General features: G+C 70.3%; 58 protein-coding genes (1 of these 58 only partly in view). 22 read left to right on the top strand and 36 right to left on the bottom strand.

Going from position 1 to position 54,207, the window contains the following annotated elements; all coding sequences use genetic code 11:
• Together WBG79_RS20995 and WBG79_RS20990 are read right to left on the bottom strand one after the other, a co-directional pair.
• On the bottom strand, positions 1-79 hold the start of the coding sequence (locus WBG79_RS20995) for a MaoC family dehydratase (RefSeq protein WP_337359180.1). 398 nt of this gene lie to the left of the window's left edge; the window shows 79 of its 477 coding nt (coding positions 1-79); the start codon lies at positions 77-79; the stop codon falls past the left edge of the window.
• Entirely contained in the window at positions 76-537 is a 462-nt protein-coding gene (locus tag WBG79_RS20990; protein ID WP_337359179.1) for a MaoC family dehydratase, read from the bottom strand. The genes WBG79_RS20995 and WBG79_RS20990 overlap by 4 nt, the downstream gene beginning before the upstream one ends.
• 181 nt (positions 538-718) lie before the next feature.
• Between WBG79_RS20990 and WBG79_RS20985 the strand changes: the two genes are divergently transcribed.
• Positions 719-991 carry a DUF4282 domain-containing protein gene (locus WBG79_RS20985; RefSeq protein ID WP_337359178.1) on the top strand — a complete coding sequence of 91 codons (273 nt, stop codon included), beginning with the start codon at positions 719-721 and terminating at the stop codon, positions 989-991.
• A gap of 24 nt (positions 992-1,015) precedes the next feature.
• Here the strand turns inward: WBG79_RS20985 and ychF are convergent, their stop codons facing one another.
• From ychF to WBG79_RS20950, 7 genes are all read right to left on the bottom strand, one after another.
• The gene (gene ychF, locus WBG79_RS20980) at positions 1,016-2,110 is read right to left on the bottom strand and encodes a redox-regulated ATPase YchF (RefSeq protein ID WP_337359177.1); all 1,095 of its coding nucleotides are present in this window, start codon (positions 2,108-2,110) and stop codon (positions 1,016-1,018) included.
• 122 nt (positions 2,111-2,232) lie between these two features.
• Entirely contained in the window at positions 2,233-2,928 is a 696-nt protein-coding gene (pth, locus tag WBG79_RS20975; RefSeq protein ID WP_337359176.1) for an aminoacyl-tRNA hydrolase, read from the bottom strand.
• A 77-nt stretch (positions 2,929-3,005) separates the two neighbouring features.
• Entirely contained in the window at positions 3,006-3,614 is a 609-nt protein-coding gene (locus WBG79_RS20970) for a 50S ribosomal protein L25/general stress protein Ctc (protein WP_337359175.1), read from the bottom strand.
• Positions 3,615-3,799: 185 nt separating this feature from the next.
• Positions 3,800-4,462, bottom strand: a complete 663-nt coding sequence (locus WBG79_RS20965; RefSeq protein WP_337359174.1) for a DUF2336 domain-containing protein — start codon at positions 4,460-4,462, stop codon at positions 3,800-3,802.
• Positions 4,463-4,565: 103 nt separating this feature from the next.
• Positions 4,566-5,387, bottom strand: coding sequence for a pyrroline-5-carboxylate reductase (proC, locus tag WBG79_RS20960; RefSeq protein WP_337359173.1), 822 nt, complete (start codon positions 5,385-5,387; stop codon positions 4,566-4,568).
• A gap of 44 nt (positions 5,388-5,431) precedes the next feature.
• Positions 5,432-5,932, bottom strand: coding sequence for a YbjN domain-containing protein (locus WBG79_RS20955; RefSeq protein ID WP_337359172.1), 501 nt, complete (start codon positions 5,930-5,932; stop codon positions 5,432-5,434).
• A gap of 219 nt (positions 5,933-6,151) precedes the next feature.
• Positions 6,152-6,463, bottom strand: coding sequence for an accessory factor UbiK family protein (locus WBG79_RS20950; RefSeq protein WP_337359171.1), 312 nt, complete (start codon positions 6,461-6,463; stop codon positions 6,152-6,154).
• A 220-nt stretch (positions 6,464-6,683) separates the two neighbouring features.
• Between WBG79_RS20950 and WBG79_RS20945 the strand changes: the two genes are divergently transcribed.
• Positions 6,684-7,508, top strand: a complete 825-nt coding sequence (locus WBG79_RS20945) for a quinoprotein dehydrogenase-associated SoxYZ-like carrier (RefSeq protein ID WP_337359170.1) — start codon at positions 6,684-6,686, stop codon at positions 7,506-7,508.
• A 748-nt stretch (positions 7,509-8,256) separates the two neighbouring features.
• On the opposite strand, the gene WBG79_RS20940 is transcribed toward WBG79_RS20945, so the two are convergent.
• The 3 genes from WBG79_RS20940 to WBG79_RS20930 all read right to left on the bottom strand — a co-directional run bounded on the left by WBG79_RS20940 (position 8,257) and on the right by WBG79_RS20930 (position 12,416).
• Positions 8,257-9,996 carry an MFS transporter gene (locus WBG79_RS20940; RefSeq protein ID WP_337359383.1) on the bottom strand — a complete coding sequence of 580 codons (1,740 nt, stop codon included), beginning with the start codon at positions 9,994-9,996 and terminating at the stop codon, positions 8,257-8,259.
• Between the two features lie 215 nt (positions 9,997-10,211).
• Positions 10,212-11,666: a bifunctional serine/threonine-protein kinase/universal stress protein gene (locus WBG79_RS20935; protein ID WP_337359169.1), complete on the bottom strand. Its 1,455-nt coding sequence runs from the start codon at positions 11,664-11,666 to the stop codon at positions 10,212-10,214.
• Positions 11,667-11,675: 9 nt separating this feature from the next.
• Positions 11,676-12,416, bottom strand: a complete 741-nt coding sequence (locus WBG79_RS20930; protein ID WP_337359168.1) for a metallophosphoesterase family protein — start codon at positions 12,414-12,416, stop codon at positions 11,676-11,678.
• Positions 12,417-12,566: 150 nt separating this feature from the next.
• Here WBG79_RS20930 and lgt point away from each other — a divergent pair, with 150 nt between their 5' ends.
• Positions 12,567-13,388: a prolipoprotein diacylglyceryl transferase gene (gene lgt / locus WBG79_RS20925; protein ID WP_337359167.1), complete on the top strand. Its 822-nt coding sequence runs from the start codon at positions 12,567-12,569 to the stop codon at positions 13,386-13,388.
• A gap of 4 nt (positions 13,389-13,392) precedes the next feature.
• On the top strand, positions 13,393-14,481 hold the full coding sequence (locus WBG79_RS20920) for a class I SAM-dependent methyltransferase (RefSeq protein ID WP_337359166.1): 1,089 nt from the start codon (positions 13,393-13,395) through the stop codon (positions 14,479-14,481).
• Positions 14,482-14,483: 2 nt separating this feature from the next.
• On the opposite strand, the gene WBG79_RS20915 is transcribed toward WBG79_RS20920, so the two are convergent.
• Complete coding sequence (locus tag WBG79_RS20915) at positions 14,484-14,834, bottom strand: GFA family protein (protein ID WP_337359165.1); 351 nt, start codon at positions 14,832-14,834, stop codon at positions 14,484-14,486.
• 160 nt (positions 14,835-14,994) lie between these two features.
• On the opposite strand from WBG79_RS20915, the gene pgeF reads away from it, so the two are divergent.
• Both pgeF and WBG79_RS20905 read left to right on the top strand, forming a co-directional pair.
• The gene (gene pgeF, locus WBG79_RS20910; protein ID WP_443147498.1) at positions 14,995-15,759 is read left to right on the top strand and encodes a peptidoglycan editing factor PgeF; all 765 of its coding nucleotides are present in this window, start codon (positions 14,995-14,997) and stop codon (positions 15,757-15,759) included.
• Between the two features lie 49 nt (positions 15,760-15,808).
• The gene (locus WBG79_RS20905; RefSeq protein ID WP_337359163.1) at positions 15,809-16,963 is read left to right on the top strand and encodes a M24 family metallopeptidase; all 1,155 of its coding nucleotides are present in this window, start codon (positions 15,809-15,811) and stop codon (positions 16,961-16,963) included.
• A 104-nt stretch (positions 16,964-17,067) separates the two neighbouring features.
• Here the strand turns inward: WBG79_RS20905 and WBG79_RS20900 are convergent, their stop codons facing one another.
• Both WBG79_RS20900 and WBG79_RS20895 read right to left on the bottom strand, forming a co-directional pair.
• Positions 17,068-17,631 carry an FkbM family methyltransferase gene (locus WBG79_RS20900; protein ID WP_337359162.1) on the bottom strand — a complete coding sequence of 188 codons (564 nt, stop codon included), beginning with the start codon at positions 17,629-17,631 and terminating at the stop codon, positions 17,068-17,070.
• Between the two features lie 301 nt (positions 17,632-17,932).
• Entirely contained in the window at positions 17,933-19,219 is a 1,287-nt protein-coding gene (locus WBG79_RS20895; protein WP_337359161.1) for a glycosyltransferase family 4 protein, read from the bottom strand.
• A gap of 669 nt (positions 19,220-19,888) precedes the next feature.
• On the opposite strand from WBG79_RS20895, the gene WBG79_RS20890 reads away from it, so the two are divergent.
• The 5 genes from WBG79_RS20890 to WBG79_RS20870 all read left to right on the top strand — a co-directional run bounded on the left by WBG79_RS20890 (position 19,889) and on the right by WBG79_RS20870 (position 25,064).
• Positions 19,889-20,413 (top strand): hypothetical protein, encoded by a 525-nt coding sequence (locus tag WBG79_RS20890; protein WP_337359160.1) that lies wholly within the window; start codon positions 19,889-19,891, stop codon positions 20,411-20,413.
• Between the two features lie 176 nt (positions 20,414-20,589).
• Positions 20,590-21,522 (top strand): ribose-phosphate pyrophosphokinase, encoded by a 933-nt coding sequence (locus WBG79_RS20885; RefSeq protein WP_337359159.1) that lies wholly within the window; start codon positions 20,590-20,592, stop codon positions 21,520-21,522.
• Between the two features lie 82 nt (positions 21,523-21,604).
• A complete protein-coding gene (locus WBG79_RS20880; protein ID WP_337359158.1) occupies positions 21,605-22,288 on the top strand; it encodes a TetR/AcrR family transcriptional regulator in 684 nt (227 codons plus the stop codon).
• 78 nt (positions 22,289-22,366) lie between these two features.
• Positions 22,367-23,806, top strand: a complete 1,440-nt coding sequence (locus WBG79_RS20875) for a DUF1800 domain-containing protein (RefSeq protein WP_337359157.1) — start codon at positions 22,367-22,369, stop codon at positions 23,804-23,806.
• Between the two features lie 4 nt (positions 23,807-23,810).
• A complete protein-coding gene (locus WBG79_RS20870; RefSeq protein ID WP_337359156.1) occupies positions 23,811-25,064 on the top strand; it encodes a DUF1501 domain-containing protein in 1,254 nt (417 codons plus the stop codon).
• Between the two features lie 65 nt (positions 25,065-25,129).
• On the opposite strand, the gene WBG79_RS20865 is transcribed toward WBG79_RS20870, so the two are convergent.
• From WBG79_RS20865 to WBG79_RS20855, 3 genes are all read right to left on the bottom strand, one after another.
• On the bottom strand, positions 25,130-26,425 hold the full coding sequence (locus tag WBG79_RS20865) for an ATP-binding protein (protein WP_337359382.1): 1,296 nt from the start codon (positions 26,423-26,425) through the stop codon (positions 25,130-25,132).
• A 160-nt stretch (positions 26,426-26,585) separates the two neighbouring features.
• A complete protein-coding gene (locus WBG79_RS20860; RefSeq protein ID WP_337359155.1) occupies positions 26,586-27,305 on the bottom strand; it encodes a response regulator transcription factor in 720 nt (239 codons plus the stop codon).
• 11 nt (positions 27,306-27,316) lie between these two features.
• Positions 27,317-27,847, bottom strand: coding sequence for a MarR family winged helix-turn-helix transcriptional regulator (locus tag WBG79_RS20855; protein ID WP_337359154.1), 531 nt, complete (start codon positions 27,845-27,847; stop codon positions 27,317-27,319).
• A 315-nt stretch (positions 27,848-28,162) separates the two neighbouring features.
• On the opposite strand from WBG79_RS20855, the gene WBG79_RS20850 reads away from it, so the two are divergent.
• Positions 28,163-29,050, top strand: coding sequence for a branched-chain amino acid aminotransferase (locus tag WBG79_RS20850; RefSeq protein ID WP_337359153.1), 888 nt, complete (start codon positions 28,163-28,165; stop codon positions 29,048-29,050).
• A 1-nt stretch (position 29,051) separates the two neighbouring features.
• Here the strand turns inward: WBG79_RS20850 and WBG79_RS20845 are convergent, their stop codons facing one another.
• The 5 genes from WBG79_RS20845 to uvrC all read right to left on the bottom strand — a co-directional run bounded on the left by WBG79_RS20845 (position 29,052) and on the right by uvrC (position 32,824).
• A complete protein-coding gene (locus WBG79_RS20845) occupies positions 29,052-29,285 on the bottom strand; it encodes a hypothetical protein (RefSeq protein ID WP_337359152.1) in 234 nt (77 codons plus the stop codon).
• A gap of 119 nt (positions 29,286-29,404) precedes the next feature.
• Positions 29,405-29,875, bottom strand: a complete 471-nt coding sequence (locus WBG79_RS20840; RefSeq protein ID WP_337359151.1) for a molybdenum cofactor biosynthesis protein MoaE — start codon at positions 29,873-29,875, stop codon at positions 29,405-29,407.
• A gap of 26 nt (positions 29,876-29,901) precedes the next feature.
• Complete coding sequence (gene moaD, locus WBG79_RS20835) at positions 29,902-30,153, bottom strand: molybdopterin converting factor subunit 1 (RefSeq protein WP_337359150.1); 252 nt, start codon at positions 30,151-30,153, stop codon at positions 29,902-29,904.
• Positions 30,150-30,728 carry a CDP-diacylglycerol--glycerol-3-phosphate 3-phosphatidyltransferase gene (gene pgsA, locus WBG79_RS20830; RefSeq protein WP_337359149.1) on the bottom strand — a complete coding sequence of 193 codons (579 nt, stop codon included), beginning with the start codon at positions 30,726-30,728 and terminating at the stop codon, positions 30,150-30,152. Before pgsA ends, moaD begins: the two co-directional genes overlap by 4 nt.
• A gap of 170 nt (positions 30,729-30,898) precedes the next feature.
• Entirely contained in the window at positions 30,899-32,824 is a 1,926-nt protein-coding gene (gene uvrC / locus WBG79_RS20825; protein WP_337359148.1) for an excinuclease ABC subunit UvrC, read from the bottom strand.
• Positions 32,825-33,228: 404 nt separating this feature from the next.
• On the opposite strand from uvrC, the gene WBG79_RS20820 reads away from it, so the two are divergent.
• Complete coding sequence (locus WBG79_RS20820) at positions 33,229-33,858, top strand: outer membrane protein (RefSeq protein ID WP_337359147.1); 630 nt, start codon at positions 33,229-33,231, stop codon at positions 33,856-33,858.
• 108 nt (positions 33,859-33,966) lie between these two features.
• Here WBG79_RS20820 and WBG79_RS20815 read toward each other — a convergent pair whose 3' ends face one another.
• Positions 33,967-34,737, bottom strand: a complete 771-nt coding sequence (locus tag WBG79_RS20815) for an SDR family oxidoreductase (RefSeq protein WP_337359146.1) — start codon at positions 34,735-34,737, stop codon at positions 33,967-33,969.
• 106 nt (positions 34,738-34,843) lie between these two features.
• Positions 34,844-35,689: an XRE family transcriptional regulator gene (locus tag WBG79_RS20810; protein ID WP_337359145.1), complete on the bottom strand. Its 846-nt coding sequence runs from the start codon at positions 35,687-35,689 to the stop codon at positions 34,844-34,846.
• A gap of 268 nt (positions 35,690-35,957) precedes the next feature.
• Between WBG79_RS20810 and WBG79_RS20805 the strand changes: the two genes are divergently transcribed.
• Together WBG79_RS20805 and WBG79_RS20800 are read left to right on the top strand one after the other, a co-directional pair.
• A complete protein-coding gene (locus WBG79_RS20805; protein ID WP_337359144.1) occupies positions 35,958-37,073 on the top strand; it encodes a branched-chain amino acid ABC transporter substrate-binding protein in 1,116 nt (371 codons plus the stop codon).
• Positions 37,074-37,448: 375 nt separating this feature from the next.
• Complete coding sequence (locus WBG79_RS20800) at positions 37,449-38,147, top strand: outer membrane protein (RefSeq protein WP_337359143.1); 699 nt, start codon at positions 37,449-37,451, stop codon at positions 38,145-38,147.
• 12 nt (positions 38,148-38,159) lie between these two features.
• Here the strand turns inward: WBG79_RS20800 and WBG79_RS20795 are convergent, their stop codons facing one another.
• Positions 38,160-39,254 (bottom strand): ELM1/GtrOC1 family putative glycosyltransferase, encoded by a 1,095-nt coding sequence (locus tag WBG79_RS20795; protein ID WP_337359142.1) that lies wholly within the window; start codon positions 39,252-39,254, stop codon positions 38,160-38,162.
• A gap of 29 nt (positions 39,255-39,283) precedes the next feature.
• The gene (locus WBG79_RS20790) at positions 39,284-40,168 is read right to left on the bottom strand and encodes a dienelactone hydrolase family protein (RefSeq protein WP_337359141.1); all 885 of its coding nucleotides are present in this window, start codon (positions 40,166-40,168) and stop codon (positions 39,284-39,286) included.
• A 204-nt stretch (positions 40,169-40,372) separates the two neighbouring features.
• Between WBG79_RS20790 and WBG79_RS20785 the strand changes: the two genes are divergently transcribed.
• Positions 40,373-41,050: an outer membrane protein gene (locus WBG79_RS20785; protein WP_337359140.1), complete on the top strand. Its 678-nt coding sequence runs from the start codon at positions 40,373-40,375 to the stop codon at positions 41,048-41,050.
• 93 nt (positions 41,051-41,143) lie between these two features.
• Here the strand turns inward: WBG79_RS20785 and WBG79_RS20780 are convergent, their stop codons facing one another.
• Together WBG79_RS20780 and WBG79_RS20775 are read right to left on the bottom strand one after the other, a co-directional pair.
• On the bottom strand, positions 41,144-41,995 hold the full coding sequence (locus tag WBG79_RS20780; RefSeq protein WP_337359139.1) for an AIM24 family protein: 852 nt from the start codon (positions 41,993-41,995) through the stop codon (positions 41,144-41,146).
• A 24-nt stretch (positions 41,996-42,019) separates the two neighbouring features.
• Positions 42,020-42,628: a glutathione S-transferase family protein gene (locus tag WBG79_RS20775; RefSeq protein WP_337359138.1), complete on the bottom strand. Its 609-nt coding sequence runs from the start codon at positions 42,626-42,628 to the stop codon at positions 42,020-42,022.
• Between the two features lie 193 nt (positions 42,629-42,821).
• Between WBG79_RS20775 and WBG79_RS20770 the strand changes: the two genes are divergently transcribed.
• The gene (locus tag WBG79_RS20770; RefSeq protein WP_337359137.1) at positions 42,822-43,037 is read left to right on the top strand and encodes a hypothetical protein; all 216 of its coding nucleotides are present in this window, start codon (positions 42,822-42,824) and stop codon (positions 43,035-43,037) included.
• A 118-nt stretch (positions 43,038-43,155) separates the two neighbouring features.
• Here WBG79_RS20770 and WBG79_RS20765 read toward each other — a convergent pair whose 3' ends face one another.
• The 6 genes from WBG79_RS20765 to WBG79_RS20740 all read right to left on the bottom strand — a co-directional run bounded on the left by WBG79_RS20765 (position 43,156) and on the right by WBG79_RS20740 (position 48,106).
• Positions 43,156-44,205, bottom strand: coding sequence for a DUF1176 domain-containing protein (locus WBG79_RS20765; protein ID WP_337359136.1), 1,050 nt, complete (start codon positions 44,203-44,205; stop codon positions 43,156-43,158).
• A gap of 3 nt (positions 44,206-44,208) precedes the next feature.
• The gene (locus WBG79_RS20760; protein WP_337359135.1) at positions 44,209-44,877 is read right to left on the bottom strand and encodes a ribonuclease T2; all 669 of its coding nucleotides are present in this window, start codon (positions 44,875-44,877) and stop codon (positions 44,209-44,211) included.
• A complete protein-coding gene (locus WBG79_RS20755; RefSeq protein ID WP_337359134.1) occupies positions 44,874-45,320 on the bottom strand; it encodes a hypothetical protein in 447 nt (148 codons plus the stop codon). Before WBG79_RS20755 ends, WBG79_RS20760 begins: the two co-directional genes overlap by 4 nt.
• A gap of 104 nt (positions 45,321-45,424) precedes the next feature.
• Positions 45,425-46,303 carry a 23S rRNA (adenine(2030)-N(6))-methyltransferase RlmJ gene (locus WBG79_RS20750; protein ID WP_337359133.1) on the bottom strand — a complete coding sequence of 293 codons (879 nt, stop codon included), beginning with the start codon at positions 46,301-46,303 and terminating at the stop codon, positions 45,425-45,427.
• A gap of 109 nt (positions 46,304-46,412) precedes the next feature.
• Positions 46,413-47,066 (bottom strand): cold-shock protein, encoded by a 654-nt coding sequence (locus WBG79_RS20745; RefSeq protein ID WP_337359132.1) that lies wholly within the window; start codon positions 47,064-47,066, stop codon positions 46,413-46,415.
• A gap of 338 nt (positions 47,067-47,404) precedes the next feature.
• Positions 47,405-48,106: a DM13 domain-containing protein gene (locus WBG79_RS20740; protein WP_337359131.1), complete on the bottom strand. Its 702-nt coding sequence runs from the start codon at positions 48,104-48,106 to the stop codon at positions 47,405-47,407.
• A 226-nt stretch (positions 48,107-48,332) separates the two neighbouring features.
• Here WBG79_RS20740 and WBG79_RS20735 point away from each other — a divergent pair, with 226 nt between their 5' ends.
• The gene (locus WBG79_RS20735) at positions 48,333-49,004 is read left to right on the top strand and encodes an MBL fold metallo-hydrolase (protein ID WP_337359130.1); all 672 of its coding nucleotides are present in this window, start codon (positions 48,333-48,335) and stop codon (positions 49,002-49,004) included.
• Between the two features lie 16 nt (positions 49,005-49,020).
• Here WBG79_RS20735 and WBG79_RS20730 read toward each other — a convergent pair whose 3' ends face one another.
• Positions 49,021-49,464, bottom strand: coding sequence for a hypothetical protein (locus tag WBG79_RS20730; RefSeq protein ID WP_337359129.1), 444 nt, complete (start codon positions 49,462-49,464; stop codon positions 49,021-49,023).
• Positions 49,465-49,582: 118 nt separating this feature from the next.
• Here WBG79_RS20730 and WBG79_RS20725 point away from each other — a divergent pair, with 118 nt between their 5' ends.
• From WBG79_RS20725 to WBG79_RS20710, 4 genes are all read left to right on the top strand, one after another.
• Positions 49,583-50,050, top strand: a complete 468-nt coding sequence (locus WBG79_RS20725) for a hypothetical protein (RefSeq protein WP_337359128.1) — start codon at positions 49,583-49,585, stop codon at positions 50,048-50,050.
• A gap of 166 nt (positions 50,051-50,216) precedes the next feature.
• A complete protein-coding gene (locus WBG79_RS20720; protein WP_337359127.1) occupies positions 50,217-51,710 on the top strand; it encodes a type II toxin-antitoxin system death-on-curing family toxin in 1,494 nt (497 codons plus the stop codon).
• 242 nt (positions 51,711-51,952) lie between these two features.
• Positions 51,953-52,390, top strand: a complete 438-nt coding sequence (locus WBG79_RS20715; RefSeq protein ID WP_337359126.1) for a DUF4123 domain-containing protein — start codon at positions 51,953-51,955, stop codon at positions 52,388-52,390.
• A gap of 412 nt (positions 52,391-52,802) precedes the next feature.
• Positions 52,803-54,206 (top strand): globin-coupled sensor protein, encoded by a 1,404-nt coding sequence (locus WBG79_RS20710; RefSeq protein ID WP_337359125.1) that lies wholly within the window; start codon positions 52,803-52,805, stop codon positions 54,204-54,206.
• Position 54,207: the final 1 nt, after the last annotated feature.

Raw genomic sequence — 54,207 nt, 5'->3', positions numbered from 1 at the left:
CCACGATCTCGTCCGCCTCGAAGGTATGGCTGCCCATCTCGCAGGTCTCGCCGACCTCCAAATCGTCGTACCATTTCATCGGGCGGTCTCCCGGCAGGCGAAGAGGATCGGGTTCTCCATGGTCATGACCGGCTCGCCGGCGGCGTTCGTCACGGTGGACCGGAACTGGACGATCCCGAGGCCGGGCCGGCTCCGGGAGGCGCGCGTCTCGACCACCTCGGTGACGGCCGTCAGGACGTCCCCCGGACGGACCGGACGCAGCCAGCGGACCCGGTCGATGCCGGGCGAGCCCAGCGAGTGCGATTTCAGCAGCAGGTTGTCGCAGAGCAGGCGCATGAACATGCCGATGGTGTGCCAGCCGGACGCGCCCAGGCCGCCGAGCATGGTCTCGCGCGCGGCCGCGTCGTCGAGGTGCATGGGCTGCGGGTCGTAGACCCGCGCGAAGGCCACGATCTCGTCCCGGCTGACGGTCTTGGTGCCGAGCGGGATGACCTCGCCGGGCCGGAAATCCTCGAAGCTCCTGGTCTCGTCTGGCATGAACGTCCCCGATCCCTCTCCCCCGGGCCAGTGATCCACCGGCTTCTCGCGTCCGGTCCGGCCGGACCCTGGCGGACCGGCACGCGACTCTGTACCACTTCCCCACACGGGGTCTGCATGTCAGGCCTTTCGGCCCTCCGCTCCCCGCCGCGGGCGCATCAGTCAGGAAGGAGCCTCCTCCATGCTGTCGAAGTTTCTCACCCTCGACGAGTTCATCACCCCGGGGCTCGTTCGGCGCCTCTACCCGCTCGGGCTCGCGCTGATCGCGCTCGGGGCGCTGCTCGACATCATGGTGAGCCTCGTCAGCCTGAGCCTCATCGGCCTCCTCTGGGCGATCATCCGGGCCACCATGGCGTTCATCGTGCTGCGCGTGATGGCCGAGCTCTATTTCGCGATCTTCCGCCTGCACGACCGCTTCGTCGGCGGACACCCGAAGGACCCGATCCCCGAGTGAGCCGCCCGGCGCGGTCCCGCCGGCTCAGGCGTTGAACTTGAAGAGCATGACGTCGCCGTCCTGCACGACGTAGTCCTTGCCCTCGTCCCGCGCCTTGCCGGCCTCCTTGGCGCCGACCTCGCCGAGCGCCACGAAGTCCTCGTAGGCGATCGTCTGCGCGCGGATGAAGCCGCGCTCGAAGTCGGAATGGATGACCCCGGCGGCCTGCGGCGCCCGGGTGCCCTTCACGATCGTCCAGGCGCGGGTCTCCTTCGGGCCGGCGGTGAAGTAGGTGATCAGGCCGAGGAGGTCGTAGCCGGCGCGGATCAGCCGGTCGAGGCCGGGCTCGTGCAGGCCGAGGGTCTCGAGGAATTCGAGCTCCTCCTCGTCGGAGAGCTGGGCGACCTCGGCCTCGATCGCGGCGGAGATCACCACGGCCTTGGCGCCCTGGCGGGCGGCCATCTCCTCCACGCGCCGGGAATGCGCGTTGCCGGCGGCGGCGCTCGCCTCCTCGACGTTGCACACGTAGAGGACCGGCTTGGCGGTGAGCAGCATCAGGCCGTCCAGGATGGCCTTGTCCTCCGGCGAGAGCGACAGGGTGCGGACGGGCTTGCCGTCCTGCAGCACCTTGAGGGCCGCCTCCATCACGGGCACCACCGCCTTCGCCTCGCGCTCGCCGCCGGCGGCCTTCTTGCGCAGCGGCACGATGCGGCGCTCCAGGCTGTCCAGGTCGGCGAGCATGAGCTCCGTCTCCACCGTCTCGGCGTCCGCGACCGGGTCGACCCGGCCCTCGACATGGGTGATGTCGCCGGATTCGAAGCAGCGCAGGACGTGCACGACGGCGTCGACCTCGCGGATGTTGGCGAGGAACTGGTTGCCGAGGCCCTCGCCCTTCGAGGCGCCGCGGACGAGGCCGGCGATGTCCACGAAGGTGATGCGGGTCGGCACGATGTTGGCCGACTTCGCCTGGCGGGCGATCTTCTCGAGCCGGGGATCGGGGACCCCGACCTCGCCGGTGTTCGGCTCGATGGTGCAGAAGGGGTAGTTCGCGGCCTGCGCGGCCGCGGTGCGCGTGAGCGCGTTGAAGAGGGTCGACTTGCCGACGTTCGGCAGGCCGACGATGCCGCATTTGAAGCCCATGGGAGGCGCGTCTTTCCGGTCAGGGTCGGATGAGAAAATCTGGCGGTGTTAGACGGAAAGGATCGGCGAACGTCAAGGGCCCGAGGCTTCTTGCGAGGACGCGCGGGCCGGCGGCGCGCCGATCAGCGCCGCTTCTGGGCCAGTAGCTTGCGCAGGGTCTCGGCCATGGCGTTCTTGGCCGTCTCGGTCGGGCCGGCGGGCGCGGCGGCTGCCGGGGGCGGGGCCGGCTTCGGCTCGCGGGGCTTGCGCTCGGGCTGGAGCCGGGCGGCGACGTCGCTCTGGTAGCCGGCGTCGTCGCCGGCGGCGAGCTTCGGGGCGGCATCCGCGAGGGCGTCGAGAAGCGGCGTCAGCCATTCGGCGTCGGCCTTGGCGAAGTCGCCGAGGACCCAGTTGGTGACGAGCTCCTTGGCGCCCGGGTGCCCGATGCCGAGGCGGACACGGCGGAAGTCCGGGCCGAGATGCGCCTGGATGGAGCGCAGGCCATTGTGGCCGGCATGGCCGCCGCCGGTCTTCACGCGCAGCTTGGAGGGGGGCAGGTCGAGCTCGTCGTGGAAGACCACGATGGAGGCGGGCGGGATCTTGAAGAACTGGGCGGCGGCGGCGACCGAGCGGCCGCTCTCGTTCATGTAGGTCAGCGGCTTCAGGGCGTAGACCTTCTCGTCGCCGAGGGTTCCCTCGGCGAGCTCGCCCTGGAACTTCGACCGCCAGGGAGAGAAGCGATGGCGGCGGACGATCGCGTCCACCGCCATGAAGCCGATGTTGTGCCGGTTGCCGGCATAGTCCCGCCCGGGGTTGCCGAGGCCGACGAGGAGCAGCATCGGGTGATCTCCCGTCCTGGCCGGGCCGGGCCGCGGGCCTTCAGCCGCAGCCGGTCCGGTCTCGATCAGGACCGGCCTCAGGCGGCCGGGGTCGCGGCTTCGGTCGGCTCGTTGAAGCCGGCCGGCGGCGCGATGGTCAGGATCGTGAAGTCGCGCTCCTGGATGACCGGCGTCACGCCCTCGGGCAGCTTGATGGCCGAGATGTGCAGCGAGTCGTTGATGTCGAGCGCGGACACGTCGCACTCGACGTTCTCCGGGATCGAATCCGCGCGGCACTCGAACTCGATCTCGTGGCGCACGTAGTTGAGGGCACCGCCGCGCTTGATGCCGGGCGACTTCTCCGTGCCCACCACCTTGACGGGGACGAAGACGGTGACGGTCGAGCCCGCGCCGACGCGCAGGAAATCGAGGTGGGTGAGCTGGTCCTTGACCGGATCGAGGTGATAGTCCTTGGGGATCACCAGGATCTTCTCGCCGGCGACGTTGATGGTCGCGACGGTGGTCATGAAGCCGCCGCCGCGCAGGCGCTTGTCGGCTTCCCGGAAATTGACCGCGATGGCGATCGGGGGCTTCTTGTCGCCGTAGATGACGGCGGGTACCTGACCTTGACGACGCAGCGAACGTGCGGCCCCCTTGCCCACACGGTCGCGCACCGAGGCCTCGAGCTCGTAAGTCTGCCGGCTCATGGGTGCGTTCCTTCTCGAAAAAACGAAAAAGGCCGGCGGACCGGCCTCTTCTGCCAGCCGCCGGACGGCGTCCGGCGGGCCCACGCGGTGCCTCCAGGGGTGTCGGCGCGCGGGACGCGGCGGATATACGGGATCGGGCGCGGAAAGGCAATGCCGCAGGGGCGATCGAGACGGTGATCGGCGGCTCAGCGCAGGACGAAGGGGCGGCGCGTGCGGGAGAGGTCGCGCTCCATCATCGCGGTCAGGCGCTGGCGGGTGCGCTTCTCGAGGGCGCGGGTCAGCTTGCGGGCGATCTCCGGGGGCAGGTCCGGGCGGGCCGACAGGGCGTCGTCCATCTCCACGTCGTTGACCGCCACGTCGGAGAGGATCTCGAAGCCGGAGGGCGACAGGGTCGCCTCGATGTTGCGGGCGAGCGCGAGCAGGACCTTCGGGTGGCTCGTGCCGATCAGGAGGTCGGTGATGTGGTCGCTCAACGGCTCGCGGCGCGCGATCGACAGGCAGACCGCCTCGCTGTTGATGTCGATGATGCGGATGATCTCGTCGTCGGTGAGGTGCGCGTGCTCGATGATCGGGGCGGCCACCATCGAGTTGTCGGAGAGAAGCCGCTTGCGTAGCCGCTGCGGAAGGCGCGGGGACTTGGCGACAGCCTTGGCGAAGGTCACCCGCTCCAGGAGCGGCGTGGCGTCGAGCACCTGGGTCATCAGCCGGTCGAAACGCTCGATCTCGCTTTCGGAGATGTTGGCGGAGCCGGTCACGAAGGCATCGCGGATCTTGCGGAGCCATTCGCCCCGCCTGTCCTCCGGCGCCTCCTCGGCCGCGCTCAGCAAAGTTGCGAAATCGACGCTCATCGTGCCGACACTCCCCCGTCCCTTCCGCAACAATGCGCGGAAGTCGTGAAGAACTCGATAAGGAGTTCGGGGGCGACCGACGTCCGGATACCTTGGCTGAGCTTCAGCCGGCGAGTTCGCGTGACCGTCGCGCCGCCGCCGCGACGGCGCGGTCGAGCAGCGGCTGGAGCCCGTCCTGGGCCATCAGGACGTCCAGGGCGGCCGCGGTGGTGCCGTTCGGGGAGGTCACGTTGCGGCGGAGCGTGGCCGGGTCGAGCGGGGACTGGTGGAGGAGTTCGCCCGCGCCCTCCACGGTCGCCCGGGCCAGGCGCTCGGCGAGCCCGTCCGGCAGCCCCGCCTTCCGGCCGGCTTCCGCGAGGGCCTCGGCGAGCAGGAAGACATAGGCCGGGCCGGATCCGGACACGGCCGTGACGGCGTCGATCAGGGCCTCGTCGTCGACCCAGTCGACCTTGCCGACGGCGGCCAGGAGGGCCGTCACGAGGCTCTTCTGCGCGTCCGTGACGGCGGCGTTCGGCACCGCGACCGTGATGCCGCGCCCGACCTGGGCAGGGGTGTTGGGCATGGTGCGGACGACGGCGCCGCCGCCGAGGCCCGCCTCCAGCTTCGCCAGCGTCTTGCCGGCGGCGACCGAGACGGTGACCGTCCCGGGGCCGAGGAGCGGGCGGAGCGCGGGCAGGACGCCGTCAAGGACCTGCGGCTTGACGGCGACCACCACGACGGCGGCGACGAGCCCGGGGGGCGGCGCGGCGGCCAGGGTCAGGCCGCGGGCGGCGGCCAAGTCGCGCATCTCGGAGGCGGGGGAGGGGTCGACCAGGACGACGCCGGCGGGGTCGAGCCCACGCTCCAGCCAGCCGGCCAGCATGGCCCCGCCCATCTTGCCGGCGCCGACGAGGACCAGCGGCGTGGCGTTCCGGAGTTCGCTCATGGGATGTCGCTCCGCAGGGTGGCGCGCCGGCGGAGCGAAGGTCGTCAAGCCTCGCCGGCGGTCTCGAACAGGGCGCCGTCCAGCGCCTCGCGGGCCGTCTTACCCGCCCAGACCACGAACTGGAAGGCCTGATAATAGCGCTCGCAGGACTCGACCGCGTTGGAGACCATGTCCTCGACCTGGCGGGCGGTCGGCTCGACCCCGCCGGAGAGGAGCAGGCCATGGCGGAACATCACCACGCCCTCCTGACTCCACAGGTCGAAGTGGCCGAGCCACATCTGCTCGTTCACCAGCGCCAGGAGCTTCATGACCTCGGCGCGGCGCGCCTCCGTGATCTTGAGGTCGAAGGCGCAGGCCAGGTGCAGGGCCTCGACCTCCTCCATCCAGGAGAACGAGGCGTGGTAGTCCGACCAGCGGCCCGGCACCGAGATGGTGATCTCGTCCTCGCCGGAACGCTGGAACGACCAGTCCTCCATGGCGGCGACATGTTCGATCACGTCCACCGGATTGGCGTGCCGTTCGACTTCGAATTCGGTCAGGCTCATGGCCTTGTCCTCGCGTGGGAACCGGACGAGACGCGGCAGGAACGCTCACAGGACGTCGCGACGGAGGTCGTGCGAATCGATCAGGCGAGCCGCGAATCCCCGTCGCGATTCAGTATACGTTTCCGTGACTCCGGTGCGACAAGTCATTCCGGCCGGCGGCGGCTAAGATGTGGACGGCGCCGGGGCGGCCTGTGGACATCCTGTGGACGGCGGGGGCCGTCAGATCGAGGGGTCGGCGCTCGCCGTCATGATCTCGGCGGGCTCGCTCCGGCCCCCTTCCAGGGTGGCGATGCGGGCCTCCAGGGCGGCGAGGCGGGCGGACAGACGCTCGTTCTCCTCGCGGGCGCGCACCGCCATCTCGCGGACGACCTCGAAGTCCTCGCGCTTGACGACGTCCATCTCGGACAGGAAGCGCTCGGCCTGGGATCGCACCACCGTGTCGACTTCGCGGCGGACGCCCTGGGCCATGCCGGCCGCGTCGGTCATCAGCTTGGCGAACTCGTCGAAGAGGCGGCTCGAGGTCTGCGTCATGGTCGATACTCCGGGCGGGCAGCCCCCCGCCTTCCGTTTATGGGTGCTCGGACGCGGCGGCGCAAGGCCGGGGGCGAGGCCCGTCAACCGGAACACTGCGGCAACCCTGCGCGGCGAAGCGCGTTGACTTGGCCGCGGGAGTACCGGACAATCGATTGAAACCGCGGCAACGCGCGCTTTCGCGCGTCCCTGACAAGAGCCCCGAGAGGACGAGGAAACGATGGCCCCCGTGAAGCACGCGAAGTCAGTCCTGAAGTCGGTAGCGGCGGCGGGCGCCTTGGCGCTGTCGCTCGGCCTCGCGGCCATGCCGGCCTCGGCGGGGACCTGGGACGAGCTGAAGCCTTCGGTGTTCGGCGACCGGGCGATCGCGGACGGGCAGGGCATCGTAAGCTTCACCGCCCCCTACCGGGCCGAGGACGACCGGCGCGTGCCGGTGTCGGCCACCGCCGCCTTCACGGACGGCCGCACCGTCAAGGGCGTCTCCTTCATCATCGACGAGAACCCGATGCCGGTCGCGGCGGCGTTCAAGTTCCAGGAGGGGCGGGACAAGGTCGGTCTCGGCATCGACGTGCGCCTCAACGGGCCGTCGATGGTGCGCGTGGTGGTCGAGGCGAGCGACGGGCGGCTCTACATGGCCGAGAGCATGGTCAAGACCTCCGGGCTCGGCGCCTGCGCGGCGCCGCCGGTCGGCGACGCCGTCTCGGCCCTGCAGACGCTCGGCAACATGCAGGTGACGGGCCTGCCCGCGAAGGCGGACTCCCCCTTCACCCGGCACGCGCGGCTGAAGATCCAGCATCCGCAGCACACCGGCATGCAGATGAACCAGATCACGCTCCTCTACATCCCGGCCCGCTACGTGGCCGAGGTCGAGGTGCGCGAGGGCGCCGAACCGGTCTTCACGGTGGAGACGGGCTTCGCCATGAGCGAAGACCCGCGCATCGACTTCGATTACAAGATCAACGGCACCGACGTCCTGACGGTCCGCATGAAGGACACCGACGGCGCGGTGTTCCAGAAGGCCTTCCCGCGCGGCGTCGGGGGCTGAGCGGCGCTCTCGGCGAGGCGCCGGGCGGGTTCTTCGTGGCATTGGAAAGATTGATTGGGCGGCGGCACGGCGCGGCCAACTGGGTAGCGGCCGCATGTCAGCGCACCGCGGCGCGCGGCGGGGCGGGCAGGACTTGCCAAAGCCTGGCCGGCGCGGCGGGGCGGCCTGGGTAACACCTCCCTTAATTGTCATCCCGGCCATCGAGCCGGGATCCGATGGCCTCCCCTCCTTCACGCCGGCGCCTGATGGGATGGTCGTGCGGCGGGTACGGCCAACGGGCCCCTGCGTTTCCGACTTGTGCCGACGTGAGGGAAGCGGGCGGAGATCGCCGGGTCCTCATCCCCTCCACGCGCATCCCCGGACAAGGCGCGGCACGCGCCGCCGATCCGGGGTCCGGCGCGAGCCTCGATCCGTAGCGCTGCGGCCGGTGGATGGCGCTGGCTCCCGGCCCTCCGCTACGCTCCGGCCGGGACTGCGGAGGAGAGGGTGCGCTTCAATCCCTGAGGCCGGTGCCTCGTCCACGCGGACAGCAGCACCTCCAATCAAGCTGCCGGCTGATGGCCGGGGTGACACCGGTGGGGCGGCTTTCTCCGGGGTGGCGCCGTGGTGCGTTCGGCGCGGTCGAACCCAAGGGCCTCGGCCGGTGACTTCGCACGGATCCCGGGCGGGCCTCGCCCTGGCCGAGAACGTGAAAAGGCCGGCCCGGGGGTCCGGGCCGGCCTTCGACGTGTCGCGCTTCCCGCGGGGGTCAGTTCCCGCGATAGGTGAAGATGTCGCGGTCCTTGGTCTCGGGCACGAAGAGCGTGCCGATGATGGCCGTGCCGACGGCGATCACGATCGGATACCAGAGGCCGTAGTAGATGTCGCCGGTCTGCGCCACCATGGCGAAGGAGGTGGCCGGCAGCAGACCGCCGAACCAACCGTTGCCGATGTGGTAGGGAAGCGACATCGAGGTATAGCGGATGCGGGTCGGGAAGAGTTCGACGAGCGCCGCTGCGATCGGGCCGTACACCATGGTCACGTAGATGACCAGGATGGTCAGAATTCCGATCAGAGTCAGTTTCTGGGCCGAGAAGATATCGAACATCTTGCCGAAGTTGGAGAGGCCTGCCTTCGGGTCGATCGCGATCTTCACCACCGTCGGATTGTTGGCCGGCGGGTAGCCGGCGGCGGTCAGCGCGTCGCCGACACCCTTCGTGAACGCGCCGGGGGTCGTCTTCGCGGCGTCACCCTCGAGCTTGTTCAGGTTGTAGGACTGCACCTCGGTCTGACCGATGCGGATCTTGGCGTTGGTCCCCGCCGGCGCCGGCTCGACCGTGTAGGCGACGGCGAGGCGGGCGAGCGCCGACTTGGCGATGTCGCAGGACGACACGAACTTGGCGGTGCCGGTCGGGTTGAACTGGAACGAGCACTCGGCCGGGTCGGCGACGACCACCACTTGCGTCTTCTGCTGAGCCTCGTAGAGCGCCGGGTTGGCGGTTGCGGTCAGCAGCTTGAAGAGCGGGAAGTAGGTGGCGGCCGCGATCAGACAGCCCGCGAGAATCACCGGCTTGCGGCCGATCCTGTCGGAGAGCGAGCCGAACACGATGAAGCCACCGGTGCCGAGGATCAGCGACCAGGCAATCAGCACGTTCGCCGTGAAGGAGTCGACCTTCAGGATCGATTGCAGGAAGAACAGGGCATAGAACTGTCCCGTGTACCAGACGACAGCCTGGCCGGCGACGAGGCCGAGGAGCGCAAGAAGCGCAATCTTGGCGTTCTTCCACTGGCCGAAGGCTTCCGAGAGCGGCGCCTTGGAGTGGGTCCCCTCTTCCTTCATCTTCTTGAAGGCCGGGCTTTCCTGCATCTGCAGACGGATCCAGACGGAGATCGCCAGCAGCGCCACAGAGACAAGGAAGGGAATACGCCAGCCCCACGCCGCGAAGGGCGTCAACTCTCCGGTCGCGGTCTTCACCGGCTCGTAGTTCGCGTTCACGTAGATCTGGGTGAACATGATCACGATCAGCGACAGGAGCAGGCCGAGCGTCGCCGTGGTCTGGATCCAGGCGGTGTAGAAGCCGCGTCGCCCTTGAGGCGAGTGCTCGGCCACATAGACGGCTGCGCCGCCATACTCGCCGCCGAGCGCCAGGCCCTGCAGCATGCGGAGCGCGATCAGCGCGATCGGGGCGATGGCGCCGATCGACTCGTAGGAGGGCAGCAAACCGACGAAGAAGGTCGACAGGCCCATGATCATGATGGTGATGAGAAACGTGTACTTGCGGCCGACCATGTCGCCGAGGCGGCCAAAGACCAGCGCCCCGAAGGGACGCACCAGGAAGCCTGCCGCGAAGGCCAGCAGAGCAAAGATGTTCCGGGTCGCTTCGGGATAGGCGCTGAAGAACTGCGCACCGATCACTGCGGCAAGCGAGCCGTAGAGATAGAAGTCATACCATTCGAAGATGGTGCCCAGAGAGGAGGCGAGAATGACTCGCTTCTCTTCTCCGGTCATCGGGCGAGCAGATGAGCCCGCCGCGGCTGCAGAGGTCATGGCCATGGTCGTTTCCTTCTTCGTGCGTCTTCAGCGCACAAATACCCAGTCGAGAAGCGCGGACACTTCACCAAGCATCACGCTAACAAAATCAATCGATTCATAAACGTAGACCATCGTCTAATGGGGATACCCGCTCCGGGGCGTTTCACTCTGGGCAATCCCGTCTGGCCCGGTCAGGCCTCGGCCCGCTCCCCGGCGATGTCCGCCGCCTCCTCGTCGGACACGGCCTCGGCCTGGCTCTTCACGCGGACCACCGTCACCGAGGCGTGCGCCTCCGCGACGACCTGGGCCGAGACGCTGCCGAGGTGGCGGCGGAGGGCCGAGGAGGCGCGCGCGCCGAGCACGATGTGGTCGACGCGGTTGTGCTCGGCGTAGCGGATCAGGGCGGCGGCGACGTCCACGGCCTCGATCACGTGGTAGCTGACCTTGTCGTCCGGGATGCCGAGCGGGCGGGCCCAGTCCTTGAGGGCCACCAGCCGGCCCACATAGGCGTTGCGTCCGGCGGCGTCGACCGTCTCGTCCTCGCCTGCGATGCGGGTCTTCATGATGGTGACGCAGGCCAGGCGCGCGTCCGCGACGCCCTCCATGACCCGGGCGACGTGGAGGCGGACCTCCTCGGCGAGCGGGTCCTCCCCGCGCGCCAGGTCGACGGCGGCCATCACCACGGAGGCGGCGTCGCGGCGCGACATGACGGCGGGCCGCGGCGGCATCGGCTTCGCCCGGAAGGGCAGGAGGGCCCGGAAGACGCGGCGCAGGAACGAATCGCCCCGGTCGAGCCGGCCGCGCTCGGTGATGACGACCTGCCCGGGGTTGCGCAGGTCGAAGAGGACCTGGGCCGCGGTGGCGTAGCGGCGCGCGGGGTCGACCTCCAGGCAGTGCAGGATGATCTCCTGCAGGAAGCGTGGGACGCCGCGGACGACCGCGCGGGGCGGGGGCGGGGCGCGGTAGATGCGGCGCTCCATGCCGGCGCGGGTGGACGGCTCGCCGAACGGCTTCTCGCCGGTGGCGAGCTCGTAGAGGATGCAGCCGAGCGCGAAGAGGTCGCTGGCGTTGTTGGAGCGGTCGCCGAGCACCTGCTCGGGGGCGATGTAGGCGGGGGTTCCGACCGGCAGACGGGTCTCCTCGCCGAGCAGGTCGGGCAGTTCCTCGTGGCGCGCGAGGCCGAAGTCGATCAGCACCACGCCGCGGGGAGACTGGATGATGTTGGCGGGCTTCAGGTCGAGGTGCGCGACCTTCTGTTGGTGGATGGCGTCGAGCGCGGCGGCGATGTCGGCGCCGATGTGGGCGACGGTCTGCCAGGAGAAGGGCGCGCTCTCCATGACCTTCTGGAGATGGTCGCCGGCCACGTACTCCATGGCGATGTAGGGCAGGGTCTCGAGGTCGCCGGAGCCGAGGAAGCGAGGGACATGCGGCCCCTTCAGCCGCTTCAGGATCATCTCCTCGACCTCGAAGCCGATGACGGCCGACACGTCGTCGCCCGGCGCGATGAAGGGCACCTTGAGGACGACGGGGACGTGAACGCCGGGCTTCGTGGCGCGCCAGACCGCGCCCATGCCGCCGAAGGACAGGCGCTCGGTCAGGGTGAAGCCGTCGATGACCAATCCGGGGGCCAGGTCGGTCCCTTGCACGCGGTGCTCCTATCGTCCTTCCGCCAGGCGGCGAGCCAGCCATTCCGGAAGCCCCGCGTCATTGATCTTCCGCATGGTGGTCTCGACGTCGTAGGGCTGGCGCATCACCGCGACCGTCTTCTCGCGCGTGTCGAGCAGGCCCCAGCAGGCGTTCGGATTCCGGTCGCGCGGCTGGCCGACGGCGCCGAGGACGAGCAGGTAGCGGCGGGTCGCGGAGAGGGGGATCGGGCGGTTGGGGAGCGGCCTGAAGTATTGCGGCCGGCGGCCCGCGAGGCTGTGGTAGAGCGAGGGCACGTGGGTGTGGCCGCAGAGGATCAGGCGCGCCCGGGTGGCGGCGAAGGAGGCGGCGGCCGCGTCCTCGTCGTCCACGTAGGTCCAGTTCGCCGGGTCGGCGGCGCTGGCGTGGACGTAGAGCCGATCCTCGTCCTCGATGGTCAGCGGCAGGGCGGCCAGATAGGCCTTGGCGTCGGCGTCGAGCCGGGCGTGGGTCCAGTCGATCGCCTCCTTGGCGCGCTCGGACATGCCGCGCCGGGGCTGGACGGCGTAGTCGTCGTGATTGCCGCGCACGACGAGCGCGCCCCGGTGGGCGAGTTCGCGCACGCGGTCGAGGACGTAGACCGGGTCCGGCCCGTAGCCGACCAGGTCGCCGAGCACGACGAGGCGGTCGCAGGTCGCCTCGTCGACCGCTTCGAGGCACGCGTCGAAGGCCTCGCGGTTGGCGTGGATGTCGGACAGGAGACCGATCCGCAAGGCGTTTTCCTCCCTCGCCTTTTTCCCGAGTGGACCGGAGACCGGCGGGAAAATCAATGCGCAGGGACAAAGGGGCGAGCCGCGGCCGGCTTGACGGGTCCCGCGCCGCCGCCCACCTTCGCGCCTCCTCGAGCCCGGACCGTCCCGCCCATGCTTCCCTTCGCGATCCCGTTTCCGTCCATCGATCCCGTCGCGCTGGAGATCGGGCCCCTGGCGATCCGCTGGTACGCGCTCGCCTACATCGCCGGGATCCTGCTCGGCTGGTGGTATTCGCGCCGGCTCGTCATGAACGACCGGCTGTGGGGCGGATCGCCGCGGCCCACTCCGGAGGAGATGGACGACTTCATCGTCTATGCGACGGTCGGCATCGTGCTCGGCGGGCGGGTCGGCTACGTCCTCTTCTACAATCCCGCGTATTACCTGCAGCATCCGGTCGAGGCGCTGATGGTGTGGCGGGGCGGCATGTCGTTCCACGGCGGGCTCCTCGGCTCCATCCTGGCCATGGCACTGTTCCGGCGGGGCCGGCCCTTCCCGGTCCTGACCCTGTTCGACATCTTCGCGGCGTCGACCACCTTCGGGCTCTTCTTCGGCCGCCTCGCCAACTTCATCAATTCCGAGCTCTGGGGCCGGCCTGCCGAGGTGCCCTGGGCGATGGTGTTCCCGACCGGCGGACCGCTGGCGCGGCATCCGAGCCAGCTCTACGAGGCGGCGCTCGAGGGCGTCGTGCTCTTCCTCGTGCTGCGGGTGATGACGCACCGGCTCGGGGCCCTGCAGCGGCCGGGGGTCGTGGCGGGCGCCTTCGTGGCGGGCTATGGTCTGGCCAGAACCGTCGTGGAACACTTCCGCGAGCCGGACGCCCATATCGGCTACATCGGAGGGGTGATCACCATGGGGCAGATCCTGTCCCTGCCCATGCTCGTCGGCGGACTGATGCTCATGATCTGGGCCGCGCGCCGGCCCCGCCCGGCGTGACCCCATGAGCCCGACGCCCCTGGAGCACCGCATCAAGGCGATGATCCGGCTGGGCGGTCCCCTGTCGATCGCCGACTACATGGCGGAGGCGCTCGGCGATCCCGAGCACGGCTACTACATGGCGCGCGAGGCGATCGGCGCGGCGGGGGACTTCGTCACCGCCCCCGAGGTCAGCCAGATGTTCGGCGAGCTGATCGGGCTCTGGGCGGTCGACACCTGGATGCGGCTCGGTCGGCCCGATCCGTTCCGGCTGGTCGAACTCGGCCCCGGCCGCGGCACGCTCATGGCGGACGCCCTCAGGGCGGCGCGGATCCGGCCGGATTTCCTGGGCGCGGCGCGGCTGCACCTGGTCGAGACCTCGCCGAAGCTGCGCGCGCGGCAGCGGCAGGCGCTCGCCGGCGGACCGCTCTCCCCGCAGTGGCACGACCGGGTCGAGGAGATCGCCGAGGGGCCGGCGGTCGTGCTCGCCAACGAGTTCTTCGACGCCCTGCCGATCCGGCAATGGCAGCGGGTCGGCGGGCTGTGGCGGGAGCGCGTGGTGGGGCTCGACGCGGACGGTGAGCTGGCGTTCGGGCTCGGGGCCGGCGTACTGACCGCCTCGGAGGTCCCGGGGCGCCTGGCGGGGGTGCCGGAGGGGGCGATCCTGGAGACGGGGGCCGTCGCGGCGGCGATGATGGAGCATCTGGCCGAGCGGATCGTGCGGTCGGGCGGGGCGTTGCTCGCCATCGACTACGGCACGGCGCAGAGCGGCATCGGCGACAGTTTCCAGGCGGTGCGGGCGCACCAGCCGGTCGACCCCCTGGACCGGCCGGGCGAGGCGGACCTGACGGCGCATGTCGATTTCCAGGCCCTCGCGACCGCGGCGCGGCGGGCCCGGGCCGCCGTGCACGGGCCCATGGAGCAGGGCGATTTCCTGCTCGCCCTCGGGCTCGCGGAGCGCGCGGGCCGGCTCGGCGCGGACCAGGACGAGGCCGGGCGGGCGCGGATCACCGGCGAGGTCGCGCGGCTCGTTTCCGCGGAGGAGATGGGGACGCTCTTCAAGGTCATGGCCGTCACCCGGCCCGGGCTCGTGCCGGCGCCCTGGGGGGCGTGAGGCTACTTCGAGGCGCCGTCGAAGGGGATCAGCCTCAGGGCGTCCAGGTCTGCGGCCGGCACGCAGCGCAGGTTGACGGCGCGGGTGTCCGTGCCGTCCGGGCGGCTCGCCTTGGCGAAGCCTTCGAGCCCGCAGGTGCGGCAGAACAGATGCTCGATCCGGTGTGTGTTGAACCGGTAAGTCTGGAGCTCGTCCTGGCCGGCGGTCAGCGTGAAGGCCGAGGCAGGCACGAAGGTCAGGAGCAGGCCGCGCCGGCGGCACCAGGAGCAATTGCAACTGATCGCCTCGTCGGGGATGTCGCCCTCGACCGTGAACGTCACCGCGCCGCAATGGCAGCTACCCTCATACGCCATGGTGTCTTCCTCCCTGTTGCCGAGCCGGCTCCGTCGCTCCCGTGGCGGGCGGACGACGGGCTCCTCCGAGGACGCGGGGCTGATGCGCGATCCTACATTTGACGGGGCGGCTCGGGACCGCCACCATCCGTCTCCCCGCGAAGCAGGAGGTCCCGCGTTGATCGTCGCACCCGCGCTCGGCGCGCTGCCGGGCATCGCCCACGGCTACTTCACCCGCGAGGGCGGGGTCTCCACGGGGGTCTACGACAGCCTCAACATCGGGCTCGGGTCGTCGGACGACCGCGCCAACGTCATCGAGAACCGGGGGCGCGTGGCCGACCGTCTCGGCGTCGCGCGTGGCCGCTTCGTGATGCCCTACCAGGTGCATTCGCCGGACGTGGTCGTGGTCGAGGAGCCCTGGGCGCCGGGCGAGAGCCCGCGGGCGGACGCGCTGGTGACGAACCGGCCGGGGCTCGGGATCGGGGTGTCGACGGCGGATTGCGGGCCGATCCTCTTCGCGGACGGCGGGGCGGGCGTGGTGGGCGCGGCGCATGCGGGCTGGAAGGGCGCCTTCACGGGCGTCGCCGAGGCCACCCTCGCGGCGATGGAACGGCTCGGGGCGGAGCGCTCGCGCATCGTCGCGGTGCTGGGGCCGACCATCTCGGGGCGGGCATACGAGGTCGGCCCGGAGTTCGTCGACCGCTTCCTCGCGGCCGACGCCGGCAACGCGCGCTACTTCGCGCCCTCGAACAAAGCCGGCCACTCGATGTTCGACCTGCCGGCCTATATCGTGTCGCGGCTCCGCGACGCGGGGGTCGGCCACGCGGAGGACCTGGGCCTCTGCACCTACGCGGACGAGGCGCGCTTCTTCTCGTTCCGCCGCATGACGCACCGGGGCGAGCCCGACTACGGGCGGCTCGTCTCGGCGATCGCGGTCACGGGCTGAGAGCGGGCGCAAGACCCGCCGCCCGCCACCGGCAACGAGGGAGATCGGGATGGCGCTTCACTTCAACCGGGACGAATACGCGCTGCGCGAGGCGCGAACGATCGAGGCGATGAGGGCGCGCAAGCTCGACGCCATGCTCCTCTTCGCCCAGGACTCCATGTACTGGCTGACCGGCTACGACACGTTCGGCTTCTGCTTCTTCCAGTGCCTCGTGCTCAAGGCCGACGGCTCCAAGGCGCTGCTCACCCGCTCGGCCGACCTGCGGCAGGCGCAGCGGACGTCGATCATCGAGGACATCCGGATCTGGATCGACCGGGGCGAGGCGAGCCCGGTGCTGCAGCTCAAGGACCTGCTCTTCGAGATGGAGCTGCTCGGCTGCCGGCTGGGGATCGAGACCGACACGCAGGGCCTGACGGCGCGCAACGGGCGGCTCATCGACGACAACCTCGCGACCTTCGCGGACCTCGTCGAGGCGTCCGACCTGGTGCCGCATCTGCGGGCGATCAAGAGCCCGGCCGAGATCGTCTATGTGCGCGAGGCGGCCCGGCTCGCCGACCTCGCCTACGAGGCGGGGATCGCCGAGATCCGGCCCGGCGCGGACGAGGGGCGGATCCTGGCCGCCATGCAGGGGGCGATCTTCGAGGGCGGAGGCGACTACCCGGGCAACGAGTTCATCATCGGCTCCGGGCCCGACGCGCTCCTGTGCCGCTACAAGTCCGGGCGTCGCAAGCTCTCGGAGCGGGACCAGATCACGCTCGAGTTCGCCGGGGTGTACCGGCACTACCACGTGGCCCTGATGCGCACCGTGTGCGTCGGCGAGCCGACGGAGCGCCACCGGGACTTGCACGAGGCGGCGCTCGCGGCCCTGAAGACGGTCGAGGCCGAGATGCGGCCGGGGCGGACGTTCGGCGACGTGTTCGAGGCGCATGCGCGGGTCTTCGACGAACGCGGCCTGATCGAGCACCGGCTGAACGCCTGCGGCTATTCGCTCGGGGCGCGCTTCACGCCGAGCTGGATGGACTGGCCGATGTTCTACAAGGGCAACGCGGCCGTGATCGTGCCCAACATGGTGCTCTTCGCGCACATGATCCTGATGGACTCCGAGACCGGGACCGCCATGTGCCTCGGGCGCAGCTACCTGACCACCGACGGCGACCCGGAGCCCCTCTCCACGGCGCCGCTCGACCTCGTCGCGCGGAGCTAGCGGACGCAGTCATGAAGGTCGTCGATCGGGGGCCGGGCCGTGACCGCGGTTCGGCCCCAGAACGCATTCCGCGGATCCGGGGCCGCTTCTCGTCCGGCGCCCGATCACGCGGGGAAGCGCTCGAAGGCCAGCGTGTTGTCGGAGGAGGCCGACATCAGCAGCGAGAAGCCTTGCCCGAGGATGTCCTTGACGACGGCGCTGGTGGCGACGGGACCGATGATGTGCTCATGGAACTCGCCGACCATGGCCCTGACATGATCGGGGATCGGTGCCCGGAAGATTTCCTTTTCGGCGCCCTCGATGTCGAAGATCACGACGCTCGGCTTCACGCGGTCGAGGAGGCCGCGAAACGAGATCTGCGGAATGCGGATCACCTCTCCTGCGGTCGCGTCGCGCTGGTAGATCGAGGAACTGAGGAAATGGTCGGCCTTGTTGAACTCGACGAAGCCGTCGTCCACGCCCACGGCGCCGTTCACGATTTCGATCGAGACCCGGTTCGCCTGCGCCATCCGGCCGATCATCGGCGGCAGCCGCGGGTTGGCTTCGACCGCCACGGTGTGGCCGGTCGGGCCTGCGAGCGTGGCGGCGCGCGTCGTCACCACGCCAAGGCCGGCACCGAGATCGAGGATCCGGTCCCCCGGCCTGACGACTCGCGCGACGGCCTTCATCTCGGCACGCTCGTAATTACCTTTGAAGAGCGAACGCCGGATTCGGAAGACTTCGTCCGCTCCGCGCATCGGCACCCTGATCCCATCGTAGTCATAGACGTCGGGATCGCGTAACATCGTGACGGCGTAGCGAGCCTTGCTGCTCAGGAATCCGGCGATTTCAGCAATAAGCACGACGAATAACCTCTGGCGACAACATACAACACGCCGACCGGATTGCCTGTCGGTGGCTCAGGAGCGTCGCGGATCGATTGCGCGAATCCTGGCGGGCGGACGGGACCGAGGCCCCGAGCGGCGGAGTTCAGGCGCCCTGGCGGTCGCTCTCGCGACCTGTGCCGTCTCCGTGGGCGATACGACCGGCTGCCTCATGTCGGGGCTCGGGACCTTGACGGACCGCCGGCAGGGGCAGAGCAGAATCCGGCTGTGGAACAGGCTCCGTTTCGACTGAGCCTTGCATCCGGGCGGTCGATATCCGCACGGGGGGGCGTGCAAGGGCACGCATGATGACCTCGTCCCACTTCGCCATGACGCTGTGCGTCGAATACGCGACCATGCTCGCTCGAGCAGCTCTGGCCATGCGATCCTGGCGCGCGCGATCGGGGAGAAGCTCACGCAGGGCGGACGCCAGGGCATCCACGTCTTGCGGGGGAACGAGAAGCCCATTCACGTCAGGCCTGACCATCTGTCTCGGACCCCAGTCGCAGTCGAACGCAATGACCGGCAGGCCTGCGCTGAGGGCCTCTCCTACGACATTGGCGAACCCCTCGAAGCGCGACGACAGAACGAAGACGTGCGCGTCGTCTATCCAGCTGTAGGGTCTCGGCGTGATCCCGGGCAAGACAATGCGGTCGTTCAAGCCGAGCCGGTCACGGAGTGCCTCCAGCCGCTCCCGTTCAGGTCCTTCGCCCCATATGACCAATTTCCATTCGGGCAAGTCCCGAGCCGCCAAGGCGTAGGCTTGGATCAGAAGATCGAAACCCTTCTGTCGAACAAGCCTTCCTACGGCGACCAGGATCTTCTCGCCACCGCGCTCGGCTTGGCTCGGCGGCGCGTCGAACGCGTTGGGGATGACCGCCCCCTTCTTGCGAATGGGTGCAGGGTAGAAGTCGAGCGCTTCTTGCGTGAGGGCGGTGACGCCCGATGCGTGCCGGTAGAGAAGGCTGCGCAACCTATTCCATATGAAGTGTATGTCTTGCTCTCTCGGATTGTTGCGTTCGGAGACGATCACGGGGATGCCGAGCCCGCGTGTCGCGAGCAGGGTCATGACGTTCATCCGCGTGAGGAAGGCGATGACCACGTCCGGCTCCGCTGCCGAGATGGCGCGCCGCAGATTGACCAGCCTCTGGAGGACTTTGACGACCTCCTCATGGCGGCGGCGGCGCCGTATGCCAAGGCCAAGGCCAACCACCGTCACGACGGGAAGGAGCGGGTGAAATGGGGGCGCGGCGTTGGATTCCAGGTTGATAATCGTGACCCGGTGCCCCTGAACTGCCCAGTAATTCGCCATGCTGGAGATGACTTTTTCAGCACCTCCAGCTGACAAGGTCGGGATGGTGAGCGCGATGGAAAGGGGTGTTACACTTGTCATGTCCGCATCAATAGTAGAGCTGACGCAAGGCAAACTGCCAATAAGACGACAACAACAAGCTGCCGCATCTCATAGTAACTCATCTTCTCTAACATGGGATCGCGTGTTAAACGTGAACCTGACATCTGTGATCGTGACTATCTCATCTATTATTTGGATCTCTGGCTTTTTGCAATAGGGTATTTGAGAGTAGTTTTCCGATCATATTGAGAATCATGATTAATTGATCTGCAGTCCGATTTCTTCATTTAACATGACCGCATGATTTCAGGATACCCCAAATGGGTGATTTGCCAGATGTAACATATATTTTTGCTTTTAAAGCAGCTCTATTGAATGTAATAATGCACTTATGTACTCAGGTATATCAATATACTTTCCCTTGATCGAGGGGAATTATTTATGGGGACGGCATGCTGCAGCGGTTGCAGTTACTGTGCTCAAGATCGCATTTCGGGAAACCGGAGATAATCCTGCGGTATGTCATCTAGGTAAGCTCAACTTTTGCGTCGAACGGCGGTCACGACCGGGGGTCCCTCGTCGCGATCGGGCTCGGCCCCCATGCGGCGAAAACGTCAGGGCGGCCCGTCCGGGACGAGCCGGGCCCGTTCTGGACCGTCACCCGGTTTCCCGGTAGACAAGCGGCAGACGCGGAGATGTCCGACGCCCATGCCCGATGCCAGTCCCGTGCCGAATCGCCGTACCGCCCTGGTCCTCGCGGGCGCGGGCCTGCTGCTCGCGGCCTGCGGGCCGGCCACGAACGCCTTCGAGGCGGTGGCGGACGAGGGGGACCTGCCGCCGCATCCGGCCCCGGCGCCGGCCGAGGGCGTCAAGGTCATGTTCCTGCCCTTCGCGGGCGGCGCCGTGACGGCGCTCGACGAGGTCTACCGCAAGATCCGCGAGGTCGCGCGCCGGCAGGGCGGGCCGTCGATCGTGCAGCGGCTGGACGAGCCGGCGACCTACCGGGTGCGGGGGGTGATCACGGCGGTCGGCAGCAATGCCTTGACGACCTTCGTGTTCAGGATCGACGTCCACGACGCCTCGGGCCGCCGCGTGCACCGCTTCTCGGGCCAGGAGATCGGCCCGGCGGCGCAGGGGGACCCCTGGGGGGCGCTCGACAAGGCGACGACCGAGCACCTGGCGCTGCGCATCATCGACGAGCTGCGCGCCTGGCTCAACCGCCCGCGGGTGTGAGGCCGCCGGGCGCAATCGCCCGTCGTTCTTTCGTCGGCTCCCCGGATTCGATCGGGTCCGCGCCGGTTTACGGATGGTCCCGGGATTGCTAGAACGCCCGCGCACCGCCGCGCCACCCCGCGTCCGGCGCCGCCGGCTCCTGCCGCTTCCCGCCTTTCGACCGAGGACGGTCCCCGATGAAGCTCGTGTGCGGAAACTCCAACCGCCGTCTCGCCGAAGACATCGCGGCCTACCTGGAAGTGCCGATGACGAGCTGCCTCGTCCGGCGCTTCGCCGACCAGGAGATCTTCGTCGAGGTGCAGGAGAACGTGCGCGGCGAGGACGCCTTCATCATCCAGTCGACGAGCTACCCGGCCAACGACCACTTGATGGAGCTCCTGATCATCACCGACGCGCTGAAGCGCTCCTCGGCGAAGCGGATCACGGCGGTGCTGCCCTACTTCGGCTATGCCCGCCAGGACCGCCGCTCCTCCGGGCGCACGCCGATCTCGGCCAAGCTCGTCGCCAACATGATCACGCAGGCGGGCGTCGACCGCGTCCTCACGCTCGACCTGCACGCGGGCCAGATCCAGGGCTTCTTCGACATCCCGACCGATAACCTCTACGGCGCGCCGGTGATGACCCGCGACATCAAGGAGCGCTACCCGCTCGACAACACGGTGGTGGTGTCGCCCGACGTCGGCGGCGTGGTGCGCGCCCGGGCGCTCGCCAAGCGAATCGACGCGCAACTCGCCATCGTGGACAAGCGGCGCGAACGGCCGGGCGAGTCGGAGGTCATGAACGTGATCGGCACCGTCGAGGGACGGTCCTGCATCCTGGTCGACGACATCATCGATTCCGGCGGCACGCTGGTGAACGCCGCCGAGGCGCTGCTCGCCCGCGGCGCCAAGGACGTGACCGCCTACATCACGCACGGCGTGCTGTCGGGCGGCGCGGTGGCCCGCATCTCGGCCTCGAAGCTGAAGGAACTGGTGATCACCGATTCCATCCAGCCGACCGAGGCCGTGAAGGCCGCGCCCAACATCCGCGTGATCTCGATCGCGCCCCTGATCGGCGAGGCGATCGCCCGCACCGCGCAGGAGAAGTCGGTCTCGAGCCTGTTCGACTGACCGGCGCCGGCCCCGGTGCGGGCCGGACCCCTGGCTCGGCGGCCCGCGGCTTCCTATCTTCACCTCCAGACGGAGGTGTCCCATGGCGAGCGAGAAACAGCGGCAGAAGATCGTGGACGGGCTCCTCAGCCTCGTCAGCGACCGGGAGTTCGACCGGATCGGTTTCGGTGAGATCGCCGACAAGGCGGGGCTGACCCTGGCGCAGCTGCGCCAGGCCTATGACGGCAAGTTCGCCATGCTGGAGGACTTCACCCGCCGGATCGACCAGGAGGTCATCGGCGAGGAGGACGAGGGCATGGAGGCGGAGCCGGTGCGCGACCGGCTCTTCGACGTGCTGATGCGGCGTTTCGATGCGCTGGCGCCCTACAAGGCCGCGGTGGCCGGCCTCCTGCGCTCGGCGCGGCGCGACCCGCTGCTCGCCGCGGCCCTCAACACCAACGCGGTCACGTCCATGCGCTGGATGCTCTCGGCCGCCGGGCTCGATCGCGGCGGCTTGATGGGGCTCGCGCGGGCGCAAGCGTTGGCCCTCGCCTGGGCCCGCGTGCTGCAGGTGTGGCTCGAGGAGGAGGACCCGGGGCTGGCGAAGACCATGAAGGCCCTGGATGCCGCCCTGAAGCGGCTCGAGCGCATCGGGCGCGGCGCGGAGCGGCTGGAGCGCGCCCTCGGGCCGCTCGGGCGCTGCCTGCCGGGAGGGCGCCGCCGTCGGACGCCGCCGCCCCCGCCGCCGGCCGAGTCCTCGCCCGACGCGGCTATGGCGCCGGCCTGACGTTAGGGAATTCTGCCTTCGAGAGGCCATGATCTGGCGCCACCGTGCGGGGATCCGGCCTTTTCCGAGGAGACCGCCATGGCCTGGATCCCACCGCCCGCCGCCGTGGCCGTCAATCGGTTCGGCCTCGGCGCCAGGCCTGGCGAGATGGCGCGGATCGCCGCGGATCCGCGCGGGGCGGTTCTCGCCCAGCTCGACCGGCCCGTAGCGGCGCTGCTGCAAGGGCCCGGACTGCGGCCGAGCGACGAGGCGATCCGGGCCAACCGGTATGCCGAGATCGAGCGTGAGGCCGCGCGGGCCCGCAAGCTGACGGTTGCGACGGCGGCCCCGGTCCAGGCGGGCAAGCCGGGCGGGGACGGGATGGCGGCCCCCGACATGGCCGCGCCGCGCCCGAACGTACCCGAGCCGCCGCCGATCGATGCGCAGATCTTCCAGGACGAGATCGTCGCCCGCCTGCGCCGGCAGGTCGCGACGGAGACGCCTCTCCTCGAACGGTTGGTCCTGTTCTGGTCGAACCACTTCGCCGTCGCCGCCTCGAAGAGCGGGGCGGTCAAGTCGGCCGTCGGCGCCCTGGAACGCGAGGCGATCCGGCCGCACGTGCTCGGGCGCTTCGCCGACATGCTGGCGGCGGTCGAGACGCATCCGGCGATGCTGCTCTACCTCGACAACACGCAGTCGGTCGGCCCGGCCTCGACGGTCGGGCGAAACCAGAAGCGGGGCCTCAACGAGAACCTCGCGCGCGAGATCCTCGAGCTGCACACGCTCGGCGTCGACGGCGGCTATTCCCAGGAGGACGTGACCAACCTCGCCCGGGTCATCACCGGCTGGATGATGACGAGCCCGGACGACGACCTCTTCCACGGTGGGCGCTTCACCTTCGCGGTGCAGCGGCACGAGCCGGGGGAGCACCGGGTGCTCGGCCGCGCCTACGCGCCGGACCTGCACCGGCAGGGACTGGCCGCGCTCGCCGACCTCGCGCGGCATCCGGCCACGGCGCGGCACCTGGCCGTCAAGCTCGTGCGCCATTTCGTGGCGGACGAGCCCCCGGCGGAGCTCGTCGCCCTCCTGGAGCGGCGCTACCGGGAGACGGACGGGGACCTCGGGCAGGTCGTCCGGGCGCTCGTGACGGCGGACGCGGGCTGGCGCGCGCCGCCCGCCAAGCTCCGGACCCCGCAGGAGTTCCTGATCGGCGCCCACCGGACGATCGACCGCACCCCGGAGTTCGGGCCCGTGCAGCAGGCGCTCGGCCTGATGGGGCAGCCGATCTTCAATCCGCCCGGTCCGAACGGATGGCCGGACCGCACGTCCGACTGGCTCGCCCCGGCGGGTCTCTCGGCCCGACTCGACGTCGCCGCGCAGCTCGCCCGGTCGGCGGGCGACCGGGATCCGCGGCGGGTGATCGCCGAAGTGCTGGCGGACGCGGTGTCGCCGGAGACGCGGGACGCGGTGATGCGCGCGGAGAGCCGGCAACAGGGGCTCGCGCTCCTGCTGATGTCCCCGGACCTGCAGAGGAGGTGAGGCGATGGCGGTCATTCCGGACCAGGGGCTGTGCGAGAGGCCCGACCCGACCCGGCGGCGCCTTCTCGCCGGGGGCGCCGTGCTCGCGGTCTGGCCCTTTGTGCCGCGCTTCGCCCAGGCGGCCGGCGGGCGCGACCCGCGGATGGTGACGATCATCCTGCGCGGGGCGCTCGACGGGCTGTCGGCTGTGGCACCGCTCGGCGACCCGGACTACGCGGCGCTGCGCCAGGGCATCGCCCTCGGGCTCGACGGTCCCAACCCGGCCTTCGCGCTCGACGGCTTCTTCGCCCTGCATCCCGCCATGCCGACCTTCGCGCGGCTCTATCGCTACAACCAGGCGCTCGTGGTCCACGCGACCGCCACGCCCTACCGGGAGCGCTCGCATTTCGATGGGCAGGACGTGCTGGAAAGCGGGCAGCCGGGTCCGGGGCTCGTCGCGAGCGGCTGGATGAACCGGGCGCTCGGAGCGCTGCCGACGGGCGACCGCGTGGCGGCCCGGGGCGGCATCGGCATCGGCGCGGTGACGCCGCTCGTCATGCGCGGCGAGACGCCGGTGCTCGGCTGGACGCCGCCGTCGCTTCCGAAGGCCGGCGACGACCTGGCGGCGCGCGTGCTCGATCTCTACCGGCATGCCGACCCGGCGCTCGGCGAGATCCTCGGCCGCGGCCTCGGGTCGGACCGGATCGCCCGCGACTCCGGCCTGTCGGGCGACGCCGCCAAGGCGCGCGGCGGCTCCGCGACCGCGGAGGGCATGAAGGCGGCCGCGGCGGGGGCCGCCCGCCTGATCGCCGCCGACGACGGGCCGCGGCTCGCCGCCATGGCGTTTGACGGCTGGGACACCCATGCCAACGAGGGCGGGGCGACGGGCCGGCTGGCGCAGCTCCTCGGCGGCCTGGACGGGGCGATCGCGGCCTTCGAGGCAGGACTCGGGGACAAGTGGCGCGACACGGTCCTGCTCGTGCTGACCGAGTTCGGCCGGACGGCCCGCGTCAACGGCACGGTCGGAACCGACCACGGCACCGCCACGGTGGCCCTTCTGGCCGGCGGAGCGGTCAAGGGCGGGCGCATCCTGGCGGACTGGCCGGGGCTCAGGCCCGAGACCCTGCACCAGGAGCGGGACCTCAAGCCGACGACCGACCTGCGCGCCGTGATCAAGGGCGTGATGGCGGAGCATTTGGGCCTCTCGGCGGGCGTGCTCGGCGCCACGGTGTTCCCGGACTCCGCCGCCGTGAAGCCGCTCTCCGGGCTGATCGCCTGAGACCGCCGGGCGACCCGTTCAGCCCGGGATCCTGAGGATCGCGCGGAGGCCGCCGGGCGGCCCGTTCAGCCCGGGATTCTGAGGATCGCGCGGAGGCCGCCGAGGGGGCTTTCCTCGAGGCGGACGTCGCCGCCGTGGCCGCGGACGATGTCGCGCGTGATGGCGAGGCCGAGGCCGGTGCCGCCCTCGTCCTGGTTCCTGGCCCGGTCGAGCCGGTAGAAGGGGCGGAAAACGTTCTCGCGCTCTGCCTCCGGCACGCCCGGGCCGTCGTCGTCCACGACCACGTGCAGGTAGCCGTCCTCGTGACGGGCCGAGACCTCCACCCGTTCGGCGTAGCGGCAGGCGTTGCCGACGAGGTTGCCGACCGCGCGCTTGAAGGCGTTCGGCCGCAGGATGACGAGCGGCGGGCCGGTGAAGCGCTGGGTCACCGTGAAGCCGGCGCGGTCGGCCTCGGCCGCGATGGCGCGCAGCATCTCGGCGATATCGGTCGGGGAGGCCGCCTCGTCGCCGTCGCCGCGCGCGAAGGCCAGGTAGGCCTCCAGCATCGACTGCATCTCGTCGATGTCGGCCTCCAGATCCTCCACCTCCGGGCCGCCGCCGATGAGCGCGAGCTGCAGCCGGAAGCGGGTCAGCACCGTGCGCATGTCGTGGCTGACGCCCGCCAGCATGGTGGTGCGCTGCTCGATCTGGCGCTCGATGCGGCGGCGCATGTCGACGAAGGCCTGGGAGGCCTTGCGCACCTCGCGCGCGCCGCGGGGGCGGAAGTCGGGCGGAACAGGGCGGCCCTTGCCGAAATTCTCGGCCGCCGCGGCGAGCTGCTGGATGGGCCGGATCTGGTTGCGCAGGAAGACGATCGCGATGGCGAGCAGGAAGATCGAGGTCGATACCATCCAGACCAGGAAGATGTGCGAATTGGAGGCGTAGGCCTGGCCGCGCCGGGCGAGGACGCGTAGCACGCGCCCTTCGAGCTGGATGCGGATCTCGATCAGGTCCGATCGGCCGACGGTGTCGATCCAGAAGGGGCGCCCGATGATGCGCACGATCTCCTCGGAGAGCGCCGTGTCCAGGAGCGAGAAGAAGGGCTTGGGCGCGGGCGGGGGCAGGGGGTCCGGCGGCAGGATGGAGACGGAGAGCGAGAAGTCGCGCCGGGCGATCTCGGTCAGCCGGTCGTAGTCGGCGTCCTGCGGGTAGGTCTCCAGGACCGAGATCAGGGCCGAGATGTCGCGCGTCACCGCCTCGGAGAGGCGGCGGGTGACCAGGTTCCAGTGGCGCTCCATGAAGACGTAGGCGACGACCGACTGCAGGATCAGCATGGGCAGGATGACGATCAGCAGGGACCGGGCGAAGAGGCCCTTCGGCATCCGCTCGCCGAGCGCGCGGGCGATCGCCCGCCAAAGGCCGGCGAGGCGGCCGAGGGGGCTGCCTGGCGCGGAGTCCGGCTCCGCCGTCGTCCCGCTGCGCGTGGCTGGTCTGTCGAGCATCCTCACGGGCCGGTCCGGGTTCGCGCCGGCCCGGCCTCCCTCAGTCGATCTGCAGGCGGTAGCCGATGCCCCGGACCGTCTGCAGGTAGAGCGCGTTGGCCGGGTCGGCCTCGATCTTGCGGCGCAGGCGGTTGATCTGGACGTCGGCGGTCCGGTCGCCGAGGGCGTTGTCGGACCCGACGATCTCGTGGCGCGGGATGGTCTCGCCGGGCCGTTCCGCGAACATGCGCAGGAGCTGGCGCTCGCGGTCGGTCAGGCGGATCAGCTCGTCGCCCCGCTTCAGCTCCTGGCGCTCCAGGTGGAACACGAAGGCGCCGAAGCGGACCTCGGCCGACTTCGGCCGGACCGCGGCGGCGCCGCGCTTCAGGATGTTGTTGATGCGCAGGATCAGCTCGCGCGGATCGAAGGGCTTCGACAGGTAGTCGTCGGCGCCGAGCTCCAGGCCGCGGATGCGGCTCTCGGTCTCGGTCAGCGCGGTCAGCATCAGGATCGGCACCTCGGAGTTCCGGCGCAGCGACGCCGTCAGGTCCATGCCGGTCTCGCCGGGCATCATGACGTCGAGGATGAGCATGTCGAAGTCGAAGGTCTCGAGCTTCTTGCGGGCCTCGGCGGCGCCCTCGGCGACGGTGACGCGGAAGCCCTGGCGGCCGAGGAAGCTCGACAGGAGGGAGCGGATTCGACTGTCGTCGTCGACGACGAGGAGATGGGGGGCCTCGTCGGGCAGGGGCTGCGGGCGCGGTTCGGCGTTCGGGTCCGGCATGGGCGATGTCCTCACGGCCGGGCGGCGAAGCGGGCCGTCTCGGCGCGCTCGTCGTCGTTGATCATCTGGCGCAGGAACTCGCGGGCGGCCTCGGCGCCGCCGGGCCCGAGGGCTGCGAGCGCGGCGGCGATCCGGCGCGACTGGGGCTCGGCCAGGCGCAGGGCGAGGCTCCGGCCCTTCGGCGTGGCGAAGAGCAGGCGCTGGCGGCGGTCGGCCTCGCCCGTCTGCTGCTCGACGTAGCCGCCCTCGACGAGTTCCCTCAGGACCCGGCCGAGGCTCTGCTTGGTGATCTTCAGGATGTCCAGGAGCTCGGCGACCGCCATGCCGGGATTGCGGTTCACGAAGTGCAGGACGCGATGGTGGGCGCGGCCGAAGCCGAACTCGTCGAGGATCGCGTCCGGGTCGCCGATGAAGTCGCGGTAGGCGAAAAAGAGCAGCTCGATCATCTCCCAGTGGGGCTCGCCGGACGCGTCCGGGCCGGAGGACCCGGCCGGCGGCGCGGCGGAGGGTCGGGAGGATGCCGAGAAATTTATGTCAGCCATATTGACTTATTTCGTTCCGTTCGTTACTTCCAGAGCCGTCACGACGAAAGGATCGTTCTCGTCGCGGCCTTCGGGTCTCCGCCAACCCTGCGTTGCCGGCACCCCGGCGGCGGCAGGCTGGCGCGGTCGGCGTCGTGGGTGCAAGATATCGACTGAAACGCCGCAACGCAAAAGCAGATACGGCGCGCATCGGGCGCCGGACGACGGATCCTTCCCCCGCGCAGGCGGGTTCGGAAGCGGGCTCCCGGAACCGGAGCCCCGGCACCAGCCGTCCGCCGCCGGCCGTCCCAAGGCACAGGAAACCCGGAGAGGAACATGGCTCTGCCCTTCGACCAACTCGACGGCGTCATCTGGTTCGACGGCCAATTCGTGCCGTGGAAGGACGCCAAGATCCACGTGCTGACGCACGGGCTGCACTACGGCAGCTGCGTCTTCGAGGGGCAGCGGGCCTATGGCGGCGTCGTCTTCAAGCAGACCGAGCACCACCAGCGCCTGCACACCTCGGCCGAGATCCTGGGCTTCAAGCTGCCCTATTCGGTGGAGGAGCTGAACCGGGCCTGCGAGGAGCTGCTGGTCAAGATGAACCTGGTCGACGCTTATGTGCGGCCGGTCGCCTGGCGCGGCTCCGAGATGATGGGCGTGTCGGCGCAGAACAACACGATCCACGTGGCGATCGCGGCCTGGCAGTGGCCGAGCTACTTCAAGCCGGAGGAGCGCGCCCGCGGCATCCGCCTCGACATCGCCGAGTATCGCCGCCCCGACCCGCGCACCGCGCCGTCGAAATCCAAGGCGGCCGGGCTCTACATGATCTGCACGATCTCCAAGCACGCGGCGGAGAACAAAGGCTATGCCGACGCGCTGATGTGGGACTGGGAGGGCTACGTCGCCGAGGCGACCGGCGCGAACGTGTTCTTCGTGCAGGATGGGAAGATCCACACGCCCTTGGCGGACCGGTTCCTGAACGGCATCACGCGGCAGACCGTGGTCGATCTCGCCCGGCGGCGCGGCATCGAGGTGGTGGAGCGGCGCATCAAGCCGGAGGAGCTGACGGGCTTCTCCGAGTGCTTCCTGACGGGCACCGCCGCCGAGGTGACCCCGGTCTCGGAGGTCGGCCCCTACACGTTCAAGCCGGGCGAGATCACGCTCGGACTGATGAACGACTACTTCGCCGAGGTGCAGCCGAAGCGGGCGGCGGCGGAGTGAGTCACCCGCCCGCCTTGCCGGCCCCCACCTTGGCGCCGAGGACGAAGCCGGCGACCATGCCGAGGGGGGTGAAGTAGAGGAAGGGCACCCAGGCGCAGTAGCCCTCGAAGCAGCTCGTTCCGGCGATCGCCGTGAAGGCGAAGCCGGCGAGCATGAAGAGGAGCCCGCCGACGATCATCAGGACCAGGCCCCAGCCCAGCGCGAGCCGGGTGGCGCGGATGGACTGCGGCGTCACGGGCGGGCGTCCGCCGCCGGCCGGGGCCGGTCCGGCCGCGACGCGACCCGCCGGGCCGGGCGGGCCGTCTTCGAGGGAGCTGCCGGCCGAGCCGGGCGCGCGGGCGGGTCCGGCCGCCATCAGGCCCCGCCCCAGCGGGCCGCCGCCGCGTCGTCGGCCTCGCGGGCGTCGACCCAGCCGCCTTCGGTGCCGTCCGCCCGGTGCTCCTTCTTCCAGAAGGGCGCGCGGGTCTTCAGGAAATCCATCAGGAACGCGGCCGCCTCGAAGGCGGCGTGCCGATGGGACGAGGTGGCGACCACGAGCACGATCGGCGCGCCGGGCGCGATCCGGCCGAAGCGGTGGATCGCGGTCAGTCCCATCACGGGCCAGCGGCGGGCGGCCTCCTCTGCGACCCGGACGATCTCGGCCTCGGCCATGCCGGGGTAGTGTTCGAGCTCGAGGGCCGCCAGGGTGCCGCCCTCGGCGCGGCAGAGACCCGCGAAGGTGACGACCGCGCCGACGTCGGTGCGGCCGGCGGTCAGGCGGGCGACCTCGGCCTCGGTGTCGAAGGGTTCCGCCTGGACGCGGACCGTGATGGGGATCTGGCTCATGGCTCGGGGCTCCTCGGGCCCGCGGCTCAGCCGCCGGTCATCGGCGGAAAGAGGGCGACCTCCCGGGCGCCCGCGATCGGGGCTTCGGCACGGACGTGCCGCTGGTCGACGGCGACCCGGATGACCTCCGGCCGCTCCAGGGCATGGTCGTATTCCTCGCCGAGGCCCTTCAGCCAGCGCAGGAGGTCTCCGGCGGTCTTCACGTCGGCGGGCGGCTCGAGCGTCTCCTCGGCCTTGCCGATGCGCTCGCGAACCCAGGCGAAGTAGAGGATCCTCACGCCTTCTCCTCGATCAGGTGGCCGATGCCGGCCCGGAAATAGTCCCAGCCGGTATAGAGGGTCAGGATGGCGGAAATCCAGAGGAGGACCAGGCCGAACACGGTCACGTTTGGCACGATCTTGTCGCCCGCGGGGCCGGCGATCAGGAACCCGATCGCGACGAGCTGGGCGGTCGTCTTCCATTTGGCCAGCCGGGTGACGGGCACGCTGACGCGCAGCTCGGCGAGGAACTCGCGCAGGCCCGAGACGAGGATCTCGCGGCACAGGATGATGACAGCGGCGAAGACGGTCCAGTTGCGGATGGTCTCGTCGTCGACGAGGACCAGCAGGCAGGAGGCGACCAGGAGCTTGTCGGCGATCGGGTCGAGCATGCGCCCGAGGGCCGACTGCTGCTGCCAGGCGCGGGCCAGGTAGCCGTCGAAGAAGTCGGTGACGGCGGCCGCGATATAGATGACGAGGGCGACCCAGCGCGAGAAATCCGTGGGCAGGCCCGGCAGCGCGAAGCAGGAGACGACCACGGGGACCGCGGCAATGCGGCCGTAGGTCAGAAGATTGGGTACGCTCCACGCCGACATCCGGCCGCTCCACCTCGCCCGCCCCCGGCCCGCACCGTCGCGACGCGGATCCGGCGGGGCCGGCCTTTTTCTCTCCGACGCCGCCGAAGCGGCGCGGACGTGTGCGGTCCTGACAGAGCATGGCCGGGCGCCGGCCGTCAACGGCGCGTCAGCCCGGAGGGAGCCCGCGGTCAGCCGGTCTCGCCCTCGTGGAAGAAGTCGTAGATGGTCTCGGCCATGCTCTCGGAAATGCCGTCCACCGTCATCAGGTCGCCGATCCCGGCCTTCGAGATGGCCTTGACGGTGCCGAAGTGGCGCAGGAGGGCCCGCTTGCGGGTCGGTCCGATGCCGGCGATCTCGTCCAGCGTCGACTGGCCGATCGCCTTGGAGCGTTTCGCCCGGTGCGTGCCGATGGCGAAGCGGTGGGCCTCGTCGCGCAGGCGCTGGACGAAGTAGAGGACCGGGTCGCGCTCCGGCAGCATGAACTCCGGCCGGCCGTGAATATGGAACTTCTCCCGGCCTGCATCCCGGTCCGGTCCCTTGGCGATGCCCACGAGCGGAACGTCCTGGTGGATGCCGAGGTCGGCGAGGACCTGGCGGGCGACCTCGAGTTGGCCCTTGCCGCCGTCGATCAGCACCAGGTCGGGCCAGGGACCGAAGCCCTGCTCGTCGCGCGGCGCCTCGGCCTTCGGGCCGGCCTCGCGGACGAGGCGGGAGAAGCGGCGCGTCAGCACCTCGCGCATCATGGCGTAGTCGTCGCCAGGGGTGAGCTCGGTCGAGCGGATGTTGAACTTGCGGTAGTTCGCCTTCGCGAAGCCCTCCGGCCCGGCCACGATCATGCCGCCCACGGCGTTGGTCCCCATGATGTGGCTGTTGTCGAAGACCTCCACGCGGCGCGGCGCCTCCGGCAGGCCGAAGGCCTCGGCGAGGCCCGCCAGCAGGCGGGCCTGGCTCGAGGATTCCGCGAGCTTGCGGCCGAGCGCCTCGCGGGCATTGAGCAGGGCGTGGTCGACCAGGTCCTTCTTCTCGCCGCGCTTGGGCACGGCGATCTCGACCCGGTGGCCGGCGCGCTCGCACAGCGCCTGCTGGAGCAGGTCGCGCTCCTCGAAGTCGTGCGAGAGGAGGACCAGTTTCGGGACGGGCTTGTCGTCGTAGAACTGCGCCACGAAGGCCTCCAGCACCTCCCCCTCGCCGAGCGACTTGTCGGCGCGGGGGAAATAGGCGCGGTTGCCCCAGTTCTGGCCGGTGCGGAAGAAGAAGACCTGGATGCAGGTCTGCGCGCCCTCGTGGTGGGCGGCGAAGACGTCGGCCTCTTCGACCGAGTGCGGATTGATGCCCTGGTGCGACTGGACGTGGGAGAGCGCGGCGAGCCGGTCACGGCAGACGGCGGCGCGCTCGAAGTCGAGCGATTCGGAGGCCCGCTCCATGGCGGCGGCGAGCTCGGCCTTCACGGCCTGGCTGCGCCCGGACAGGAAGGCCTCGGCCTCGTCGACCAGCCGCCGGTAGGACGGCAGGTCGATCTCGCCGGTGCAGGGGGCCGCGCAGCGCTTGATCTGGTGGAGCAGGCAGGGACGGGTGCGGCTTTCGTAGACGCTGTCCGAGCAGGTGCGGATCAGGAAGGCCTTCTGCAGCGCGTTGATGGTGCGGCCGACCGCGCCGGCCGACGCGAAGGGGCCGAAATACTCGCCCTTGCGCTTGCGGGCGCCCCGATGCTTGACCAGCGCGGGGGCCTCGTGGTCCTCCGCGATGAGAATGTACGGGAAGCTCTTGTCGTCGCGGAGCAGGACGTTGAAGCGCGGCCTCAGGCGCTTGATGAGATTCGCCTCGAGCAGGAGCGCCTCGGTCTCCGTCCGGGTCTGGACGAATTCCATGGCCCGTGTCTCGCGAATCATGCGCAGGATGCGAGAGGAGAGGCCAGCGCCTCGGGCATAGTTGCCGACCCGCTTCTTGAGGTTGCGGGCCTTGCCGACGTAGAGCACGTCTCCCTTCTGGTCGACCATCCGGTAAACACCGGGGGCGTTCGGCAGACGCTTCACCACGTCGGCGATGATGTCGGCGCCCTGCAGCAGCGTGGCGTCCTCGCCCGCAGCGTCCAGGAGTTCGTGATCTTCGGCCATTGCGATCCGGTATCAGGGGGATTCGGGAGCGTCGCCTAATATAGCGTCGCCAGCGTGCGGTCTGAACCGCTCAGCGCCGAATTAGCAGCGCTCGTCCGATTCTCAAATTCTTGTTATCACGGAACGAAACCAAGACATCCGTCCTGACATTTCTGATCAGGAGCTGCCTGATGGCGAAGATATGGCAGAGATGTCTCAATTGTGTCCTGAATGCGATAGCGTCGCGTCAATACGTAGTCCTGCAGCTATGCGGTCCGTGAACTCCCGCACCACCCCGCGGCGGCCGTGGTTAACGCAAGGTAAATCTGTTGCTTGCTTGTATGTGTTGCAATTCTGCACTCGCCGACGCAGGGGCGCCTGGATATAGTCCGCCCCACTGGACCTCTGGTGGGAGTAACAATTCGATGCTTAAGACCCGTCTCCTCGCCGCCGTGGCCGCCCTCGCCCTGTCGGCGGGCGCTGCTTCCGCGGCCGATCTGTACCGCGCCGCTCCGGTGCCGGCTCCGGTCGCCCCGACTCTGATCCCGGCCTTCGTGTGGACCGGCGGCTTCGTCGGTCTCCATGCCGGCTACGGCTGGGCCGACATCAATGGCCGCAAGGGAACCAAGGACGCGACGGCCGACGGCTTCCTGGCCGGTGTGCACGGCGGCTTCAACTGGCAGTACAACATGCTGGTCATCGGCGCCGACACGAACTGGTCGTGGACGGACATCACGTCGACCCGCAAGGCTCGCAAGGTCGACATGAACTGGACCGGCGATCTGCGTGGCCGCGTCGGCTTCGCGTTCGACCGCTTCCACCTCTACGCCGCCGGCGGTATCGCTTTCGCGGACATCAACCCGCGCAGCAACGGCAAGAAGGGCAAGGGCGACAGCCAGACCGAGACCGGCTGGACCGCTGGCCTCGGTGCCGAATACGCGATCACGAACAACTTCGTGATGGGCGCGGAGTGGAAGTACCAGGACTACGGCCGCATCAAGAACGTCGATGTCACCGCGAACATCGTCCTCCTGAAGGCCAGCTGGAAGTTCTGATCGCCTCCTCCCAAGGAAAACTAGAAAAGCCGGCGACGCGTTCGCCGGCTTTTTCTTTTGTCCGCCGTTCAGGGGACCGGAGTGTGCGATCCTGTGGTCGCGCCGACGTCACTCTTCTATGCCGACGACGTCCGGGGTCTCCCAGGCGAGGTGCTGACCACCGTCGAGGCAGATCATCTGGCCGGTGATCGACGGGGTCTCGACCAGGAAGCGGACGGTGCGGCCGAACTCCTCCAGGCGCGGGCCGAAGCCGAGCGGGACGGCCGCCGCCTGCCGGGCGAAATCGTCCCCGGTCTGCCGGACGTTGGCGAGCGTCGGTCCGGGCCCGATGGCGTTGACGCGGACGCGCGGCGCCAGCGCCTGGGCGAGCGTCCGCGTGGCCATGTGGAGGGCGGCCTTGGACAGGGTATAGGAGAAGAACTGCGGGGTCGGCTTCAGGACCCGCTGGTCGACGACGTTCACCACATGGCCCTCGACGCCGTCCGGCAGGGCGTTCACGAAGGCGTCGGCGAGGATGCAGGGGGCCGTCAGGTTGACCCTCATCTGACGCTCGAAGAGATCGGGATCGAGGCTGCCGACCTCGTCCTTCTCGAACATGGACGCGTTGTTGACCAGGAGACCGAGCGGGCCCAGGGCGTCGCGCGCCTCCGTGACGATCCGGTACAGGCTCTGGGTGTCGGCCAGGTCGCCGAGCACGACGGCGGCGCGTCCGCCGTCCCGCCGGATCGAGGCGGCAAGCGCCTCGGCGGCGTCCCGGCTGGTGTTGGCATGGATGGCGACGCCCCAGCCGTTGCGGGCCAGGTCCTGGGCTATGGCGGCGCCGATCCGGCGGGCCGCGCCCGTCACGATCGCGTTGCGGGGGGCGACGACATGCTTCATGGGGCGTCCTCACGAGCCTCCCGCCGCCTGCAGCGGCCGAGGTCATGGGTCCTTTACGACTCGGCCCGGTGGCCGGATCGCCGCGGGTCCGCAATCCGCGTGTCTGTCAGTTGGTGCTGGCCGTCAGGATGGCGGCGGAGGGGGTCTGGCTCCCGATCGCCTGCAGAACGGACCTCGGCACGAGGCCCGGGTCGGGCGGGAAGATGCCACAGGCCCGCAAGGCGCGACGAAGGTCGATCTCCGTGCCGAGCCAGTCGAAGACGAGGCGCGAGCAGACGATGTCGCGGCGGTTCGCGGACGAGACCCCGATCAGCAGTCCGGTCAGGCGGCCCACCCGGTTCTTGTGGGTGGGGTAGAGGATCGCCTCGGTGATCTCCGTGTTGTTGAGCGTCTCGGAGCCGACCAGGAAGATCCGGTCGCCCAGGTGCAGCGCCGCGCCGGCATAGCGCCACCGCGGCGGGGGCGTACCGGGGTCGCTCGGGACGCCGTGTTCGATCCATCGGTAGTAGACGACGTCCTGGTGCTCGAAGAGGTGCACCACTCCGCGTATGATCGACCCCTGGGCGCTCATCGAGTGGTAGTAGGCGTGGTAATAGCCCAGGTACTTGGCGAGGTGGAGGGCACCGGGCCGGATCAGCTCCTCGAATCGGGCGAGGTGCGGGGGCAACTGGCCGCGCGGACGGCGGGGTGCGTTGATGAGGCGGGCGAACTCCGCCGGCGGGAGATGCACCTCGGCGGCGTCCACGCCGAAGAAGTCGCAGATCCGGGTCAGGATGTGGGTGGACGGGCGGGATGTGGCGCCGAGGTACCGGTTGAACTGGGTGCGGTTGACCTGCAGCGCGCGGCAGACATGCGCGACGGAGGGGAAGAAGGCACAGAGGATCCTGAGGTTCTCGGCGAAGTTCTGCTGCAGGGCCTCGCCGGCCGGCCGTCGACGTCCGAGCTGCCTCATCCCGGTCCAATCCAATCGTTTCCGTAGAGGCAATCGTAGGTCATTCCCGTGGTTGCCTCAATGCCGGTGATGCGATTCGTCGCTTTCGTCGCAACAGCTAGCGTCATGACGCAACGGCTCGCCAAATTGCTGCGGCGTGCCCCGATTCCTAATCTGTCCGCCGGTTTCCTTCTCCGTTCGGGGAAGGTGAAGAGCGGCAGCGACGTCCGTCGCGCCGGGCGGAAGCGGCCCGCGAGACGGTCCGGGCCATGCGTAAGGAGCACGAGCGATGCGGAAATCCTGGCTGTCCGGCGCGGTCATTGCTGCCGGTCTCGCAATGTCCGGTTCGGCGCTGGCAGACTACAAGCTGGGCGTCATCGGACCGATGACCGGGCCCAATGCGGTCGGTGGCGCGCAACTCAAGAACGGCGTCGAACTGGCGGTCGAGGAGATCAACGCCGCGGGCGGGCTCCTCAAGCAGAAGCTCGTCCTGTCCACGGGCGACGACGCCTCCGACCCCAAGCAGGGCGTCTCGGTGGCGAACAAGTTCGTCGGCGAGGGCATCAAGTTCGTGGTCGGCCACTACAATTCCGGCGTGACGATCCCGACCTCGGAGATCTTCGCCGAGAACGGCATCCTGCAGATCACCCCGGCCGCCACCAACCCGAAGGTGACCGAGCGCGGGCTCTGGAACATCTTCCGCACCTGCGGCCGCGACGACCAGCAGGGCAAGCTCTGGGCCGACTACGCGCTCGCCAACTTCAAGGCCAAGAAGATCGCGGTCGTCCACGACAAGACGACCTACGGCCAGGGCCTCGCCGACGCGGCCCGGGGCTTCATGAACAAGGGCGGCCTGAAGGAGGTCCTCTACGAGGGCGTCAACACGGGCGAGAAGGACTATTCGGCGCTGGTCTCCAAGATCAAGGCGTCGGGCGCCGAGGTGGTGATGTGGGGCGGCCTGCACACCGAGGGCGGCCTGATCATCCGGCAGATGCGCGAGCAGGGCGTCAACGCGGTCGTGATGGGCGGCGACGGCATCAACACCTCGGAGTTCGCCACGATCGGCGGCGAGGGTGTCGTCGGGACGCTGATGTCGTTCGGCCCGGATCCGCGCGACAACCCGGTCGCGAAGGACGTGGTGGCGAAGTTCCGTGCCAAGAAGTTCGAGCCGGAGGCCTACACGCTCTATTCCTATGCGGCCGTCCAGATCTTCAAGCAGGCCGTCGAGAAGGCGGGGACGTTCGACTCCAAGAAGCTGGCCGAGACGCTGCGTTCCGGCATGGTGTTCAAGACGGTACTCGGCGACGTGAGCTACGACGCCAAGGGCGACCGCAAGGACGTCGACTTCGTCATGTACAAGTGGGTCAAGAAGCCGGACGGCAAGATCGATTTCGTCCGCAACTGACCTCTGGCCGGCCCCCAAGGTGGTCGCCGCTCGGGGATGGCGGCGCTCGCCGGGCGGAAGCTCCGAACTTCGGGGCTTCCGCCTTTTTCGTCCGGATTCGGCGCAAGCCCCGACCTTGCCGGCGGAGCCCGTTTCAACCGCGGCGTCGCTCCGCCGGTTGCGGCGGTCCCGCCCTCGGCCCGTCGCCTGACGGCAAGCCTTCAGACCTGGGGCAGACGCGCCGCAATCCGCTCCGGGCGCCCCATTGCCGCCGCGGAGCCCGCAATGGTTCCACAATCGGCGCCACATCGCGCCCGAATGCGGGCCTAGACCTCGGCCGTCGCCGGGCCGGTCCGTTCGGGACCGGTCACAGGCGACTGTGACGAGGGTCTACCCATGACGCGTTTCTCCTCGCTTCCGGCCGCGCTCCTGGTGTTCGGCATGTCCGCCGGCGCCGCCTGCGCGGCGGATCTCAGCCGGCCCGCTCCGGTCGCCCCCGCGGCGCCCGCCTATCCCGAAACCATCGCGGCCTACGGCTTCAACTGGACGGGCGCCTATGTGGGCGCGAACGTCGGCTACCGCTGGCTGGACGACAAGGCCAGCGGCGCCGCCGGCCGGGCCAACCTCAATTCCGGCAGCGCGGCCGGCGGCCTGCAGGCCGGCTACCTGTTCCAGACCGGCCCCATGGTGTACGGCGCCGAACTGGATGCCACCTACGGGCGGAACTCCAAGTCGGCAAACGTGCCGGGCGGACGCATCGACGCGGCGATGGACTGGCAGGGCTCGGCGCGCGGGCGCCTAGGCTTCGCGTTCGACCGCGTGCTCGTGTACGGCACGGGCGGCGTCGCGGTCGCCAATTTCGACAGCGACGGGCACGGCGGCGGCAAGACGGCGACGAACTCGGATACCCGGGTCGGCTGGACGGCCGGCGGCGGCCTCGAGTACGCGCTTTCCAAGAATGTGTCGCTGCGCGGCGAATATCTCTACTCCGACTTCGGCCGCAACAGCGTGAGCTACCCGGGCACGGGCCTCGGTGGGTCGAAGCAGGACCTGACGTCGCATCTCGCCCGGCTCGGGGTCAACTTCAAGTTCTGACCGGCCGCCGGGTCACGCGGCCCCGCTGCCCGCCAGCGGGGCCGGGCGGGGCACGACGGGCAAGTCCGTCCCCACCGTGGGGCGGGGCAGGCCGATGCGCTCCAGGAGGGCGGGTTCGGCCGCCAGGTTTCGCCTCAGCACCTCGACCGGGTCGTAGGGCACCGGGTCCAGCCGGGCGAAGGCCCCGGCCAGCGTCTCCACCGAGAGACCCGCGATCGGCATCACCTCGGCGGCGCCGAGCGCCGCCATGGCGGTGACCGCCTCGTCCTGCCGCGAGGGCCAGACGCGCGCCGGCTTCAGGGCGACGACCGGCCGGCCGGCGGACAGCGCCTCGGAGATCATCGTCATGGAGTCTTCCGTGACGAGGGTGCCGTCCAGGCCCAGCATGCGGCTCGCCGAACCGGCGAGGTCCGGGTCGTACTCGATGAACTCGTGGATGATCCCGGACTTCGCGAGGGGGCGCAGGGTGTCGACGGCCGTCCGGGGCGTGCGCCGCGAGGTGGTCACGTGCCACTCGATGCCGTGCGACGCCTTCGTCTCGGCGACGAAGCCGGCGATGCGCGCCCAGTCGGCGTCGCGGAAGCGGTGGCTGGCGCACTCGCCACCGACCAGCAGGGCCAGGCGGGCGCCGCGCAGGTCCTCCAGCGAGCGGATCCGGCGCAGCGGGCCGTAGTCGGAGCGGGCGACCGGGCTCAGCACGGGGGCGTAGACGTGGCGTGGCTCGCGGGCGTCGCGCGGGCAGGGGGTGACGATCAGGTCCATCTCGCCGAGCCAGCGACGGTCATGCAGCCCGGTGTAGACGAAGCGGGCGCCGAACAGGGACTTCAGGAACAGCGCCGGCACGATGTTGCGGCGGCCGGAGGCGATGACGATGTCGGGCGGGTCGAGGGTCTCGACCTCGAAGTCGTAGAGGAGATTGAGCGCCAGCGTGGGCGAAAGGAGGCGACTCCTGTAGACGAGCGTCGGCAGGACCCGGCGGGAGAACCAGTGAAAATTCGGGAAGACGTTGCGCACCGTCACGGGCGCGAAGCGGGCGAGCGCCTTGGCCACGCCTTCGCACTGGCGGTAGTGGCCGGGGCGGTTGTCTCTGACGATGTAGACCAGCATGGCCCGGGATCTCGGGTGGAAGGGCGGCGTCAGCGCGGCTTGAGGTGGCGCGCGAGGAAGAATTCCATGCGTTCCAGGGCAAGCGACGCGGCGGCTTCGTTGTAGCGCCGTTCGTCGCTCTCCTGAAGGAAGGCGGGCGTCAGTCCTTCGTAGACGAACTGCTCGTAGATCTTGGAGTAGCCCATCAGGCGCTTCTCGGTGGCCTCGATGGTGGGGGCGGCGCGGTCGTCGACGGCGGCGTAGTGGAGCTGAAGCGGCACCTTGATGCCGGCGATGTGCTCCTGGGGCAGCGGCAGGGAACAGAGCACCATGGCCTTGACCGGGCCCGGGTCGCCGGCCAACTGGCTGAGACCGGCGCCGCCCCAGCCGAGCGCCACCACGCCGACGCTGCCGGTGCAGCCCGGCTGGGTCGCCAGCCAGGCGGCGGCATGACGCAGGACGGCGGCGGTGGCATGGGCCCCCAGGCCGACGAAGCGGGCGCGCACGGCGCGGTCGTCCGGGCTGCCGAAAAGGCCGAGCAGGTTCGGCGCGAGCACCATGTAGCCGAGCGCGGCGAGGCGGCGGACGAGGCGCGCATGGGGGGCGGCGAGGCCGCCCGGGTCGGGGACGACGAGGAGGCCCGGCATCCTCGCCGAGCCCGGCGCCTGCACGAAGGTGGCGGAGCAGCGGCCGGTTCCCTCGATGGTCAGCTCGACGGTGCGCTCCAGGAGCCCGCCGGGGGCCGGGATGGGGCTGACGGCCGGCGTGGCCTGGACGGGGAGGCCCGGGGCGGGCCCGATCGGCTTGGCGGGCACGGGCGCGGCCTGCGCGAGGGCCGGGCGGACGGCCAGCGGCGTGGCGGCGAGCGACAGGACGCCGCCGAGGAAGCCGCGACGCGCGAGTCCCTCGGTCGCGCTCTCGTCCTTACGCATCATGGCCTCGCTCTACTCGCGACTCGACGGCCGATCCTTGGCCGGGTTTTCCGGCCAAATCAAGGTTGACGGCACCGGATCGGCGGCGCGGTGGTCGCAAATCGGGACGAGCGTCTCATGCAGGGCTTCACGTCCAGTTAACCTGAACGAGTCCATACCGGGGGCGACCGGCCTCCGGTACGGGGGTCTCATCCGAGGAACATCGTCATGTCTCGCGTCCTGTTCGTCGCCCTCGCCGCGATCGTCGCGGCAGCCGCCGGCCCGGCTTCCGCGGCCGACATCTATGCCCCGTCCTCGCCGGCGCCGTCGGCCGGCTACACGCCCTATGCCGCCCCCGCCCTGCCGAGCTGGAGCGGCGCCTATGCGGGCGTCCACCTCGGCGGCGTGTTCGGCAGCACCGACCTGAAGACCTCCGGCAGCCGCGCGCGGTCCGCCGACACGCAAGGCGCGCTCGGCGGCGTCTTCGGCGGCGTCAACGCCCAGGTCGGCGGGAACTTCGTGGTCGGCGGCGAGGCCGACGTGAGCCTCACGTCCACGACAGGCTCCGCCAACCTCGGCGGGCGCACCGTCAGGGCGGAATCCGACTGGAACGCCACGGTGCGCGGCCGCGTCGGCGTCGCCTTCGGGCGCGTGATGCCCTACGGCACGGCGGGGCTCGCCTTCGTGGATTCGGGCGCCCGTTCCAAGGGCGGCTCCGATTCGGCCACCGAGACCGGCATCGCGCTCGGCGGCGGCGTCGAGGGCTTGGTCACGGACCGCATCACGGCCCGCGCCGAATACATGTATCTCGGCGTCGGCGAGAGCCGCCTCAACGCGGGCGGAACGCGCGTCAAGGTCGATCCGTCGACCAACATCCTGCGGGCGGGCGTCGGCTACAAGTTCTGACCCGGCGGGTTGCGGCGGCCCGGCTCCGGCCCGGCCGACGACAGGAGGCGGAGTCCGAGGCCAGGGCTCCGCCTTCATGCGCGTGCGGGGTGCTCAGCGGTTGTCGCCGTCCAGGATGCGCCCGATGCCGCCGAGGAGGCTGCCCTCCTCGGAACTTCCGCCGGTCTGCGGCGCGGCGGCCAGCATGCGGCCGGCCAGGCGCGAGAAGGGCAGGCTCTGCATCCAGACCCGGCCCGGTCCGACCAGCCGGGCGAAGAAGATGCCCTCGCCGCCGAACAGCATGGACTTCACCGAACCGGCGCGCACCAGGTCGAAGTCGACCGTCGCCGTGTAGGCGGCGACGCAGCCGGTGTCGACGTGGATCTCCTCGCCGGGCGCGAGGTCGCGCTGGACGAGCGTGCCGCCGGAGTGGAAGAAGACCCAGCCGTCGCCCTCCAGGCGCTGCATGACGAAGCCTTCGCCGCCGAAGAGCCCGGTCAGGATGCGTTGCTGGAAGTGGATGCCGAGGCTGACGCCGCGGGCGGCGCAGAGGAACGAGTCCTTCTGGCAGATCAGGACGCCGCCGACCTCCGTGAGCTTGAGGGCGAGGATGTGGCCCGGGTAGGGGGCCGCGAAGGCGACCCGCGCCTTGCCCTGGCCCTGGTGGGTGAAGACGGTCGTGAACAGGCTCTCGCCGGTGACCAGCCGCTTGCCGGCGGAGACCAGCTTGCCGAAGAAGCCGCCCTCTTGGGACTGCGCCGAGCCGTCGCCGAAGACGGTGGTCATGTCGATCGAGGGCGCCTTGAAGAACATGTTGCCCGCCTCGGCGATGGCCGACTCGCCGGGATCGAGCTCGATCTCCACGAACTGCATCTCGGCACCCTTGATCTCGAAATCGATGTCGTCCGACGCCGACGTGCGCTGGTGGCGGGCGACGGGGAAGGAAGGGACCGATCCGAACACCATGGGGGTGGCTCCTCGTGAGTGGCCTCAGGGCTTGACGCGGGTCGCCTCGTAGGCCGGGACCCGGGCCGCGAAGGCGTCCAGGAAGGCGACAAGGCGCGGATGTCCGGCGCGCCAGCGGCCCTCGAAGCGAAGGTCCAGGTAGCCGAGCGCGCAGGCCACCGCGATCTCCCCGACCCCGAGCGTGCCTGTCGCGGAGGGCGGTTCGGACTCCAGGTGGGCGAGGACACGCTCCACCTTGCCGGCCTGGTTGGCGGTCCAGGCGGTGCTGCGCTCGCCCTCGTTGCGGAAGCGCATCTCGTAGACCTGCAGGAGCGCGGCGTCCATGAGCCCGTCGGCCAGGGCCTGGAGCCGCAGGGCGGCCATGCGGGGGCCGAGCGCGGCGGGGATGATGCGGCCGCCGCCGGCCAGGAGGTCGAGATATTCCAGGATCACGCGGCTGTCGAACAGCACCATCCCGTCCTCGAGCACCAGCGCCGGGATCTTGCCCAGGGGGTTCTGGCGGCGCAGCGAGTCGTTCGGGTCGGTGGTGTCGGCGATCTCGATGGTGATCCGGTCGGCGAGGCCGAGCAGGGCGGCAGCGATCTTAACCTTGCGGCCGAAGGGGGAGGGCGGGGAGGAGCGCAGGACGAGCATCGGTGAGTTCCTGAGGCGTGAGTCCGGAGCCCATCGATACCGGGTCCGGGCCGGAGCCGGCAAGCGCCTCGGGTCGGTCCATTCGCATTCAGGGAAAACGATGCGACAGGATCCCGACAAGTGGAAGGAGATCGGTTACGCAGAGGCAAGGGGAGGCTCATACCGTTACGTCATCACCTGTCTCGAGCCTGCGATGCTGAAGCTTCCCGTTCTCGTCCTCGCCGCCTACGCGGCCGGCACACCGGCGGTCAGCCGGCACCTCCCCGCTCCCCTGGTCGAGCCCCTCCGCGCCTTCCACAGGGACCTGACGGACGGGGTGAGCGAGGGATGGTCGGCCGCGGTTGAGCGGATGGTGGTCGCCCAGAGGCTGAGGCACGTGGCGACCGCTTACGACCGGGCGGTGCGGTGAGGCTGTTAATCCGGCCTGCCCTCGGGCGAGACACGTTCGGCGGCGTCGCCGGGCGGGCCCGCGTATCGGTCGGTGCCGGGGTCTGGAGAGGGGCCGGCCCGCGACCCGCGCCTTCGGATCACCGCGTGGGGAAAACGCGGGGCCAGTCGGCGGGATTCGCGCCCTTGGCGCAGTCGGGGGCGGAGCGGAAATCTTCCAGGGCGAAGCCGTAGTCCTTCCAGCGCCACTGGCCGCGGCTGCCGCAGGCGGCGTCGCTGCGGGCGGTGGAACGGGCGGTGAGGCGCGCCTCGCGCGGGTCGAAGGCGACGTTGGGGAGAAGATCGGTGCCGCGCCAGCCGAAGGTCTCGTCGTAGAGCGCGAAGTAGAGCGGCGTGATGCCGCCGATCTCGCCGGACTCCACGACCCACAGGCGGTAGGAGACCTCCCCGCCCGAGGCCGCGCAGGGCACGGCGTAGAGCATCGCGGTCTTCGACAGGGGGCCGATCACGGGCGGGATGGGCTTCAGGAGCGGCGACGCGGGGTCCTCGCAGTCGCTGGCGGCACGGTGGCGTTCCACGAGGCGCGGGGGCAGGCCCTGGCGGGCGATCAGCTCCGCCTTCGCGACCGCCGGGGCCGGCGCGAGCCCCTTGGGGGCGACGGCGGCGTCACGGCGGATCTTGCGTCCGAGCGCCTGGTCCATGGCGGCGGTGACGGCGGCGAGGCCGTCCAGCCGGAAATCGGCGTCGAAGGCAGCGCCCGTCACGTCGAGGTATTCGATGCGCAGCAGCCGGTCCGCGGCGCCCGCCTGGACGATCTGGCCGGCCAGGCGCGTATCCAGGATCCAGAAGGCCTCCGGCCGCTCGAGCGGCTGGTAGCCGCGGTCGGGCGCCAGGGTGCCGATCGCCTTGCCGTCGAGCCGGAGCGAGACGGGGCGCTCGCGGTCCGGGATGGCGCCCGGCGCGGCGAAGCCGACCGACAGGGCGTCCTGGCCCGGGAAGCGGCCGAGAAGGAGCACCTGCCGGCCGCTCTCGGAGGGCCGGCTCGCCCGGCAGGTCTCCGCCTCGCAGCGCAGGGCCCAGCCCTCGACCTGTTTGTCGGCCCCCTGCGCGCGCGGCTCGCCGGCCCCGAGGAGGCAGGCGGCGAGGCAGGCGGGGAGAAGACGCGACAGGGCCGTCCGGGACCTGGCCATGGATCAGCGTCCGCCGCGGACGGCCGGCATGAAGACGCGGGAGCGCCGGCAGGCATCGCCATCGACCTCGGGGCAGCTGCGGAAGCCGGAGAGGTCGCGGGTGAAGCAGATGCGGATCTCGCGCAGGCGGCGGTCGTCGCAGGTGACCGCCATCTCGTCCGGGTCGAGGCCCGGATTGGACTTCCGGAACCCGTCCTCGACATCGCCGACGCCGACCATCCGCGGGCTGGCGAGACGTTCGAACTCCGCCGGGACGCGGACGGCCTCGTAGGCGCGGCGGGCGGCCTTGAAGTAGTCGGCGGGGGTCAGTCCCGAACAGGTTCCGTGCTTGCGCCACTGGTGGATGATGAGGCCGAAGGCCGGGAAGATGTCGAGCTGGGCGCGGATCAGGGCGTCGGGCAATCGGCCGGCGGCGGTGGGGCAATCCGCCGGATAGCCGCGCTCGCGCTGCGGCCAGAGACCGTGCACGACGAAGCTGAAGGGGCGCTCGCACTGGGCATCGCGCCGACGGTCGCCTTCCGCCTCGCAATAGCTCGGCGACCAGGACAGGGACAGGACGTAGAAATCGAAATCGCCGGGGCGGTCGCCGGCGCCGGCCGGGGCGGCCTGGACGAGGGCGGCCAGCGCGAGGGCGGCGGCGCGCGCCGTCCGGAGCGCCGGCACGGTGCTCACCACCACTTGCGCACGGTGCGGCAATTGCCGTCGTGGACGCGCCAGGGCTCGTAGCCGATCACGCAGAACTCGACGTTCCAGGTGATGCCGACGAAGCCGTAGTCCTGCTCGATCAGGTAGTAGAGTGCGGAGGGATGCCGGCGGTCGCTGATGTGGGCGTCGGCCTTGCAGAAGCGGCGCAATGTGGAGCCGGGCGCGTTGAGCTGGCCGAAGTAGGTCTCCTGGATGCGGTCGACGGTCTCCAGGACGAGGCCGCGCTTCAGGACCTCCCGGTCGGCGTGCTGGAACTTGCTGTGGATCTCGCCGATGACGGCCGGGTCGTGGCAGACGGGCACGTCGCTCGGCTGGCCCAGCAGGATGGCGTCGAGGATGCCGGCGGAGGCGGGCGTGGTCGCGGCGAGGACGCTGGAGGCGAGCAGGGCGGCGGCGAAGCGGCGGATCATGGCGATTCCTCAAGGACCCGGATGTCCCCGGGCAAATTGCGCGAGGGCCGCGAGGGGGTCAAGAGCCGGCATCGAGGGGTCGCGCGATCGCCGGGACGCTGCGGCTACTCGGTCACGAGCCAGTCGACCCGGGCCCCCGCGCCGGGGCCTTCCGCCAGGATGCGCGCCAGCGCCGGGGCCAGGCGGCCGAGCTCGTCGTCGAGCGTCCATGGGGGGTTCAGGAGGACGAGGCCGCAGCCGGAGAGGGGGCGTCCGGGCTCGACGGCACGGGTGCGCAACTCCACGCGCAGGAGGCGGCGCAGGCCGCTGGCGACCAGGGCGCGGGCGAAGCGGGCGACCTCGGCCTCGTCCTTGATCGGGTACCAGAGGGCGTAGACGCCCGTGGCGAAGCGCCGGTGGGCGGCGGCGAGCCCTCCGACCAGGCGATCGAACTCGCCGGGCGCCTCGAAGGGCGGGTCCACCAGCACGAGCCCGCGGCGCTCCTTCGGGGGCAGGAAGCTCTTCAGGGCGAGCCAGCCGTCGAGCTCGACGACGCGCACCTGCACGTCGCCGGCGAAGAGCGCCGAGAGGGCGGCGGCGTCGGCCGGGTGCAGTTCGGTCAAGGTCAGGCGGTCGACCCGGCGCATAAGCGACCGCGCGAGCAGGGGAGAGCCCGGATAGCGCTGCAGGGCGGCGGGGGGCGCGGCGGCAGCCGGATCGGAGGGGAGGGAGTTGGCGGCGCGGACGGCCCCGAGATAGGGCGCCAGCAGGGCGGCGACGTCCGGCTGCGGCGCGGCCGCGAGGAGCCGGGCGATGCCGGTCCGCCATTCGCCGGTCTTCTCGGCCTCCGGCGCCGCCAGATCGTAGACGCCGACCCCGGCGTGGGTATCCAGGATGCGGAACGGGGCGTCCTTCTTCTGCAGGAGGACGATCAGGCGCGTCAGGACGGCATGCTTCAGCACGTCCGCGAAGTTCCCGGCGTGGTAGGCGTGGCGGTAGTTCATGGGGACGGCTCGGGCTGACGGGCGGTGGGACGGCGGGCCCCAAATGCAAAAGCCCGCACCGTGCGCGACGGTGCGGGCGAATTCGGCAGGTCCGATCGGAAGAGGCCGATCAGTCCTCGTCGATCATCGGCTGGTCCTCGGTGCCCGGGGCACCCTCGGCGCCGCCGGAGAGGACCTGCAGGTTCACGGCCTTGGGACCCTTGCCGCGCTTGTCCGGCTCGGTCTCGAAGGAGATCTTCTGGCCCTTGTCCAGCACGCCGAGGCCGGAGCGCTCGACCGCGCTGACGTGGACGAAAACGTCCGCGCCGCCCTCGTCGGGCGTGATGAAGCCATAGCCCTTTTCGGCATTGAAGAACTTGACGGTGCCGTTCTGCCGCGGGCCGCGATCGACCGGCGGACGCGGACGGAAACCGCCCTCGGCCCCGGCTTCCTCGCCCTCGAAGCGCCGGCGCGGACGGAAACCGCCGCCGCCGAAGCCGCCGCCAGGACCACCGCCGCCGAAGCCGCCGCCAGGACCACCGCCGCCGCCGAAGCCGCGGTCACCACCACCACCGAAGCCGCCGCCGCCGAAGCCGCCGCTGCCCTGATCTCCGAATTCACGACGTCCGCGACCGCCGAAGCCGCCCCGGTCGCCACCACCGAACCCGCGGTCGCCGCCGCCGCCGCTGAAGCCCTCGTCGCGACCGAACCCGCCACGGTCCCGCCCGCCGAACCCACCGCGATCGCCGCCTCCACCGCGACCGCCGAAACCACGATCCCTCATTCCAAGCCCTTTCCCGCGGGGATGCCCCCATAGTGCTTCGCACCCCGCTTACGCGGGGCGGATTCCGGCAGTATCGTTATCCTCGTCGGGACCGGAATGCGCGCTATTCCCGAAGAACACGGCCGCGCCGACCGCCACGTCCAAAGTGCCGAACCGCCACCCCTCAAGTTTATGACCGAGACCCAGCGAAAGGGCAAGGCCGCCGCGGGTTTTTGTTGGCACGGGGCTTACGGCGGGCGGCGTCGGACGCTCCAATTCGTCGCAATTCCGATCCTTCCTTCCGCAGCGGAGCGGGGGTATCGTTACTTCTTGCAATTCTCGCGTGTCGAGGAGACCTGTCAGCGGGCGGCTTTCAACGGGGCGGAGGCAAAGAGGACGCTGAAGTCTTCACACCACACGACCACCGACTTGAAGGCGGTCGGGTCCACCCCGGCGGGCACCGCATAGGTCTGTTCGCCGGTGAAGCTCTTCAGTCGGCCGAGCGATACGTACTTGGACTTGGTGACGTCGGACTGCTTGCGCGGATCCCCGTGGTAGACGAGCCAGAGTTCGAGGTCGGGGCCGCGGGTGGTGGCGAAGCCGGGCGCGAGCCGCACCTCGTAGCCCTTCTCGGTCTTCACGATCTCGACCCGCCCGGAGCCCTTGTGGCCGGCGTCGGCGTTGCGGAACTCGCCGGCGAGCGCGACAGCGGGGGGCGCGGCCGATTGCACCGGCGCGGCGGCCGGCGCGGGCGCGGGCGCCGGGGCGGGGGCGACCTGGCTCAAGCGCGGCGCCGGCACGGCGGGCCGGGTCTCCAGCGGCCTGGCGACGTCCGGCCCCTCGCCAGCTGGCGGCGCGGCGACCGGGCCGGTGGCCGGAAGGACCGCGGCCACCCGGGTCGCGTCCGGCTGGGTCGCGGCCTGTCGGGGCTGCGTCGCGGCGGGCGCCGCCGCAGCGGTCCCGGAGGCGTCGGCGCGGGTGGCGCCGGGAACGAACTGGACTCCGACGGCCCCCAGGAACACGGCCACGATGGAAGAGACGAAGATGGTGGTCGGCTTCATGGCTGCAACTCCCCTTGCCCGCGGCCCTCGTGTCGGGGCTGGCCGTCCTTGGTGTCGCAAGGAGATCATCCGTCGGCTGACCCCGGGATGAACGCTGCGGAAGCCGATTTCAACTCTTCGTGTGAACGCCGCGCCCCGGAAGCGCGCGGCGTTCCACGTCGACGGGTGGCAGGCGGCGGGCCCCGCCGCTATAGGGAAGCCGACACAAGCCCCGAGAGGACATCCCATGACCGACGCCGCCGAGCCGCCGTTCCGGATCGCCATCGTGCCGGTGACGCCGTTCCAGCAGAACTGCTCGATCCTGACGGAAACCGCGACCGGCGTCGGCGCCGTCATCGACCCCGGCGGCGATGTGGAGAGCATCCTGGCCGGCATCGACCAGCTCGGCTGCCGGGTCGAGAAGATCGTGCTCACCCACGGGCACATCGACCACGCGGGCGGCGCCGCGGAGCTCAAGGAGCGGCTCGAAGCCAGGACCGGCGCGACGATCCCGATCGAGGGGCCGCACCGGGCGGAGGCGCCGCTCCTCGCCGGGCTCCCGCAGTCTGCGGCGCGCTTCGGCCTGACCGGCGCGCGCGCGGTCACGCCCGACCGGTGGCTCGACGAGGGGGATCGGCTGACGATCGGCGGCATCGGCTTCGACGTGCTGCACTGCCCCGGGCACTCGCCCGGCAGCCTCGTCTACGTGCAGCCCGAGGCCCGCTTCGCCTTCATGGGCGATGTCCTGTTCCGTGGCTCGATCGGCCGGACGGACCTGCCCTTCGGCGACCACGCCACCCTGATCCGTTCGATCACCGAGAAGGTCCTGCCGCTCGGCGACGACCTCGTGTTCCTGCCGGGCCACGGGCCGATGAGCCGCATCGGCGACGAGCGCGCGAGCAATCCGTTCCTGCGCTAGGTCCGCGTCCGCAGGCTCAGGGGTCGAGGTCGACCGGGGCCGGGCCGGTGCCGTCGCCCGGATCCCAGAGCCAGCGGCCCTTGCCGTCCTCGTCCTGGTAGAGGAGCCTGGCCTCCTCGCCGAGGCGGCGGGACAGCTCGTAGCCGTGGCCACCGGGCGCGGCGACGAAGAGCCAGCCGGGGGCCGTGCCGGTGTCGAAGCGGAGGATGTAGCCGATCTCCTCGGCGAGCACGCCCTCGGGCAGGAGTCCGGCGAGATCCTCGGCGCCGTGCGGCAGCGCGCCGCGCTCCTTCCGGACGCGATCGAGCACGGCGATGATCGGCGCCGCTTCCCCGGCCATGCCGGAGAGGCGGGCGCGGTCGGCTTCCGTCTGTGCCGAGACGCCGCGATAGGCGACCGCGGCTCCGATCGCCAGGACGATGAAGAAGAAGCCGTAGAGGATGGACCTGCGGAGGCTCATGGCTCCGAACATTTACCATGACTCGGCCGTGCCGCCCAGGCACGGCCCGGTCACGCCGCCGACATCGGGCGGAAACGCGGCCCGGCTATGGGTGATCTCCCGTCCATGGAGCCGCCCCGTGTCCCTGCGCCTGCTCTTCCCGCGAGCCCTCCTCCTCTGCATCGCCCTCCTCGCCCCGGGTGCCGCGAATGCGACCGGGTCCCTCGACTGCTCGATCGAAGACCGCGCGGTCGCCTTCAGCCTGACCGCCGTGTTCGGCCACGGGCTCGGCAGCCCGATCTCGAACCTCCAGGCCTCGCTGGCCCTCAAGGCCAAGGATGCTCCGGCCGGCCCGCCCGAGGTCTCGTTCGGGTCGGAGCATCTCGTCCATTCCTGGCTGCGCGGGCGCGAGATCCGGCTGCATCTCTACCGCGAGCCGGCGGAGGGGGAGAGAGGGCCGGCGCTCGAACTCGTGATCGAGACGCGAGGATCGGGTTCGGATGCCGACAGCGCGACGGGGCGCTATGAAATGACGGCGTCCCGGGTCGAGAACGGCCAGGAAAAGACGAGGATCTACAAGGGCAAGGCGCGCTGCGGGGCGGGCTGAGGCGAGCCGGGGGGGCTCGCCGTGGCGGGGCGCCGGGGGCCCGGAGAGACGTGATCGCGGCGGGGACCCCGTCCCCTTGAGGGGCGGCGCCGGTTCGGCCACTCTGGACAGGGCCCGGCAGGGCGCGCGCGGACCGCCCGCGGGCGGCCGGCCCTCTTCGGCTCCCATGATCTTCGACCGCGTCCTCTGCCTCGAACGCAACCTGGAACGGATCCTCATCGCGCCGCGCCAGCGACCGCCCGTGGCGCCGCCGAGTGTCGTCGACGGGGAGCGCATGCTGGGCGCGTGGCTCGCCGCACTTCACCACGACAGCACACTGGCGGCGACGATCCGCCGGCACGGCGACCTGTGGGGCATGCCCGAGCTGATGGTGCCCGTGAGCCTGCCGGAGCTGTCCGCGGTGCTGCAATCCACGGTCCTCGCCGGACGGCTGACGGCGAAGCGCGTTCCGACCTTCCACGTGGATGCGATCGGGGCCCGGTTTCGCAACGCCATCGAAAAGCCTGCCGATCCGAAGCGCCTGGAGCAGGCCTCGATGCCCGCCCGGATGGCGGCCCTGATGCTGGATGCCGAGCGGCAGTTCGGGCTCATGCGCCGCAGTGCGCCCAAGATCGAGCGCGAGATGCTTCAGCAGTTCATCGCGATCTGCGACGCGCGGATCTCGAGCCTGCCGCCCGAGGCCTACCAGACGAACCGGACGCCGCCCCTGCCGGAGGTGTCGGACTTCGGTTCGTTCGGCGAGGAGATCGACATCGTCGACTGGGTCATCGGGTCGACGCGCCCGGCCCGGCTCGAGCGTGAGCTGCAGGCGAACGGCTACCTCCTCGCCCGCTACATGGACCGGGTCGGCTTCACCCGCTTCATCGGCATCCTGCACAAGGTCAGGATCGTGAAGTCCGATCCGGTGCTGCCGCGGCCTCCGTCACGGCCGCCCCCGCCGGTGCCGCGCGACCCGGACAGCCGAGGCGCCGGAGGACCGCCGCCCGCGCCGCCGAAGAGCGTCGACCCGGAGGCGGTGAAGAAGCAAGTTCAGGCCCTTCTGGCCGCGGCGGCGTCCGGAGCGCCGGCCGTCGAGCAGACTGTGCCGCTGCCGCCGAACCCGGGTCCGGCGGTCGTGCTGGCGGTCGATGGGGGGAGCGGTGGGGGCGGGGGGGCCGCGCCCGGCAACGGCGAGGCGGCCGCGCCGGCACCGCCGGCTGCGCCCCCGGCGCCGTCCGCGGCCGGGCCGGCGGCGGAGGAGGCGGCGAAGCCCACGATCGAGTGGCTGGAGGCCGAGCTCGTGGTCGAGGTCCATGACGAGCAGATGGCCAAGTTCGGAGGATCGCCCGGCCTGCGCGACATGGGCCTGCTCGAATCGGCTCTCGGGCGTCCGATGAACAAGCACGCCTATGAGGGCGAGCAGGATCCGGCAGCCCTCGCGGCAGCCTACGCGTTCGGGATCGCCCAAAATCATCCCTTCGTGGACGGCAACAAGAGAACCGCCTTCATGTCCATCGTGGTCTTCCTCGGCCTCAACGGGGTCGACTTCAAGGTCCCGGAGTCCGAGGCGACGGCGGCCATTCAGAGCCTTGCCGAGGGGACGATGGACGAGGCCGGCCTGGCCCGCTGGATCCGCGAGGGGATCGGTTCCGGCGCCGCAGGTCGACCGGGGAAAGCCTGAATTCCTGCAGCATTCGGGTTTATGCCGGGCTCGCATCCGTGGTCGGACTGGCTTATTGGAATCAGTGCTGATCATGCATTCCCGAGGCAGCGCCGGATGGCTCCCAAGGATTACGAGAGGATCCGCCTCTCCCGCGTTGCCCGCGTCGGCGCCCGGGTGGGGTCGGCCAGATCTCCGATGCGCACCTTCCCGGCGGCCAGACGGACGACCGCGGCGAGGGTGAAGTGCTCGCGGCTGCCCCGTTGAGCCGTCGACGCTATGCCGTGGTGGACTGTGCGCGGGATGCGCGCCTCTATGACGCCGTCCACCGCTGCTTCGACCCCTACTGCCTGCTCGCGGGCGACCTTCCGGCCGTGCTGCAACGGGTGTCGCCCTGGCTGGTGCCGTTGGACGACGCGGAGCCGCTGCTGGCGCTGTGGCGGCGCGAGGGGCGAGACGGGTCCTGGGGCGTCTTCCTGGAAACGTCGAGGGCTCCGGCGACGGTCTTGCGGCGACTGCGGCAGCTCCTGCAGGCTCAGGCGCCCGACGGCCGGCCCGTTCTGTTCCGCTTCTACGATCCCCGTGTGCTGCGCGCCTACCTGGCCCAGGCGGACGCGCAGGCCCGCGCCCAGGTTCTGGGCCTGACGGACAGGATCCTGGCCGAGAGCGACGTGCTCGGGGGCGTCGACGCCTCTCTTTAGGCGGTCCGCGCTGGGGGATGCCCGGGATCATCCGCGTCCGCGATCGGACGGGCCGCGCTTGTGCGGGCTCCGGCCTGCAACTCCCGGCTCCGGATGATTACGTAAGATGTCGGCGCGGTTCCGTAAGTGGAGACGATCTGATGTGAGTTCCGGCCCGATCGCTGCCGCAGCGTCGTCAGCGGGTTGCAGGCCTGGCAAACGCTCCGCCCCCGTCCACATGACGGTGCTGTCATCGCGTTCGGGCGAGAGTTCAGCGAGACCATACCCGACGTTGCGACGGGGCGTCTAAGTCGATTATGCCTTCCTTAACCGCGAACCATGAACCTCTTATATCAGGGGCCAACTATATTCCTGTGCTTATCGGCTTGGCCCCAAACTTCGACAAACAGACACGGACACTCGGGCAGACGACATGACGGACAAAGAGGATCGCATCGACCTTAAGGGCCGGCTCGCCTTTCTTCAGATGGACGACGGCATCCGTGCCGACCTGCAGGCGATCTGGCAGGTGGTGCAACCCGAACTGCCTCGGGTCATGAAGCGCTTCTATGCCCACATGATGAGCCAGCCGGCGCTGGCGACGATGATCGGTGCGCAGCAGGGCCGGCTCGAGCAGGTTCAGGAACGGCATTGGGCGCGCCTGTTCTCGGGTCGCTTCGACCTCGACTACGCCACGAGCGTGCAGACGATCGGGCGGACGCACCACCGCATCGGGCTGGAGCCGCGCTGGTACATCGGCGGCTACCGGATGCTGCTGAACGAGCTCGCCGCCATCGTGATGAAGGCCCATCGGTTCCGGCCGGCGCTCGCGGCGCGCCGGATCCAGGCGCTGAACACGGCCGTCTTTCTCGACCTGGACTTTGCCATCTCGGTCTACCAAGACGTTTTGGTCGAGGAGCGCTCCCAGCGCGGGCGCTTCATGGAGGAGACGTTCCAGTCCTTCAAGACCGCCGTGGAGAGCCTGCTCGGCACGGTGGACGCCAACAACCAGGAGCTGATCCAGACGGCCGAGCAGATGGCCGCCGCCGCGGCCGACGCCAGCCGCCAGGCGGTCTCGGCGGCGAGCGCCTCGGAGGAGACCTCCACCACCGTCCAGACCGTGGCCTCCGCGGCCGAGGAACTGGCCTCGTCCATCCAGGAGATCGGCCGCCAGCTCGGCGGCGCCGCCAACGTGGTGCAGAAGGCCCGTGCCATGACGGCCAAGTCGGCCGGCGCCGTGGAGGGACTGGCGACCTCGGGCCAGCGCATCGGGGACGTGGTCGGGCTCATCCAGGCGATCGCCGGCCAGACCAACCTGCTCGCCCTCAACGCCACGATCGAGGCCGCCAGGGCCGGCGAGGCGGGCCGCGGCTTCGCGGTCGTGGCCGCGGAGGTCAAGGAGCTCGCGGGCCAGACCGCCAAGGCGACGGAGGAGATCTCCCGCCAAGTCTCCGACATCCAGACCGGCACCGCCCAGGCGGTCGAGGCCATCGAGGCGATCGCATCCATCATGGGCGAGGTCGACCACGTCACCGGCAGCATCGCGGCCGCGGTCGAGGAGCAGGGCGCGGCGACCCGCGAGATCTCCTCGAACGTGCAGATGGCGGCGACCGGGACCGCGTCGCTGTCGCGCAGTATGGTGGTGGTCGAGCAGGCGATCGGGCTGACCAGCCGTTCGGCCGGCACGGTGCGCACGGCGTCCACGACGCTCGGCGAGAAGTCGCAGGCCCTGTCCGAGGAGGTGCGCCGGTTCATCCTGGCCTTGCGCACCGGCCCGCTCGACCGCCGGAACCGGGCCGATCCGGACTATGCCGGGCCGGAGCGGCGGGGTCACTGAC

Source organism: Prosthecomicrobium sp. N25, assembly GCF_037203705.1.
In the GTDB taxonomy this organism is placed as follows: domain Bacteria; phylum Pseudomonadota; class Alphaproteobacteria; order Rhizobiales; family Ancalomicrobiaceae; genus Prosthecodimorpha.
This window is presented reverse-complemented; position numbering and strand designations above follow the sequence as displayed.

Coding starts and splice junctions, on each gene's coding strand:
- WBG79_RS20955 (WP_337359172.1), bottom strand. CDS start 5,932: ATGAGCCTGACCGAATTCGAAGTCGAACGGCACGCCAATCCGGTGGAC.
- WBG79_RS20940 (WP_337359383.1), bottom strand. CDS start 9,996: ATGACCGGAGAAGAGAAGCGAGTCATTCTCGCCTCCTCTCTGGGCACC.
- WBG79_RS20805 (WP_337359144.1), top strand. CDS start 35,958: ATGCGGAAATCCTGGCTGTCCGGCGCGGTCATTGCTGCCGGTCTCGCA.
- WBG79_RS20840 (WP_337359151.1), bottom strand. CDS start 29,875: ATGAGCCAGATCCCCATCACGGTCCGCGTCCAGGCGGAACCCTTCGAC.
- WBG79_RS20970 (WP_337359175.1), bottom strand. CDS start 3,614: ATGAGCCGGCAGACTTACGAGCTCGAGGCCTCGGTGCGCGACCGTGTG.
- WBG79_RS20735 (WP_337359130.1), top strand. CDS start 48,333: ATGACCGACGCCGCCGAGCCGCCGTTCCGGATCGCCATCGTGCCGGTG.
- WBG79_RS20965 (WP_337359174.1), bottom strand. CDS start 4,462: ATGAGCGTCGATTTCGCAACTTTGCTGAGCGCGGCCGAGGAGGCGCCG.
- WBG79_RS20865 (WP_337359382.1), bottom strand. CDS start 26,425: ATGCCGAAGGGCCTCTTCGCCCGGTCCCTGCTGATCGTCATCCTGCCC.
- WBG79_RS20905 (WP_337359163.1), top strand. CDS start 15,809: ATGGCGCTTCACTTCAACCGGGACGAATACGCGCTGCGCGAGGCGCGA.
- WBG79_RS20875 (WP_337359157.1), top strand. CDS start 22,367: ATGGCCTGGATCCCACCGCCCGCCGCCGTGGCCGTCAATCGGTTCGGC.
- WBG79_RS20890 (WP_337359160.1), top strand. CDS start 19,889: ATGCCCGATGCCAGTCCCGTGCCGAATCGCCGTACCGCCCTGGTCCTC.
- WBG79_RS20750 (WP_337359133.1), bottom strand. CDS start 46,303: ATGAACTACCGCCACGCCTACCACGCCGGGAACTTCGCGGACGTGCTG.
- WBG79_RS20895 (WP_337359161.1), bottom strand. CDS start 19,219: ATGACAAGTGTAACACCCCTTTCCATCGCGCTCACCATCCCGACCTTG.
- WBG79_RS20795 (WP_337359142.1), bottom strand. CDS start 39,254: ATGCTGGTCTACATCGTCAGAGACAACCGCCCCGGCCACTACCGCCAG.
- WBG79_RS20985 (WP_337359178.1), top strand. CDS start 719: ATGCTGTCGAAGTTTCTCACCCTCGACGAGTTCATCACCCCGGGGCTC.
- WBG79_RS20885 (WP_337359159.1), top strand. CDS start 20,590: ATGAAGCTCGTGTGCGGAAACTCCAACCGCCGTCTCGCCGAAGACATC.
- WBG79_RS20770 (WP_337359137.1), top strand. CDS start 42,822: ATGCTGAAGCTTCCCGTTCTCGTCCTCGCCGCCTACGCGGCCGGCACA.
- WBG79_RS20780 (WP_337359139.1), bottom strand. CDS start 41,995: ATGGTGTTCGGATCGGTCCCTTCCTTCCCCGTCGCCCGCCACCAGCGC.
- WBG79_RS20820 (WP_337359147.1), top strand. CDS start 33,229: ATGCTTAAGACCCGTCTCCTCGCCGCCGTGGCCGCCCTCGCCCTGTCG.
- WBG79_RS20880 (WP_337359158.1), top strand. CDS start 21,605: ATGGCGAGCGAGAAACAGCGGCAGAAGATCGTGGACGGGCTCCTCAGC.
- WBG79_RS20765 (WP_337359136.1), bottom strand. CDS start 44,205: ATGGCCAGGTCCCGGACGGCCCTGTCGCGTCTTCTCCCCGCCTGCCTC.
- lgt (WP_337359167.1), top strand. CDS start 12,567: ATGCTTCCCTTCGCGATCCCGTTTCCGTCCATCGATCCCGTCGCGCTG.
- WBG79_RS20860 (WP_337359155.1), bottom strand. CDS start 27,305: ATGCCGGACCCGAACGCCGAACCGCGCCCGCAGCCCCTGCCCGACGAG.
- WBG79_RS20850 (WP_337359153.1), top strand. CDS start 28,163: ATGGCTCTGCCCTTCGACCAACTCGACGGCGTCATCTGGTTCGACGGC.
- WBG79_RS20950 (WP_337359171.1), bottom strand. CDS start 6,463: ATGACGCAGACCTCGAGCCGCCTCTTCGACGAGTTCGCCAAGCTGATG.
- WBG79_RS20870 (WP_337359156.1), top strand. CDS start 23,811: ATGGCGGTCATTCCGGACCAGGGGCTGTGCGAGAGGCCCGACCCGACC.
- pth (WP_337359176.1), bottom strand. CDS start 2,928: ATGCTGCTCCTCGTCGGCCTCGGCAACCCCGGGCGGGACTATGCCGGC.
- WBG79_RS20720 (WP_337359127.1), top strand. CDS start 50,217: ATGATCTTCGACCGCGTCCTCTGCCTCGAACGCAACCTGGAACGGATC.
- WBG79_RS20915 (WP_337359165.1), bottom strand. CDS start 14,834: ATGGCGTATGAGGGTAGCTGCCATTGCGGCGCGGTGACGTTCACGGTC.
- WBG79_RS20745 (WP_337359132.1), bottom strand. CDS start 47,066: ATGAGGGATCGTGGTTTCGGCGGTCGCGGTGGAGGCGGCGATCGCGGT.
- WBG79_RS20990 (WP_337359179.1), bottom strand. CDS start 537: ATGCCAGACGAGACCAGGAGCTTCGAGGATTTCCGGCCCGGCGAGGTC.
- WBG79_RS20945 (WP_337359170.1), top strand. CDS start 6,684: ATGGCCCCCGTGAAGCACGCGAAGTCAGTCCTGAAGTCGGTAGCGGCG.
- WBG79_RS20810 (WP_337359145.1), bottom strand. CDS start 35,689: ATGAGGCAGCTCGGACGTCGACGGCCGGCCGGCGAGGCCCTGCAGCAG.
- WBG79_RS20900 (WP_337359162.1), bottom strand. CDS start 17,631: ATGAAGGCCGTCGCGCGAGTCGTCAGGCCGGGGGACCGGATCCTCGAT.
- WBG79_RS20790 (WP_337359141.1), bottom strand. CDS start 40,168: ATGATGCGTAAGGACGAGAGCGCGACCGAGGGACTCGCGCGTCGCGGC.
- proC (WP_337359173.1), bottom strand. CDS start 5,387: ATGAGCGAACTCCGGAACGCCACGCCGCTGGTCCTCGTCGGCGCCGGC.
- WBG79_RS20855 (WP_337359154.1), bottom strand. CDS start 27,847: ATGGCTGACATAAATTTCTCGGCATCCTCCCGACCCTCCGCCGCGCCG.
- pgsA (WP_337359149.1), bottom strand. CDS start 30,728: ATGTCGGCGTGGAGCGTACCCAATCTTCTGACCTACGGCCGCATTGCC.
- WBG79_RS20800 (WP_337359143.1), top strand. CDS start 37,449: ATGACGCGTTTCTCCTCGCTTCCGGCCGCGCTCCTGGTGTTCGGCATG.
- WBG79_RS20710 (WP_337359125.1), top strand. CDS start 52,803: ATGACGGACAAAGAGGATCGCATCGACCTTAAGGGCCGGCTCGCCTTT.
- ychF (WP_337359177.1), bottom strand. CDS start 2,110: ATGGGCTTCAAATGCGGCATCGTCGGCCTGCCGAACGTCGGCAAGTCG.
- WBG79_RS20785 (WP_337359140.1), top strand. CDS start 40,373: ATGTCTCGCGTCCTGTTCGTCGCCCTCGCCGCGATCGTCGCGGCAGCC.
- WBG79_RS20815 (WP_337359146.1), bottom strand. CDS start 34,737: ATGAAGCATGTCGTCGCCCCCCGCAACGCGATCGTGACGGGCGCGGCC.
- WBG79_RS20755 (WP_337359134.1), bottom strand. CDS start 45,320: ATGATCCGCCGCTTCGCCGCCGCCCTGCTCGCCTCCAGCGTCCTCGCC.
- uvrC (WP_337359148.1), bottom strand. CDS start 32,824: ATGGCCGAAGATCACGAACTCCTGGACGCTGCGGGCGAGGACGCCACG.
- WBG79_RS20920 (WP_337359166.1), top strand. CDS start 13,393: ATGAGCCCGACGCCCCTGGAGCACCGCATCAAGGCGATGATCCGGCTG.
- WBG79_RS20730 (WP_337359129.1), bottom strand. CDS start 49,464: ATGAGCCTCCGCAGGTCCATCCTCTACGGCTTCTTCTTCATCGTCCTG.
- WBG79_RS20775 (WP_337359138.1), bottom strand. CDS start 42,628: ATGCTCGTCCTGCGCTCCTCCCCGCCCTCCCCCTTCGGCCGCAAGGTT.
- WBG79_RS20740 (WP_337359131.1), bottom strand. CDS start 48,106: ATGAAGCCGACCACCATCTTCGTCTCTTCCATCGTGGCCGTGTTCCTG.